We start from the raw sequence: 53,597 nt of genomic DNA on the forward strand, positions 1-53,597 counted from the left end.
AGCGCTATTACATGGAGACCCGCCTGGCCCGCGCCCGCAACCTGCTGATGCAGACCGAGATGTCCGTCATCGAGGTCGCCCTCGCATCCGGCTTCTCAAGCCCGTCGCATTTCTCGAAATGCTATCGGGCCCGCTATGGCAGCACCCCTTACCGCCAGCGCGGCACGGGCGCCGGGGGCAATGCCTGATCCCGATGCAACCATGCGGTCGTTTTTCGGAAAAAGATGCAATTCCTGCGCGTGTTAACCAGCCATTAACCTTTCCCCGTTAGGCGGGAAACGGGGCCGGTGTGTTGTGGCCTCCACGGATGGACCCGGATCAGCCGGGCACAGCTATGGGGTGGTTCAATGGCGTATAAGGTGACTGTGTTATCGGTCTCGCAGGCGATCGCGGTGGGCTCTGGCACCCCGCGATCGCATGCTCCCTGGGGTGGCCAATCCACCGGCAGCAACATCGTCTTCCACGACCCGCAGCTGAGCGAGATCACCATCGACGACGACGATCCGGTCTTCGACGCGCAGCGATATTCGCCCGACTACCAGCAGACGGTCGCCTCGACGGTCAGCGTCGGACATAACGGCAGCATCGTGATCGCCGCGGGAACCCGGCTTTCCAGCCATATCGGAACGATCATCCGCGATCCCGAGGGCTATGAATATTACGCGCTGTTTCCGCGCGCGGCCGAACCGGGGCAGGTGGGCGTCGAACTGGGCCGGACCGCCGTCCTGATCATCCCCCATAGCGGCGGCCAGACCCCGCACACCGTTCCCTTCGACCCGGCGAAAGCCTACAGCTTCGTCAAGGTGGTCAACGCCGCGGCGGACGTCTCCATCCCCTACGCCCAGCAGGGCGCCCCCTGCTTCACCACCGGCACGCTGATCGAGACGCAGCTTGGCCCGCGCCGGATCGAGCAGTTGACGCCCGGCGACATGATCCGCACCCGCGACAACGGGATGCGCTGGCTGGCCTGGATCGGCGCGACCCGGCTGGACCGGCGCCTGCTGGACCTGCAGCCCAACCTGCGCCCGATCCGTATCCGCGCCGGCGCCCTGGGCTGCGGGTTGCCGGCGCAGGACCTGACCGTCTCGCCCCAGCACCGGGTCCTGATCCGCTCGAAGATCGCCGCGCGGATGTTCGGCGAGCCCGAGATCCTCGTCGCCGCCAAGCACCTGATCGGGCTGCCGGGGATCGAGGCCACCGACCCGGCCGAGGGCGTCACCTATTGGCACATGCTGTTCGACGGGCACGAGCTGGTGCGCTCGAACGGGGCCTGGACGGAAAGCCTGTTCACCGGCCCGCAGGCGATGGAATCGGTCGGAGAGGCGGCGCGGCGCGAGATCTTCGCGCTGTTCCCCGAACTCGCCTCGCCCGAATTCCGGCCGCGCGGCGCAAGGCGGCTGCTGAGCGGACGCGAAGGCCGCAAGCTGGCCGAACGGCACGCCCGCAATGCCCATGACCTGGTCGAGGACGGCGTCTGAGCGATCTTGCCCGCGGCGCGCGGGCTTGTCACAATCGCGCCATGACGAACAGCACGACCACCATCCGCCCCGCACGCTTTCCCGAAGATGCCGCGACGCTGCGCGAGCTGTTCCGCCTCTATGCGCAGGGGCTGGGGGTGGACCTGGGCTTTCAGGATTTCGAGGCCGAGCTGGCCGGCCTGCCCGGCAAATACGCCCCGCCCGAGGGCGCCGCGCTGCTGGCCGAATCCGCCGGTGGCATGGTGCTGGGCTGCGTCGCGATGCGGCCGCTTGGCAATGGCACCTGCGAGATGAAGCGGCTGTTCCTGCGCCCCGAGGCGCGCGGCCTGGGCCTGGGCCGGGTGCTGGCCCAGGCGATCGTCGCTGCGGCGCGCGCGGCCGGGTATCGCCGGATGGTGCTGGACACGCTGGCGACGATGACCGGTGCGCTGTCGGTCTATCGCGGCCTGGGCTTTGCGGAGACCGCCCCCTATTACCACAACCCGCTCGCGGGCGCGGTGTTTCTGGCGCTGGACCTGGCGGCCCCTTCGGAACGGGACCGCCAGCCGCCCGAAGGCGTCACCTGACGGTGATGCGCCCATCCAGCTTCGGCGCGTAATTCGCCCCCTGCGCGGCCAGGTAATCGGCCAGGACCTCGGCCAGGTCGGGGCCGAAATCATAGGCATTCTCGGCCTTGGTCGCGAAGACCGCATAGCCGTCGCCGCCCGCGCGCATGTAGTTGTTCGAGACGACCCCATAGGTTTCCTCGGGCTCGATCGGGGCCCATTCGCCGTCCTTCTCGACCAGCACGTCGCTGATCCGGCTGCCCGGCTCGGCCGCGGGATCGACGGTGTATTTCAGCCCGGCGACCTGCGCGAAGCGGCCCGCGCCTTCCTCGTACTGGCTGGCGCCGTTCTCCAGCGCCTCGACCACGTCGGCGCCCTTCAGCTGGAAGGTGGCCAGCGTGTTCTGGAAGGGCAGCACGGTATAGACCTCGCCCATGGTGACCGGCCCGGCATCGATCGAGGCCCGCAGCCCGCCGCCATTCGCGATGGCGATGGTGATGCCCTGATCCTTCACCCGCTCCAGCATGGCATCCGCGACCAGCGTGCCCATCTCGCATTCGCGCGCCCGGCAATTGGTGCGGTCGCCGTCGATCGGGGCGGCGGTCTCGGCCACGACCTTCTCGCGCAGCTCGGCGATGGGGGCAGCCATCTCGACCACGCGGGCGGCCAGGTCGGGATCGGGCTCGACCGAGGCATCCAGCAGGATCGGCTGCCCCTCGACCGCGGTCACGTTCCCCTCGTCGTCGAAGGTCAGGGTCAGATGGCCCAGGTATTTCGAATAGGCATAGGCCTGGACCACCGGCACCTCGGTCCCCTCCGGCCCGGCCACCATCGTCGGATAGGGACCCTCGGCGCCCTCCATGTCGCCCAGCAGCGTGTGGGAATGCCCGCCGACGATGGCGTCCAGCCCCGGCACCTCGGCCGCGAAATGCTGGTCGCGCAGATAGCCGACATGGGTCAGGGCGATGATCTTGTCGACGCCCTGCGCGGTCAGTTCCTCGACCCCGGCCTTCAGGCCTTCCACGTCGTCCAGGAAGATCACGTCGGGGCCGGGCGAGGCGGTCTCGGGCGTGTCCATCGCCAGCGCCGAGACGAGGCCGATCTTCTGGTCGCCGACCTCCAGCACGGTGGTGCGCTCGACCTTGCCCTTCAGCAGGTTCGACTGCGACAGGTCCAGGTTCGAGGACAGGACCGGGAATTCCACGCCCTCGGCCAGGACGTTCAGCCCCTCGTTGCCATCGTCGAATTCATGGTTGCCGACCGCCATCGCGTCATAGCCGATGGCATTCATGAACTCGACGACCTCCTCGCCCTTGTAGGTGGTATAGAACAGCGAGCCCTGATACTGGTCGCCCGCATCCAGCACGATGACATTGCCGCCATCCGCCGTGATCTGGTCGCGCAGCTCGTTGATCTTCGCGGCGATCCGGGCGATCCCGCCGAAGCATTCGCCGGCCTGTGCGGTTTCCTCGTCGCAGGTGCTGTCGGAACTGTTGATCTGCTCGATCCGGCTGTGGACGTCATTCGTGTGCAGGATGTGCAGCACCGTCTCGGCCTGTGCCGTCCCGGCCAGCAGCGCCGCCACGGATACGGCCGTCAGAAGGCGAAGCTTCATGGCTGATTCCCTTTCTACCCCGTTGGACTGATGCCGACAGATTGGCCCAGCCCCCATCGGCGGTCAAATGCCGCAACCGGGATAGCATCGGGAAATGACGCCGCCGCGACAGAGGGGACCTTGACCCGGACCGTCCCGCGGCGGCAAATGCAGCCATGCTGATCTACAAGATTTTCCGCCCCGCCGAATGGGCCGAGATGCAGGCGCAGGGCGAAACGCCCGGCTCGCCCGCCGACATCGCGGACGGCTTCGTCCATTTCTCGACCGCCGGGCAGGTGCCCGGCACGCTGGCGAAGCATTTCGCGGGTGAGGGAGAGCTGTTCCTGCTGGCCTGCGACGCCGACACGATGGCCGACGAGTTGCGCTGGGAACCGGCGCGTGGGGGGGCGCTGTTCGCGCATCTCTATCGCCCGCTGCGCATGGCCGACGTGCTGTGGACGCGCCTGCTGGTGCCCGAGGCGGGCCGGCACGACGCCGGAGAGCTGGAATGAGGATCATCGAGCGGCTGGGCCTGGCCGCGCTGCACCGGCTGGACCCCGAGCGGGCGCATGACCTGTCGATCAGGGCGCTGGCCGCGGGCCTGGTGCCCCTGCCCGGCGCGCCCGTCACCTCCGACCTGCTGCGCACCCACCTGGCGGGGCTGCCCCTTGCCAATCCGGTCGGACTGGCGGCGGGCTATGACAAGAATGCCCGCGCCGTGGCGGCGCTGATGAAGGCGGGCTTCGGCTTCGTCGAGATCGGCGCCGCGACCCCCCGGCCGCAGCCCGGCAATCCGAAGCCCCGGCTGTTCCGCCTGACCCCGGACCGGGCGATCATCAACCGCTTCGGCTTCAACAACGAGGGCGCCCAGGCGATCGCCGCGCGCCTTGCCGCCCGGCCCGCAGGCATTCCGGTCGGGCTGAACATCGGCGCGAACAAGGACAGCGCCGACCGCGCCGCCGATTTCGCCGAAGTGGTGCGGATCGCCGGGGACAGCGCCGATTTCCTGACGGTCAACGTCTCCTCGCCCAATACCGAGAAGCTGCGCGACCTGCAGGGCGCGCGGGCGCTGGCGGCATTGCTGGCAGGGGTAATCGAGGCGCGCGACCGGCTGGTCCGCCGCCCGCCGGTCTTCGTGAAGATCGCGCCGGACCTGGACGATGCCGGCATTACGGACATCGCCGCCGTGGCGCGCGAAACCCGCGTCCAGGCGATCATCGCCACCAATACGACCCTGTCGCGCGACGGGTTGCGCGATCCGCAGCGCGATCAGGCGGGCGGCCTGTCGGGCGCGCCGCTTTTCGCACGCTCGACCCAGGTGCTGGCGCGGCTGTGGCGGGAAACCGGCGGCGCGATCCCCCTGATCGGCGTGGGCGGCATCGGCTCGGCCGATCAGGCATGGGAGAAGCTGCGCGCGGGCGCAAGCGCCGTGCAGATCTATTCGGCGCTGATCTACGAGGGGTTCTCGCTGGCCGCCACCATCGCAGGCGAACTGGACGCGCGGCTGGCACGCGAGGGGCTGACGCTGCCCGAACTGACGGGCAGCGGCGCGGGCGACTGGGCCTAGAGGTCGTTCGTCCCCAGAAGCTGGTTCATGCTGTGCGAGGGCTCGGAACAGCCCGCATCCCCGATCACCTTGGCGGGAACGCCCGCCACGGTCTTGCAGGGCGGAACCTCGTGCAGCACGACCGAGCCGGCCGCGATCCGCGAATGATGGCCGATGCGGATATTGCCCAGCACCTTGGCGCCCGCGCCGATCATCACCCCGTCGCCGATCTTCGGGTGGCGGTCGCCATCCTCCTTGCCGGTGCCGCCAAGCGTCACCGAATGCAGCATCGAGACATCGTTGCCGACGGTCGCGGTCTCGCCGATGACGATGGAATGGGCATGGTCGATCATCACCCCCGTGCCGATCTGCGCGGCCGGATGGATATCGACCCCGAAGCATTCCGAGCAGCGCATCTGCACGAAATAGGCCATGTCGCGGCGCCCCTTGCGCCACAACCAATGCCCCATGCGATAGGCCTGCAGCGCCTGGAAGCCCTTGAAGAACAGGATCGGCTGCAGCAGCCGGTGGGTCGCCGGATCGCGGTCATAGACCGCCAGCAGGTCGGCCCGCGCCGCATCCCCCAGCGCCGGCGTGTCGCGATAGGCCTGGTCGGCAAGCTCGCGCAGGATCTGCTCGCTCATCTCGCCCGAGGCGAGCTTCAGCGAGAAGCGATAGGCCAGCGCCGCTTCCAGGCTGTGGTGATGCAGCAGCCCCGCATGGATCAGTGCGCCCAGCAGGGGCTCGTCGCGAACCGCCGCGCGCGCCTCGTCGCGCAATTGCGACCAGATCGCATCCTTGTCCAGCTCCAGAGGCTTCTTGCCGGCATGTTGCATGTTCATTTCGGGCCCGCCCGCATTGTTGCTGCCTACCGTGATAAACCAGAAAAGCCGCAGGGAAAAGCAGGGGCGGGCACGGATCGGCGGAAGGACTCAGGTGGGCAGGCGCAGTTCCCACCAATGCGCGGCCAGCCTGACCCTGCCGCCGCCGAAACTGCCGCCCTGCGCGGTCATGATCAGCGTGGCGGGCGAATAATAGGTCATCGGCGCGCCCAGCATCCCCCGCGCCCAGGACCCCTCGGCCGTGCCCAGGCCCTGCCCGAAGCGGTTCTCGGCCCCCTCGGTTCCCAGCTGCCAGCTGCTCAGGCTGCCGGTCAGCGCCTGGGTGACGCGGGCGACCGCGCCGATGACCATGGCGCCGGCCGGGATCAGCAGGCCGCTGTCGAAACTTGCCCCCGAGCCGACATCCACCTCGGCATCGGCCATGCCCGCGATCAGCGCCGAGCCCTGCAGTCCAAGGCTCACCGCGCCGCTGACCCAGGCCGCGCCGTCATGGATCGCCCCCACGCCGCGATCGGCGATGAAGGCGCGCATCCCCGCCACCGGCTGCTGGAACACCCAGCCGCCATTCGCACCGATGGCGATCCGCCCGCCTTGCCCGGCCCAGGCGCCCTGCGCGCCATTCGGCACGCCCCAGCAGGCGCCGTCGATCGCCACTTCGGGCGGGACCTGGGCCGAGACGCTCTGCAGCACCAGGTTGACCTGGCCGTCCAGCCGCATCAGCGCCTCGTTCACGGTGACATGTTTCTGCGCCTGCGCGGGCAGCAGCAGCGGCATTCCCAGGCGCATGGTCTCATTCATCGGCATCGAATTCCCTCCTGACAAACGGGCCCGCCCCGAACTCTTGCGAAAGCTGGGCGACGGCGATGGTGAAGGCCCCGCCCGCGCGCGCCGCATCCAGGACGGCGCCGGGCAGGACAAGTTCGGGCGCGGCGGTCATGGCCTCGTGGATGACCGCGCCGCCCTGTTCCAGACGCAGCAGATAGGACTCGCGCGCCTCGCCAAGCGGCACGTCGGGACCGTCCCAGCCGTCGCCGCCGATCCGGGTGCGCCGGATCCAGCTGACCCGCGCGCCCTCCAGCCGCAGATGGCAGGGCGCATAGGGGCGCAGCCCGATCCCCCGGATCACGGTCCGGCGGTTGCGATAGCTGGCATCGTCGATGGCGCGCATGGCCGGGCCGATCCGCCAGAACCGCTCCTGCCCGCGGGCCGAGGGCGGCAGCTTCACCTGCTGCGGCGCGCCGTCCATCAGCACCACCAGCGAACCCTCGGGCCAGGATGGCGGCATGATGCCATCCGTGCCCGCCTGGCCGCGCAGCCGGTCGCGGATCTCCCACAGCTCCTCGCCCACCGGCTCGGCACGCTGGAACTGGATCAGCTCCCAGTTGGCGGTGCTGCCATCGCCGATGGCCAGCACATTCGCCCCCGCCAGCATCCCCCGCCAGGTGGCCGAGGACAGCGCGTCCGACTTCAGCCGGATGCGCAAGGGCGCGCCGCGGTCGACCACCCCCGGCCGCGCCGCCGCCAGCGGGGTTTCGGTGCGCCCGATCACCGCGCGGCGCGACAGCGCCAGGTTCGGCTCGAACCCGCCCTCGGCCTCCAGCGACATATGGGCGGCCACCGAGCCCGGCCAGGGTTTCGCGGTCGCCGCCAGCCAGGGCGCATGGGGCTCCTCGTCGCCGCGCATCAGCGGCAGGTCCAGGAACAGCGGCATCACCGGCATCGGCGGCACATAGCGGCGGATCGGCCCGTCATCCTCGACGCTCAGCGCGGGGCGATAGGCGCCGGGCTCGACCCGGACCGCCTCGATGGTGGTCGCGCCGGCCCGCTCGGCCCGGTCGATCCGCCACAGATGCGCGCGGCCGGCGCCGTGATCGACGGCAACCACGTCGCCCGGCCCCAGATCCGCGCGCGAGGGCGGCAGCGCGAAACGCGCCGTGTCCCGCGCGATCTGCGCCTCGGCCAGCCAGCGTTCGGCGATGGCTCGCCCCTCGGCCCGCGTCAGCAGCATCGGAAACTCGCTGTCGGCCACCGCCTGCTGGTCCTGGTCGGGCAGCATCACCTCGGCGGTCGAGACCGCGTAATCCGCCCCCGCCTCGACATGGCTCAGCCGGATGCGCCCGCTCAGCTGCAGGTCGGGCGAACGGGTCGCCTCGAAGCCGCCCAGCTCGGCGCTGACGGCCAGGTCCTGCGGCCCGATCGCCGCCACCGGCAGGCCGTCGCGCATGACGAAGCGCAGCACGCCCTCGCGTTCCACCGCATCGAAGCCATGCGCCAACATCAGCGGCTGCAGCGCCGACCGCGCGCTTTCCGTCCCCGACAGCAGGTAACCGCGCACGACGCCCGACAGCCCGCCGACATCGACATCCCCGACCCCCGCCGCGCGGCAGATGTCGCGCACGCAGGCGGCCAGCGTCACCGCCCCCGCGCGGCCGTTCAGCCAATGCCCGCGCTCCCATGCCGGGCCGTCCGACCACAGGTCGCGCCGGTTCGGGAAGGCCGGATAGGGCCGCGCGTCCCAGCACCAGACATGGCTGCGCGCCGTATCGACCATGCGCCCGCCGCCCGCCATCGGCGGGTTGTTCTTCGGATCGTCCCAATGCGCCACCACCGCCCGGACATAGGCCGCCTGCAACGCGTCATTGCGCCGCCCCTCCGAATACCAGGGCAGCGTGCTTTCCGAACTCATCGCGTCCAGGAACTTGTTGGGTTGGTTCGTGGCCTTGTCCAGCGCCGCGCAGCCGATCTCGGTAAACCAGACCGGCTTCGAGCCCGGCACCCAACCCGTCGCCTGCTGCGAGCGGACCCCGCCGGGCCGGTCGTAATGCAGGTTCTGCCACCAGCTCTTCAGGTCCTTGTAGCGCCAGACCCAGGCCTCGTCATGGGCGCCGTCGGTGATCGGCGTCCTGACCTGCGCATCGCGATCCGCGTCCGAGGCATAGAACCAGTCGAACCCCTCGCCCCCCGCCACGTTGGACAGCAGATAGTCGTGATTGTCGATCCGCCCCCAAGGCGCGTCCAGGTGATCGCCGCCGTCGCGCCAGTCCGACAGCGGCATGTAGTTGTCGATGCCGATGAAGTCGATATTGTCATCGGCCCACAGCGGGTCCAGGTGGAAGAACAGCTCGCCATCGCCGGGATGGTGGCCGAAATATTCCGACCAGTCCGCCGCATAGCCGATCTTGACCGAAGGCCCCAGAATGCCGCGCACGTCAGCCGCCAGCTGCCGCAGCGCCGCCACGGCGGGATAGCCGTTCCCGGCGCCGCGGATCTGGGTCATGCCGATCATCTCGGACCCGATCAGGAAGGCGTCGATCCCTCCCGCCGCCGCGCAGAGATGCGCGTAATGCAGGATGAAGCGGCGATAGGACCATTCAGCCGGCCCGTGATAGTCCACCCGCTCGCCCGAGCGCGTGAAATCGGCGGCCGAGGCCGTGCCGAAGAACGCCGCGACCTCGGCCGCCGCCGCCGCGGTGCCGTCGCTCGACCCCGCCTGCCCCGACGCCAGCGCGGTGGTGATCCGCCCGCGCCAGGGCATGACCGGCTGTTCCTCGGCGCCGTAGGGGTCGGGCAGACCGTTCCCGGCCAGCTGCTCCATCAGGATGAAGGGATAGAAGACCGCCTTGCGCCCCGAGGCGGCGATCGCCCGCAGCCCCTCGATCACCGACTGGTCGGACGGCGTGCCGCCATAGATGGGCGCGCCGTTCACCTGCGCCACCTCGGCGGCCGCGGCACGGCCGATCCCGCCCGCACGCCACGGCATTTCCGCCCCGTCATGGGCGACATGCTCGACTTTCGGCTGCACCCGGCAATGCCCGATCCGCAGGTCGCTGCCGAACCAGGACACCACCAGCGACACCGAGCCGACATTCGGCAATTCCCGCCCCAGCACCTCCATGGACACGGCGAAATCCGTCCCGCCCATCGGCGTGTTGAGATTGATCGAGCGGCTCTCGCCCAGGCCCAGATCCACCGTCACCGGCGTCGTCGCCAGCGAATATTCGCCCGTTCCCGGTATCATCGCCACCGCCCGCACATCGGCGGGCAGGCCGGTCCCGTCCTGCGCCGGGCGCGTGACCTCGAAGCTCAGCTGCGGCATCCGGTTGCCCCAGCGCTCCAGATGCAGGTCCTCCAGCACGACATAGGCGGTGCCGCGATAGGCGGGCGCGGCGGCCCCCTCCAGCGCCGCAATCGCCGGGTCGGGCATCTGCTCCTCGTCGCCCGGATAGACCCGCATGTTCAGGTCGCGCGCGGCGATCTCCTCGCCATCCGCCCAGACCCGGCCGACGCCCAGGATGCGCCCCTCGCACAGGGCCAGCGCGACCGACAGGCGATAGCTGATCTCGGTCACCGACGGCTGCGGCGCGCCCTTGCCGCCTCCGCCCTGCCGCCGCGCGATCTCCTCCAGCGGCGAGGCCCAGATGACATGTCCCGGCAGCCGCATCTGCCCCCAGAGGCGCGGGATCGCCGTGCCCTCGCCCGCGCTCTGCAGGCGCAGCCGGTCGATGCGGCCGGTCTCGACCGCCTTCGCGCCGCCGCCCAGAAGCCGCTGGTCGATGGCCCGGCCGACCGTGGCGCCCACGGCACGGCCGATGACCGCGCCCGACAGGCCCAGGACGGCCCCGCCGAAACCGCCACCGATCGACGCGCCGACGGCGGAAAGCACTATCGTGGCCATCGCGGCCTCCTTCTTCTGGAATTCACGGAAATCGGAAACGCGCCGCGATGCGGGCCCGCCAGGGCGCGCTCAGCGGGCTTTCGACGACCCCGCGGCGACTATAGGCATGGATGAAGCCCGGCGCCGCGCCCGCCACGGACAGGACGCCCAGATGCTTGGCGACGGCCCCCTGCCGCATCCGGAACAGCAGCACCTGGCCCGGCGCCAGGGGCTCTTCCGCCACCGGCAGCAGATGCCGCAGGGCTGCGGCCATCAGCACCTCCTGCCCGCCGCATTCGCCCCAGTCGGGCGTATAGGCCGGCGGCGCCTCGGGTTCCGACCCATATCGTGCGCGCCAGATGCCGCGGATCAGCCCCAGGCAATCCGCGCCCGCGCCGCAGCGGCTGGCCTGATGGACATAGGGCGTCCCGATCCAGCGCCGGGCGATGGCGACGACATCCTCAGCCATGCCGCCCCCCGGCTTGCGGCGCCATCAGCCAGTCCTCGCCCGGAAGATGAGGAAACCCGCGGAAGTTCAGGAAATTGCTGAACTTCGCGCGGCAGGTCGCGGCACGCTTGTCGCAGCCGACCACCAGCCGCGCCATGTCCCCGGCCTCGGGCAGGATCGCCAGCGGCTCCCACAGCTCGATCTCGCGCCGCCCGCCCGGCTGCGCCACGTCGTTCTTGACCGCCGATTTCAGCCCCTCGGCCGGGCCGCCCAGCATCAGCAGCAGGCCATGCTCGAACCAGCCCGCATCGAAGCCCGGAAAGCCGGCGAAGCGCAGCAGCCGGCCTTCCTCGCGGCTCTCCACGGCGATCTCGTGGTGGTGGTTCTCGGCGGTCAGCGCCAGCCCGCAGGCCCCATCCCCCAGGACGGCCGAGCAGCGCGGATGATAGACCCGCCCCTGCGGCGCGTTCAGCGCCTCGGTCAGCCCGCGCAGTTCCGCGCGAAAGGCGCCCGAGGCCCGCGTCACCTCTCCCAGCGTGCCGCGAAACACCAGCCGCCGCCGGGTCACGTCGCGCCAGTCCACCTCCCACAGGCGCAGTTCCGCCCCGTCCCAGCGCCCCGCCATCAGGTCGCGCTCGGTGATGGCATCGTCGCTCAGGGCACCCTCGGCCTCGGTATTGTCCACCGCAAGGCCGGTCCCCTGCATCAGCGCCCGCGCGCTCAGCCCGCTGTCGGGGCGAAAGCGCAGCCCCTCGAAATGCAGCGCCGCGTCGTGATCGGTAAAGCCCAGCCGCAAGCCGTCGCGGCGCAGGACCGACCAGGCGCGGGCAATCGTCGTGGTGGTCATATCCGCACCTCCACAACCGGGATCTGCGGCATCTCCCCGGCCTGGAACGAGGCCACCGAGACCGTGATCCGGTCCGTGTCGAAACGCACCGGCACGTCGAATTCGTAACCCGCCGTGACTGCCGCGCCGGGCTCGGGGGCCTCGTGGAAGGTGATCAGGCCGGTATCGTGGTCGACGACATAGTGATCCTCGAAGAACAGCTCGTCGCCGCCCACCCCGGCCCGGACCGAGCCCGCCACCGGCTTGGTGATCGGGCGCTGATAGCGCGACGGCCCCGAGGCATAGGCCTTGGTCAGCGCAAAGGTCACCGTCTGGCCGTCGCCCCGCGCGATCTCCTGGTCGTCGAAGACCGGATCGCGCGAGGGCGGGCTGCTTTTATAATCCGACCAGTCCTTCCAGCGAAACCCGTGCAGCTGCCCGGCCCGCGCCTCGAAGAACGCCACCAGCGCCGCCAGATCGTCCAGCGAGCGCAGCCCCATCCCCGCGTCATAGCGTCGCCGCGCATGGGCCCAGGGTGTGTTGCGCTCCTCGAAACCGTTCGACAGGGTGACGATCTCGGTCCGCCGCTCGGGCCCGCCGATCGAGCCGAAGGACAGGTTCGCGGGAAATCTTACCTCGTGAAACGCCATGCTCTTTCCCCTTCACGCATTACGATCGCCGCGCGACAGCACGCGGCCAAGCTGGGCGGCGATCTGCGACTGGCTGCGCTGGAAGCCCGCCACGTCGGGCGTGCTGACATTGATGGTGACATTGACCGGCCGCGCGCCCTGGCCCGAGGCCGCGACCCCCAGCCGTCCGTCGGCGCCGCGCTTCAGCGGCATGATCGCCTCGGGACCGGCCTCGCCCATCAGCCCGGTGGCGCCGCGCATCGGGAAATGCGTGGGCTCGCTGACGACGCCGCCCCTGGCAAAGGGCATGACCCGCCCCTGCAGGAAGGCGCCGCCCTGCGCGAAGGGCAAGGCCCCCGACAGCATGGAGTTCAGCCCCCCGGCCAGCGTGCCCGCCACCGCCTGCCCCACCGGGCGCATGGCGATGGAATAGACCGTATTCGCAATGGATTGCCCGATATTCTTCAAGGCATCCGACAGCTTCAGACCGTCGAAGATCAGCCCGTCGAAGGCCCGGCGCAATCCGCGCTCGATGCCGCCGCTCAGCGTGCCCACCTCGCGGCTGGTCAGGATCATCGACTGCCGTAGCCGCGCCAGTTCCGCCTCGAATTCGGCGGTGACGCGGCCATTGCCGGCCATGTTCTCGTCCAGCCGGTCCAGGGCGTTTCCGAAACCGTCCTTGTTCGCCATGTCGCTTGTCCCTCACTCTGCCTCGGCCCCGCCCGGCCGCAACGGCCGGTCGGGATAGCGCGCCGCCAGTTCCGCCAGCCGCGCGCGGCTCATCTGGGCGCCCCCGGCCTCGACCCCCAGCATCAGCGCCAGCTCGGCCGGGGTCAGCGCCCAGAATTCGGCCGGGCGCAGCCCCAGCCCCCGGATCCCCGCGCGCATCAGCCCCGCCCAGTCCAGCCCGCGCGGGCCGTCCGTCATGCCGCGCCCCGGAAGGCGCGCGCCAGCAATTCGGCCGCCGCCCGCGCGGCGGCACTTGCGCCGCCACCGATCTCGACCGTCAGCAGATCGCCCGCGCCGCCCTGCCAGCCGCCGCCGCGCAGCCCCGCGACCAGCACCGCCAGCACGTCGCGGCTGCGAAAGCGCCCGGCCTCGAAGCGCTCGATCAGCGCGATCATGCTCTCCTCCGCCAGCTCCTGCTCCAGCTCGGCCAGCGCGCCCAGGGTCAGCCGGGCGACGTGACGCTGGCCGTCCAGGACCAGCTCGACCTCGCCCCGATGCGGATTGGCCATCACAGCGCCACGAAGCTCAGCGCCCCGGCCGAGGCCAGCGACAGCTCATAGGTGGCCTCGCCGTTGTAGCTGCCCGAATATTCCAGCCCGGTGATCTGGAAGGGCCCCTCGATGGTGCCGAAATCGGGGATCACCACCTGGAAGCGCGGCACCTCGGCGTCGAAGAAGATCTGCCGCGCCCGCCCGTCGGTATCGGCGTCGCGAAACACCCCCGACCCCGAGATCGAGGCGCTGCGCACCCCCGCGCCGCCCAGCAATTCGCGCCAGCCACCGGCGCTTTCCAGGCTGGTCACATCCACCGTTTCGGCGTTGAAGGACAGCCGCGAGGCGCGCAGCCCCGCCACGGTCTCGAAGGCGCCGTCCCCGGTCATGTCCATCTTGATCAGCAGATCGCGTCCGTTCTGCACAGCCATTGGTCCCACTCCTCAGCCAAGATCGATCCGCGCGCGAAAGGTCAGGTCGACCCGCCGCGCCGCGCTGTTTTCCACCCGCCGCGCCCGCGCGCGCAGGAACCACAGGCCCGCCAGATGCCCGCGATCCAAGACCAGCCCGCCGCCTTCCAGCGCATCGGCGACCGCCTGGGCCGCGGCCTTCACCGCGCCGAAGCCGCCGCTCTCGCTGGCGCCCGACAGCACCGAGACCACGAAATCATGCTGCGCGCCCGCCGCCGAGACATCGCCCGCATCGCGGACATCCTCGGGGCCAAGCGAGACATAGACCCCCTCGGGGGCCTCGACCGGCATGGCGTCGAAGATCGCGTCGCCCACCAGCCCGGCCAGCGTCGGATCGGCGCGCAGGTGCTGGTAGACCGCGCCCTGAAGCGCCATGGAAGCGGCACAGCTCATGCCAGGTCCTCCTCTCTTGCAAAGCAGGTCAGCCAGCGCCCCGAGGCGTCGCTTTCCGCCACCGCCTCGATCAGGAACAGCCGCCGCTCCAGCCGGAAGCGCTGGCCGGGCCGGGGCCTGCGCGGATCGCCGTCGGGCGCGCCGCGCAGGGTGATGCGCCAGGTGACGACGCTTTGCGCGCCGACCTCGCCCTGCGTTTCGCGCCCGGAACCGGCCCGGACCTCGGCCCACAGAAAGCCCAGCCGCCGCCAGGTGACGCGATAGCCGCCGATCCCGTCGCCCTCGCGGTCGGGATGTTCCAGCGCCAGCCGCAGGTTCAGCCGAGGCGCGCCCATCAGCGCAGCTCCCGGCCGCCGCGGCCCGCCAGGGTGCGCACCGCGCGCCATTTCTCGATCAGCGCGCTGACCCCGAAGGGCATCGCCGCGCGCGACCCCTCATAGCTGCGGTCCTCGTAATAACGCGCCGCCAGCATCAGCACCGCCTGCGCCAGGTCCGCCGGAACATCGCCCCAGGAGGCGCCGAAACCGGCGGTGAACCGCAGGGTCACGAAGCCGCGCCGCGGCACATGGGGCAGGATCACCCCCCTGGGCAGGATCATCGGCCGCTGGCTGTCCGGCACCAGCCGCCAGCTGCTTTCGGGCAGCTGCGTCACCCGGCCCTCGCCATCGTCGATCTCGATCCCCTCGACCGACAGGACCGGCGCCAGCGGCAGGGACTGCCCCAGCCGGTCGCGCCAGTCGTCCAGCTGCATCCGGAAGCGCCGCACCAGCAGCACCTTGCCCGTCCGCGCCTCGATCGTGGCGATCGCGGCGCGCAGGAACCCGGCCAGGGCGGCCGTCTCGGCCGGGTCCTCGGCGATCCCGAACCCCGTGCCCAGCCGCAAATGATCGCGCAATGCGGCGACAGGCAGCGCCTCCGCCGCAGGCGCCGTTTCCTCGATCAGCATCATCTCGCGAACCTCCCGTCCTGCCGTCCGCCACATCCACCTAGAAAGGCCGAAGGCCCCGCGCGGGGCCCCCGGATCACCAAGCCATCGGGGCGGGAACGCGCCCGCGCGCCAGCCATCAGCCGCGCGGACAGTTGCAAAGCCGGAACGACCGGCACCGCGCGCGTCCCCGCCCCTCGCCCGATCCCGAAGGGTCAGGCGAACTGCAGCAGCTTGACGGCGCGGAAATCGGTCACGCCGCCGCCGACGCGCTTGGTGGCATAGAACAGCACATGCGGCTTGGCGCTGAACGGATCGCGCAGCACCCGCAGGTCGGGGCGCTCGACGATCGTGTAGGCGGCGCGGAAATCGCCGAAGGCGATCGAGATGCTGTCGATGTCGACATCCGGCATGTCCTCGCTGATCAGCACCGGATAGCCCAGCAGCTGCGCCGACTGGCCGGCATTCAGCGCGTCCGACCACAGGAAGCGGCCCTCGGCATCCTTCATCTTGCGCACCATCGCGGCGGTCTTCGAATTCATCACGAAGCTGGCATTGGCACGGTATTCGGCCCCCAGCGCATAGATCAGGTCGATCAGCGAATCCGCCGGCGCTTCTTCCGGGAAGCCGCCCATGGCCCCGGTCTGGACCACGCCGATCTGCCCGTCCGAGGCCGAACCCGCCGGGGCGGTCGGATAGGACAGGATGCCGCGCGGCTTGGCGACGCCGTCGCCGGTGACGAAGGCCGCGGCCTCGGCACGAGAGAACCTGTCCGCGATGCGCTCGGCCAGCCAGGCTTCCACGTCGAAGGCCGCGTCGTCCAGCAGCCGCTGGCTGGCCTTGGGCATGGCCGACAGTTCGTGGACCGGGATCGAGATCCGCTCGACGCCGCCCGCCGCGCCTTCCTCGGCATCGGCCTCGGTGGCCCAGCCCGCGCCCAGCTCGCCCTTGTCCACCAGGACCTCGTAGACCGAGCTTTCGACCGTCACCACATTCGCCAGCCGGCGCAGCGAGGCGCCCCCATGCAGCACGCGCTGCACCGTCTCGGCCACCTGCGGCGCGGCCAGGAAGCCGCCGTCGCTGGCCACCGTCAGGCCCTTCTCCTCGATCACCAGGCCGCGCAGACCGTCATCGTCGCCGCTGCGCAGATAGGCGTTGAAGGCCTTGCGATGCGGCACCTCGGTCTCGGCGACGGTGGACAGGGGCGCGCGGCCCCGGACGGCGGTCTTGCGATCAAGCATGTTCATACGCTCTTCCTGTGCTTGCAGCTTCATCTGAATATCCTCACGAAACCCCTTGAGTTCGCTGACGAACCCAAGCATTGCCCCCTTGAGATCGACGGACGTGCCGTCCGTGCCCGCGGGTTTCACCTCGGTCATTGCCTTCTCCTCGTCGCGATGATCGGGGGACCCGCAGCAAAGGGCCGCCCCCGCCTTCCGGACCGCCGCCGGGCAACGGTCCGAATCCTCCGGGCGCGCGGCGCGCACCCGCAATCTCACCCTGCGCGCAGCGCTTCGGCCGCCGCCGCGAAGACCGCCGCCATCTCACGCAGGTCCTCGGCCTCCTTGCGGCCCACCCTGGCCTCGGGCAGCATCGGGAAGGTGACCAGCGACACCTCCCACAGCTCGACCTCGGCCAGCGCGCGGCGCCCCTTGCGGTCGCGTTCCGCGCGGATCGTGCGATAGCCGATCGACAGCCCCTCGATCGCCCCGGCCCCGATCAGCGCCGCCGCCTCGCGGGCCTGCGCCACCTCGGGCAGCAGCCGGCCCTTGACCCACAGCCCCTTCTCGTCCTCGCGGATCTCGTCCCAGACGCCGATGGGCCGGGTCGGGTCGTGCTGCCACAGCATCCGCACCCTGTCGCCCTTGCCCGCCAGCCGTGCCAGGCTGGCCGCGAAGGCGCCCGGCAATACCGCGTCGCCCCCCTGGTCGGTCAGCCCGAACAGGCTGGCATAGCCCTCGATCACATGCCCCTCGGACAGGATCGGCGCCCCGCCCGCGAATTTCACCTCAAGTCCCGGAACCATCCCTCAGCCTCCTTTCGGCGCATATTCCAGAATGCCCTGCACGGCCTGGGTCAGGATCACGGCGACAACGCCATAGACCGTCATCCACAGCCGCCGCTCCAGCCCCTCGATCAGCCCCTCGATCCGCTCCAGCCGCTTCTCCATGGCGCCGAACTGCAGCGCCATGATCCGCTCCTGGGCCTCGAAGCGCTGGTCGTGCCAGATCCCATCCCGCAGGAAGCGCGACCCCTCCACCGGCTCATCCATCGGCCAGCGGCGGCAGCCCCAGCAGCGCGCGCTTCTCGGCATCGGTCAGGAAGCCGGCCTCGCTGACGCGCTTCCACTGCTGGTCCCGCTCCTCGGCCAGCGCCGGGATGCGGTCCGGGTCGGGCCGCAGATCGACCTCGGCGCCCAGATGCTCGGACAGCCACCAGGCGACCGAGGCCGCGACCCGCGTCACCAGCGGCAGCACCGTCAGCCGATAGAAGGCCCGATGCGCCTCGGCGTAATTGGCATAGGTCGCATCCCCCGGAATCCCCAGCAGCATCGGCGGCACCCCGAAGGCCAGCGCGATCTCGCGCGCCGCCGACAGCTTGGTGGCGTGGAACTCCATGTCGCTGGGGCTGAAGCCCATCGGCTTCCAGTCCAGCCCGCCTTCCAGCAGCATCGGCCGGCCGGCATTGCGCGCGCCCTGGTGGTTCATCTCGATCTCGCCCACCAGCCGGTCATATTGCTCGGGGCTCAGCACCCCATGGCCGTCCACGCCCCTGTAGACGATCGCGCCACTGGGCCGCGCCGCATTGTCCAGCAGCGCCTTCGACCAGGCCGAGGCGCTGTTATGCACATCCAGCGCCACCGCCGCCGCCTGCATCGGCGACAGCCCATAATGGTCGTCCTGCGGATGAAAGCTCTTGATATGGCAGATCGGATCGGGGCTGCCGCTCATGTCGAAGCGATGCCTGCGCCCGCCCACGGCATATTCATAGGCGACCGGCCAGCCATCCGCGCCCGGCACGATGCTCATCCGGTCGGCGCGCAGGACATGCAGCTCCTCCGGCAGGCCCGCGGCCCCCAGGCCCACCGCCTCGACATAGCCGTTCCCGGACAGCAGCATCTGCCCGAACAGCGCCTCGAACAGTTCGGCCCGCCCCTGCCCCGGATTGGGCCGCCGCAGCAGGTCCAGCACCGGATGCACGTCATAGCGCCGCTCGCGATCCTCGCAGACCAGCGGCACCGCCGCCGCCGCCTCGGCGATCAGCTTGACCGACCGAAACCCCACCGGATTGCCCACGAAACCGCCCCGCGTCAGGCTGCCCGTGTCCCGCGCCGACCAGACCGGCCGCCCGGCCCCGCTCGCGAAAGCCACCACCCGGCCGGTCGCGCTGGCCTTCCCCTCCGGCGCAGGAGCAACCTTCTCCTCCCGCGAAAACAATCGAAACGCCATGCTCGCCTCCATGTGCCACCCACGAAAAAGGGGCCGCCCGCCGGACAGCCCCTTTCATCTTGGTCCAAATATCCTCGGGGGGTCCGGGGGGCAGACAGCCCCCCGGCCTCGCCATCAAAGCCGCCGCATCTGCGGGCGCCGCCAGCCCGCCGCCGGCTCGATCATCAATTCATGGATCGCCCAGACCAGCGCATCCAGCCGGTCGGGCGATCCGCGCCCCTCGAAGCCGCGCACCGTCATGCGGCACATCTGGTCCTCCAGCGCGCCCAGGCCGCGCAGATGCCGGACCCGCCCCTGCTCATAGAGCGCCGCCACCGGCTCGGCCCGCAGGCCCTTGCCGCGCCCGGCCCGCAAGGCGCGGAACGGCACCAGCGGATCCACCTGCCGGATCACGCTCTCGACCAGGTCGCCGCCCTGGTTCACCTCGGCCACCAGCCGCTCGGCGCCGTGGCGCTCCATCGCGGCGATCGCCGCGCGCGCCCAGTCCAGCGGCCCGCCCCGCACCGTCGCATCCTCCAGCACATAGGCCCGCCAGTCGCGCGGATCGCCCTCGGCCACGACGCCCGCGACCACGATCCCGCATTCGTCGCTGGCCTTGCCCGAAGTCACCGCCGGATCGACCGCGACCACGATGCGGCCCAGCCTCGGCGCCCGCTCGATGCGGCAGGCCTCCAGCGCGGCGGTGGTCCACAGCGCGCCCTCGACATCCTCCAGCAGCACGCCCTCCAGCTCCTGCCGGCCCAGCCGCGTGCCGCCATAACGCGCCTCGACCTCGGCCAGGAAGCTCTCGGCCAGCCAGGCCCGGTTCGCCTCGGTCGGGGCATGGGTCGTCACCGTGCTGGCATTGCCCAGGATCCGCTTCAGCACGCCCAGATTGCGCGGCGTGGTGGTGACGACCTGCTGCGGATGCTCGCCCAGGCGCAGCGCGAATTGCAGCATGTCCCAGACCTCCTCGGCCTTCTTCCACTTGGCCAGCTCGTCGGCCCAGGCCGCGTCAAATTGCGGGCCGCGCAGCGCCTCGGGCTCATGGGCGCTGTAGACCGTAGCCGTCGCGCCATTGGCCCAGACCAGCCGCCGCCGGCCGGCCTCCCAGACCGGCCGGCGGTCGGGCGGAGAGCAGGCCAGGATGCCGCTCTCGCCCATCACCATCACCTCGCGCGCCTGGTCGAAGGTCTCGCCGACCAGCGCGACGCGGCGGCAGCGGCCGGGCGCGGCGGCGGTCGGCCCCTCGACCATCCGCCGCACCCATTCCGACCCGGCACGGGTCTTGCCCGCGCCGCGCCCGCCCATGATGACCCAGCTCTTCCAGTCGCCCTCGGGGGGCAGCTGATGCGGCAGGGCCCAGAACTCGAACAGCCAGGGCAGCGACAGCAGCGCATTCTCGCCCAGCCCGCCCAGGAATTCCTCAACCTGCTGCGGCTCGGCGCAGGCAAGCCAGGCGGCGCCCGATCTCATCTCGTGCCGCGTCAAGGTCGAGGCTGCCTCCTCCGACCCCGCCGGCGATATCCTTGCGAAGTTTGTCAACCTTGTTCCTTTCCACCATCAGCAGGTGGACCGCCTCGCGGACGGTCCGGGCGGTCTCGACCGCCTTCTTCAGCCGGGCCGGATCGATCTCGCCCTTGCCGCGGGCCTCCAGATCGGCCTGGTGCAGGCGAAGATCGCGGATATAGGCCCAGAACAACCCCTCGGCGACCGCGACCGCCTCCTCGGGCAGGACCGGCGCATGGCCGTCCCGCCCCCCCTGCCCGGCCAGCCCGTCACTGGGCCGCCCCGGCACGAAGGGACCTTCGGGATCCCCGATCCCGCCCCATTCCATATCATTCATGCAAACCGTCCCGCCTCGTGTCCTGTCCGCACGAGCCGAGAAATGAAAAAGCGGCCCAAGGGGTTGCCCCCGGCCGCCTGCCCACTTCTCCCAGCATGGGTAATTTCTATCTAGGGGCGTTCGCAAAGTCAATCGCTAAACCAGGGCGCGAACCGTTCACCGCCCATTCACGAAGGAAAACAAAGCCTTGACGCGCGCAACACCCCAAGCGCACGCCGCGCAACAGCGCGCCTTTTCCCCGCCGCCAGCCAGGCGCAAGCCCCGAATCCGCCAGGCATCCGGGGCAAGCAACGGCGCGCGGCGCGCCTCAGCCCTTCTTCTTCGCCGAGGAGGATTTCGCCCGCGCCTCGGTGGCCGAGGCGATGGCATTGGCGGCCTCGTCCTGCATCTTCTGCGCGAAGCCCACCATCTGCGCGGCATAGGCTTCGGCCCAGTCGGCGAAATCGCCGCCCTGCATCTTCTTCGCGGCCTCGCGCATCTCCTCGCCCTTGGCCTTCATCTTCTCGAACTGCTCTTCCCAGGCCGCCTGCATGCTCTGCCACTGGTTGCGGACGTTTTCACCGGCCTCGTCGAAATAGCCGCGCATCTGCCGGTTGACCTCGTCCTGGCGCTGGATCGCGGCCTCCTGCCACTTGCGGACATTGGTCATCATCTCTTCGTTGCGCGCGTTCATGTCGCGCTGCCACTCGCTCGCGCGTTCCTCGAACATGCGGGCATTCTCGGCAAGGGTCGAAAACATGTCGGACAGTTTCATCGGCGTATCTCCTGACGAGGGGTCCGGGGCGCGCAGGGATGAAAACGAAAACGCCCCCCTGCCCGCAGCCTGCGGCAAGGGGGCGGTTCTTGTCAAACCCTGCGGCGGCCGGCGCTCAGCCGTCGCCCTGGACCGGGCTGTCGGCAGGCTCGCCCCGCTGGCGCTCGATCTCGCGCCAGCGCGCCACGGCGGCGTTATGCTCCTCCAGCGTGCGAGAGAAGGCATGACCCCCGGTCCCGTCCGCGACGAAGAAGATGTAATCCGTCGTGTCCGGGTTCAGCGCCGCCCGGATCGCGGCGCGGCCCGGATTGGCGATCGGCGTGGGCGGCAGCCCGTCGACGCGATAGGTGTTGTAGGGCGTCACCGCGTTCAGTTCCGACCGGCGCAACCCGCGGTCCAGGATCCCCTCGCCCCGCGTGATGCCATAGATCACCGTCGGGTCGGTCTCCAGCCGCATGCCGCGCTCCAGCCGGTTGACGAAGACGCTGGCCACCTGCGGCCGTTCCGCGGCGACGCCGGTTTCCTTCTCGACGATCGAGGCCATGATCAGCGCCTCCTCCGGCGTCTCGTAGGGCAGCCCGAAGGGCCGCGCCTCCCATTCCGCCTCCAGGATCGCCGCCTGGCGCCGCGCCATCTCGGCCAACAGCGCCGCGCGGTCGTCGCCGCGGTTCACCGCATAGGTATCCGGCGCCAGGCTGCCCTCGGCCGGAACCTCGCTCACCTCGCCCGACAGGAACTCGACCGCCTTCACCGCCTCGACCACCTGCCAGCTGGTGACGCCCTCGGCCATCAGCACCCGCAGCCGCGCATCGGCCTTTTCCTCGGCGGCGGCGATCTCGGCGGGCCGTTCCTCGGTGGCGGGATTGTAGCGGGCCATTTCCTCATAGGCGCCGGTACGGGAATTCATGTCGCGCAGCAGCACCGTGGTCTCGCGCACGCCCACCCGCAGGATCACCTCGGTGCCGCAGGTCGAAGGCCCGCCCGCCGTCACCACGCCGATGATCTCCTCCATGCTGGCGCCGGGCGGCACCAGGTAGCTGCCGAATTTCAGCTCATGGGCCTTGCCCAGGTAATCGGCCCCCGCCCGGAAGACATAGGCGTTCGAGATCGCCCCCTGATCCGCCAGCTGCTTGCTGACCGCGCTGAGGCTGGCCCCCGGCGCGACCTGCACGCATTGCGCGACCTCGGCCGGGCCCGGCCCCGAGAATTCCTTGCGCCCCCAGGCGATGGCCGCGGCCGCCACGACCAGCAGCACCAGCACCAGCGTCAGGAAGCTGGAGGCGATGTTGCGCCACATCAGCCGGCCACCCGTCCCAGGATCAGGCAGGCATTGGTGCCGCCGAAGCCGAAGCTGTTGGACAGCGCCACATCCACCTTGCGCCGCACGGCGGCATTGGCGGCCAGGTCCAGTTGCGGCTGGACCGCGGGATTGTCCAGGTTGATCGTCGGCGGGCAGATCTGGTCGCGGATCGCCAGGATGCAGAAGATCGCCTCGACCGCGCCCGCCGCGCCCAGAAGATGGCCGATGCTGGACTTGGTCGAGGACATCACGACATTCTTCGCATGATCGCCCAGCAGCCGCTCGACCGCGCCCAGCTCGATCGTGTCGGCCATGGTGCTGGTGCCGTGCGCGTTGATGTAATCGACCCGGTCAACCGTCAGATGGGCCGAGCGCAAGGCGTTCTCCATCGCGCGATAGCCGCCATCGCCATCCTCGTTGGGGGCGGTGATATGATAGGCGTCGCCCGACAGCCCATAGCCCAGCACCTCGGCATAGATCCTGGCGCCGCGCGCCTTCGCGTGCTCGTATTCCTCCAGCACGACGACACCCGCGCCCTCGCCCATGACGAAACCGTCGCGATCCTCGTCATAGGGGCGGCTGGCGGCGGCCGGATCGTTCCCGCGCTTGGTGGACAGCGCCTTGCAGGCGTTGAAGCCGGCGATGCCGATCTCGCTGATCGGGCTCTCGGCGCCGCCGGCGACCATCACGTCGGCATCGCCCAGCATGATCAGCCGCGCCGCATCGCCGATGGCATGGGCGCCGGTCGAACAGGCGGTGACGACGGCATGGTTCGGCCCCTTGAAGCCGAAGCGGATCGAGACCTGACCCGAGATCAGGTTGATCAGCGCGCCGGGAATGAAGAAGGGCGAAACCCGCTTCGGCCCGCGCTCCTTGATCAGCACGGCGGTCTCGGCGATCGAGGTCAGCCCGCCGATCCCCGATCCGATCATCACCCCGGTGCGCAGCCGGCTCTCCTCGTCCTCGGGCTCCCAGCCGGCATCCTTGACCGCCTGGACGGCCGCGGCCATGCCGTAGAGGATGAAGTCGTCGACCTTGCGCCGGTCCTTGGGCTCCATCCAGTCGTCGGGATTGAAGCTGCCGTCGCTGCCGTCGCCGAAGGGGATCTCGCAGGCATATTGCGTCACCACGTCCTTGGGATCGAAACGGGTGATCGGCCCGGCCCCGGATTGCCCGGCCAGAAGCCGCTCCCATGTCGTCTCGACGCCCGAGGCCAGAGGCGTAACCATCCCCAGACCGGTGACAACAACCCTGCGCATAGGCATATCCTTCAAGCCGTTTTTTGGTTCCGCCCTGATACAGGCTCCGCCCTGCCCACGCAACGCTGCGTCTGCAGCATGGCCCAAGCCGGGATCAAGTCGGGATCAAGCCTCCGCGACCGACAGGAAAAAGGGGGCTCGCCGCCCCCTCTTGGCCTGCGGCCAATTCACCCCCGCAGGTATTTGGAAGGAGCGCGAGGGGACAAGGCCCAGGCCCGATCCGACCCCTCGCACTCCTTGAAAATACCTTACGGGGGGTCCGGGGGGTGTAAAACCCCCCGGCGGTCGCGGGACGCAATGCCGCGGGTGCGGGGGGAGTCAGACCAGCCCTTCCGCCCGGAAATCGGCGCGGATGTCGCGTTCGGGGCGCGGGCCGACATGGCTGATCACCTCGGCCGCGGCGATGCAGCCCATCCGCCCCGCCACCGCCAGCGGCGCGCCGGTGGCCAGGCCGTAGATCAGCCCCGCCGCGAACTGGTCGCCCGCCCCGGTCGCGTCCACCGGCACGATCCGGTGCACCGGCGCCGTCACCCGCTCGCCCTCGCGGATCAGGATCGCGTCCTCGCCCGAGCGCGTGCAGATCACCGTCCCGCAATCGGCCACCGCCTGCGCCAGCGCTGCCTCCAGGTCCTCGGTCTGATAGAGCGAGGCCCATTCATGCACGTTGCCGATGACGTAATCCATCGGCCCGGCCACCAGCCGGCGGAAATCCTCGCGGTGGCGGTCCACGCAGAACGGGTCGGACAGCGCGATCCCCGCCTGCCCGCCCGCCGCGTGGCAGGCCTCGGCCGCCTTCAGGAAGGCCGCCTTCCCCTTCGGCTTGTCGAACAGATAGCCCTCTAGGAACAGCCAGCCCGCGCCCTGGAACACCGCCGGGTTGACGTCGTCGGGGCCCAGCTCGGCCGAGATGCCCAGATAGGTGTTCATCGAGCGTTCGCCGTCGGGCGTGACCAGGATGATGCTGCGCGAGGTCGGCAGCTGCTCGCCGCCGACCGGCGGATTGACGAAGACCGTGCCCGCCGCCTCGGTCTGCTCGGCATAGGACAGCCCCAGCGCGTCGTCGGCGACCCGGCCGATGAAGGCGGTCTTCAGCCCCAGCATCCCGATCCCCGCCAGCGTGTTGGCGACCGAGCCGCCGGGCACCAGCCGCGACTGCGCGCGCCCCGGCCCGTGATCGTCGGCCTGCGCCGCCATCAGGTATTCCGACCGCTCGCGCTCGATCAGCTGCATGATCCCCTTCTGCACGCCAAGCGCCTGGAGCCGCGCCTCGTCGGTGGGCGAGATCACGTCCATGACCGCATTGCCGATGCCGATCACATAGGGGGTGGTCATTCGGTCTTCTCCTCGTAGGGGCACAGGTCGTTGATGATGCAGACCCCGCAGCGCGGGCGCCGGGCCTGGCAGATATAGCGGCCATGCAGGATCAGCCAGTGATGGGCGTGGTTCTGGAAGCGGACCGGCACATTGTCCTCGATGGCGCGCTCGACCGCGTCCACGTCGCGGCCCGGCGCGATCCGGGTGCGGTTGCCGACGCGGAAGATATGCGTGTCCACGGCCTGGCTGGCATGGCCGAAGGCGCAGTTCAGCACCACATTGGCGGTCTTGCGGCCGACGCCGGGCAGGCTCATCAGCGCGGCCCGGCTGTCGGGCACCTCGCCGCCATATTCCTCGACCAGGATCCGCGACAGGGCGATCACGTTCTTCGCCTTCTGCCGGAAAAGCCCGATCGTCCTGATATGCTCGGTCACGCCCTCCAGCCCCAGATCCAGCATCTTCTGCGGCGTGTCGGCCACCGCGAACAGGCCCTTCGTGGCCTTGTTCACCCCGACATCGGTCGCCTGCGCCGACAGCGCCACCGCCACCACCAGCGTATAGGGATTGGTGAAGTTCAGCTCGGTCTCGGGCGCGGGATTGGCCTCGGCCAGCCGCGAGAAGATCGCGACCTGGCTGGCGAAGGGCAGTGCGGGGGGGATGGAACGGGCATTGGCCATGGAGCGCGTTTTGACCCCAAGGGCGGGGCAATGCAAGCTTCCGCCGATCGCGGGGCGCGGCGGCGGGGCGAAATCCGCCCATCGCCGGCCGATCACCCGCCCGTCGCCGGAATGTGACGCAAGTTCAGGCAATTCGGCCGATTCCGGCGCTTCCCTTTTCGACGGAACTGCGACAGCCTGACGCGCGTTGGACGGTGACGCCGGATTCCCCGCGGAACCGGACCCGTCCAGAGAATTGTCGAAGATCTTTCGCGGTGCATCCATGGCCCGCATCGAAACGAGGAAAGGGAGTCCCATGAACCTCCGCATGACCACCATCTTCGCCGCCTCGGGGCTGCTTGCGCTTGGCGCCTGCACCGATCCCTCGATGACCGGCGGCACGGGCACCGGCACCGGCATGAGCCGGACCCAGCAAGGCGCGCTGGCCGGCGCCGCCGTGGGCGCGGTGCTGGGCGCCACCCGCGACGACGACAGCAACAACCAGGGCCGCGACGCGGCGCGCGGGGCGATCCTCGGCGCGGCGGCGGGGGCGATCGCGGGCAACATCATGGACCGCCAGGCCCAGTCGCTGCAGCAGTCGATCACGAACCCCAATATCCGCATCGTCAATCACGGCGACTACCTGCAGGTGATCATGCCCGAGGGGATCCTCTTCGCCACCGATTCGGCCGCCGTCTCGGGCGTGGCGCAGAACGACCTCTACGCGGTCGCGCGCAACCTGAACCAGTATCCGAACAGCGTGGTCGAGGTGGTCGGCCATACCGACAATACCGGCAGCGCCGCCCATAACCGCGACCTGTCGCTGCGCCGCGCGCAATCGGTGGCGGGCATCCTGACGGCGGCGGGCGTGGCCTCGAACCGCGTGGCCACCACCGGCCGCGGCTTCGACCAGCCGATCGCCTCGAACGCCACAGCCGAGGGCCGCGCCCAGAATCGCCGGGTCGAGATCCTGATCCGCCCGATGCGCTGAGCCGCGACGCCAGAGACGATGAAGGGGCCGGGAGAAACTCCGGCCCCTTTGCCATTGCCCCCTCCGGCCCTGCGCGGGCGATGCGACCAGCCCCGCCGACGCCCCGGATGACGCAACGTCACGGACGAGTCGCGGGTTTCCGGGACTGGACAGAACCCCGCCGCCTGCTCACATGCGCGCTTTCGCAGGCAGGCCCGGCGGCGTCCCCCGAGCCCGGCCCGGCCATTGCACGGTCCGCGCCCTCTCCCTCGGATCGCTGCGCCTGCGGAATCGGCCGGATGGCAACTTCGGCTTCTTTCGTCCGCGAGAGCAGACGCATGGCGCGGCACGAAAGAGCCCCCGGCCGCAAGGCCGGGGGCATTTTCCACTGTCCCGTCGTTCTGCCCGTCCGGCGCGTGGCCGGCGGGTGATCAGTTCAGGCGACGCGCCACGTCTTCGATGGCGTCGTCGATCCCGGCCGAACGCTGCCCGGCCTTGACCTGCGCGGCCAGCAACTCGGCGGCGGCGGCCACGGCGGTCTGCACCGCACGGTCGCGCACTGCGCGCACCGCATCGGCCTCGGCGCTGGCGATCTGGTCCTCGGCGGCCTTCAGGCGGCGCGCGATCGAGGTCTCCAGCTCGGCCTTGGCCTTGGCGGCCTGCGCCTCGGCCTCGCGGCGGGCATTGGTCACGATGCCCTCGGCCTGGTCCTTCACCTCGCGCTGGCGGCGCTCGTAGCTGGCATAGATCTCCTGCGCCTCGCTGCGCAGGCGACGGGCCTCGTCCAGGTCCGAGCGGATGCCGTCGGCGCGCTTGTCCAGCAGCCTGCCGATGATCGCGGGGACCTTGAAATAGACAAGGATGCCCACGAAGACCAGGAAGGCGATGGTGACGATGAAGTCGGTGTTCCTCAGCGAGAAGAACGGCCCGCTGGCGGCGGCGGCCGGGCTGGCTGCCAGGGCCGCGATGGCGGTCGCGGTCAGTTTCCTCATTGCAGCGCCCCCTTCATGCGATTGTCGACGGCGGCATCCACGGCGCCCTGGTCGACGCTGCCGCCGAAGGTGGCGACCAGCTCGGCCGTGACCTCGCGGGCGACGGCGCGGGCATCGCCGATGGCGGATTCGCGGATCTCGCCGATGCGCTTTTCCGATTCGGCGGCGCGGGCGGCGATTTCGGCATCGGCATGGGCGATGGCGGCGTCCAGTTCCTTCTGGATCTCGGCGCGGTTGGCCGCGACGATCTTGCCGGCCTCGGCGCGGGCATCGGCCAGCGCCTTGTCATAGGCGGCCTCGGCCTCCTTCGCCTTCTGCTTGAATTCCTCGGCGGCCATCAGATCGCCGGTGATGGCGCCCTGGCGGTCCGAGATGACGGCGGCGATCCGGGGCAGCGCGATCTTCGACAGCACCCAGTACAGCACGGCCAGCGTGATGACGAGCCAGAAGATCTGGTTCCCGAAGGTGGTGATATCCAGCTGCGGCAGACCGACCGCCTCGGCCGCGCCATGCGCCGCGGCGTCACCATGCGCAGCCGCATCCGCGACGGCGTCTTCAGAATGTTCGACCGCGGTCGTGGCGGCCTCTTGCAACAGGCTGATCATGTCCTACCCCTTGGCCTTTCAGGTCACGAAGGGGTGGGACCTGCGCCCCACCCCGCCGCAAGGATGGCGAGGGATCAGACCGCGAACATCAGCAGAAGCGCGACGAGGAACGAGAAGATCCCCAGCGCTTCGGCGAAGGCCATGCCGATGAACAGCGTGGCGGTCTGACCGGCGGCGGCCGACGGGTTGCGCAGGGCACCGGCCAGGAAGTTGCCGGCGACGTTGCCCACACCGATGGCGGCCCCGCCCATGCCGATGGCGGTCAGGCCGACGCCGATGTACTGGCCCAGTTCTCCGATATTGCCTTCCATGATCATTCTCCTTGCGGTTGGAAGTTTTGGTATCTCGGGTGAATGCGGCGCGCCGGGCGCGCCGCTTGGTGCTGCGGCCCGTTGCCTCAGTGCGACGGGTGCAGCGCATCCTTCAGGTAGACGCAGGTCAGGATGGTGAACACATAGGCCTGGATGAAGGCCACCAGCAGCTCGAAGGCGAACATGCCGACCACCGCGATGATCGAGATCGGCGCGACGGCGGCGATGGCCGCGAAGCCCGCGAAGACCTTGATGACGGCGTGCCCGGCGATCATGTTGCCGGCAAGACGGATGGAGTGGCTGACCGGGCGCACGAAATAGCTGATGACCTCGATCACCGCCAGCACCGGCCGGATCGCCAGCGGCGCCGAGCGGACCCAGAACAGGTCCAGGAAATGCACGCCGTTCTTGATGAAGCCGATGGCGGTGACGGTGAAGAACACCGCGAAGGCCAGCACCCCGGTCACCGCGATATGCGAGGTGACGGTGAAGGATTTCGGCAGCAGGCCCAACAGGTTGCCGAACACGATGAACATGAACAGCGTCATGATGTGCGGGAAGTATTTCAGCCCGTCCTTGCCGGCGATGTCCTCGATCATCTTGTGGACCAGGCCATAGGCCAGTTCCGCCACCGACTGGCTGCGGTTCGGCACGATGCCGCGGCCACGGGTGCCCAGGACCAACAGCGCGACCGTCGCCAGCACGACCAGCGCCAGCCACAGCGTCACGTTGGTGGGCGTGAACCACCTGACGGGGCCATCGCCGAACAGCGGCGTGACCACGAACTGATCCATCGGGTGAAATTCAAGGCCGCCTTCGCTCGCCACGATCAATCCCTCTCGTCCATGTCCGGCGCCTTGCCGGATGCGTTCCCGTCCGGCGTGCCGCCGGTCCTTGCCAGCTCGGCCGCGGTGCGCATCATCGTCTTGATGCCGGCCGCGAAGCCGAGGAAGATGAACACGACCATCATCAGCGGCGCGGTGCCGAACAGATGGTCGAGCCCGTAGCCGATCACCAGGCCGATCCCCAGCCCCGCGACCAGCTCGATCACCATGCGCCAGGCCAGATGGGCCTTGTCATAGTCCGCCATCGGCCCGCGGGCCGATTGCTTGGGGGTCATCTGCGCCAGCCGCTGCTCCAGATCGCGCAGCCGGGCGGCGTCCGCCTCCCTGTCCGCGTCGTTCCGGGGCCCCTCGGCCATCTGTCACGCCCCCGTTATCGCTTGGCCGGGGGTTTAGGGGGATAAGCCCCCCGAGTCAAGCGACGCAGCGGCAGATGCAACCAGCTGAAATCGCTGCATATTCAAGTTTGGACGATTTCCGCCCCGCGCTTGCAATCCCGATCGCGCGGCGACATTATTCAACCGCCCGGTTGACCGTCCACGGCGGCCGATCCCGTTTCACCGACCCGAAAGAAGGCGCATGAGCATCCCGGACAGCGACCGGCCATCATCCGATCCGGCGGAACCCCGCGGGCTGGACCAGATCTTCGCGGCGCTGGCCGATCCGACCCGGCGGCGGGTGCTGTCGATGCTGCTGGAAGACGACATGGCGGTCAGCGACGTGGCCGCCCCCTTCCAGATGAGCCTGGCGGCGATCTCGAAGCATCTTTCGGTGCTTGCGGGCGCCGGGCTGATCCGGCAGGAACGGCGCGGCCGGATCACCTGGTGCAAGCTGGACCCGGACGGGATGCGCGCGGCCTCGGTCTGGATGCAGGGCTTCGGGCAGTTCGACCCGGTGGACCTGGACGATTTCGAGCGCTTCCTGGAAGCCGAGCTGAACGACTGGACGCAGGAGCGCGAGGAATGACCGACACCCGGCCCGACATCCTCTGCATCGGGGCGATGCTGTGGGACGTGATCGGCCGCGCGCCGCGCCGCATGGCGCAGGGCGCCGACGTGCCCGGCCGCATCCGCCACCTGCCGGGCGGGGTGGCGCTGAACGTGGCGGTCGCGCTGGCGCGCTGGGGGCTGCGCCCGGCGGTGCTGTCGGCGGTCGGCCGCGACCCGGAAGGCGACGCGCTGGTCGCCGAGGCGCGGCGGCTGGGCGCGCTGACCGACTGGCTGGCGCGCGATACCGGCCTGCCCACCGACTGCTACATGGGCATCGAGGACAGCGAGGGGCTGATCGCCGCCATCGCCGATGTCCACAGCCTCGAGGCGGCGGGCGAGGCGATCCTGGCGCCGCTTTCCGGGCCGCTGGACGGCTGGGCCGGGCCGGTGGTGCTGGACGGCAACCTGACCGAGGACCTGCTGGCCGCGATCGCCCGCGACCCGCGCCTTGCCCGCGCCGACCTGCGCATCGTGCCCGCCAGCCCCGGCAAGGCCGAGCGGCTGGAGCCGCTGATCGCCGCCCGGCGCGGCTGCTTCTATCTGAACCGGCTGGAGGCCGAGATCCTGGCCGGCCGCGCCTGCCCCGACGCTGGTGCCGCCGCCGAGGCCGTGGTGGCGCGCGGCGCCGCCCGCGTGCTGGTGACCGACGGCCCCAACCCGGTGGCCGAGGCGATCCTTGGCGGCCCGACCCTGCGCATCGCCCCGCCCGCCGTCACCCTGGCCCGCGTCACCGGGGCGGGCGACTGCTTCCTTGCCGCCCATCTGGCGGCCGAACTGAACCAGCAGCCGCGCGATGCGGCCCTGCGCCAGGCGGTCCAGGCCGCGGCCGCGCATGTTTCCGGAAAGGACGTCCCATGACCCATGATGCCCCGCTCAGCTTCTCGCCCGAGGTCGACACCGCGCGGCAGGCCGGCCAGCCAATCGTGGCGCTGGAATCGACGATCATCACCCACGGGATGCCCTTCCCGCAGAACCTGGAAATGGCCCGCCGCGTCGAGGCCACGATCCGCGACGCGGGCGCCGTGCCCGCGACCATCGCGGCGATGGGCGGCCGGATCCATGTCGGGCTGGCCGACGACGCCCTGCAGGCGCTGGCGCAGACCCCGCCGGAACAGGCGATGAAACTGTCGCGCGCCGACCTGGCCGTCTGCCTGGCGCAGGGCCGGACCGGGGCGACCACGGTGGCCGCGACGATGATCTGCGCCCACCTGGCCGGCATCCGCGTCTTCGCCACCGGCGGCATCGGCGGCGTGCATCGCGGGGCCGAGACCAGCTTCGACATCTCGGCCGATCTGCAGGAACTGGCCCGGACCCCGGTGACGGTGGTGGCGGCGGGCGCCAAGGCGATCCTGGACCTGCCCAAGACATGGGAGGTGCTGGAGACGCTCGGCGTGCCGGTCATCGCCTATGGCCAGGACGAGCTGCCCGCCTTCTGGTCGCGCGACTCGGGCATCGCCGCGCCCTTGCGCATGGACAGCCCGGCCCAGATCGCCGCCGCCGCCGCGATGCGCGCCCGGCTGGGCGTGAGCGGCGGGCAGCTGGTCGCCAACCCGATCCCGCCCGAGGCCGAGATCCCCCGCGCCGAGATCACCCCGGTGATCGAGCAGGCGCTGGCCGAGGCCGAGGCGCAGGGCATCGCCGCCAAATCCGTGACCCCCTTCCTGCTGCAGCGCATCTTTCAGCTGACCGGGGGCCGCTCGCTTGAATCGAATATCGCGCTGGTGCTGAACAATGCCCGGCTGGCCGCCGCGATCTCCGTCGCCATGACCCAGGCCTAGGCGGCCTATTGCGGCGCGCGGTCGGGAAACAGCGCGCCCAGGTCGAGGCTGTCGCGCTCGTTCAGCGCATCGGCATGGTCGTTCAGGAAGGCGTCGGCGGCCTCTTGCCCGGCCTCGCGCATCCGCGCCAGAAGGCCCGGCCCCGGCATGACCTTGCTGCGGGCATTGAGGTCGTTCATCAGCTTGTCGTCCAGGATCATGTGAACCAGCACGTTCTTCATCGCCCGGTTGCTCAGCCGGTTCTCGGCGAACAGTTCCTTGACGAAATGGATCGCGCGCAGCTGCGACATCAGCGAGCTGTTGAAGCTGATCTCGTTCACCCGGTCCTGGATGTCGGCGGGCGTGCGCGGCACGCTGTCGCGCAGCAGCGGGTTGATGTTCACGATCACCACGTCGCGCGGCAGATGCGGGCGATACAGCGGGAACAGCGCCGGATTGCCGGTATAGCCGCCATCCCAATAGGATTCGACCTGGCCGCTGGCCGGGTCCGGGATCTCGATGGCGCGGAACAGCGTCGGCAGGCAGGCCGAGGCCAGCACCGCCTCCACCGACGCCTCGGCCCCGGTGAAGACCCGGATCCGGCCGGTGCGCACGCAGGTCGCGGCCACATGCAGTTCCGGCCCGCGGTCGTTGCTGAAATCGGCATGGGGCAGGTCGCGCAGGACCGCGTCCAGCGGATTGACGTAGAACGGCCCGTAATCATAGGGGCTGAAGACCCGCGTCAGCCCGTCCAGCCAGGCGGCGGGGGTGAACATCTCGGCCAGCCGGTGCAGCCCGCGCGGCATCGGCATCAGCGAATGCATCCAGCGGATCACGCGGTTGTCGCTCATCTGGCCGACCTGCTTCCACATGCAGTCCAGGTTCTCGCGCGCGGCGCGGCGCCCGGCGCGGCCCGGCTTGCGCGACAGCCCGGCCTTCAGCGCCGCCCCGTTCAGCGCCCCGGCCGAGGTGCCGCTGATCGCCGCGACATGCAGCCAGTCCTCGTCCAGCAGCCGGTCCAGAACGCCCCAGGAAAATGCGCCATGCGCGCCGCCGCCCTGCAGGGCCAGATTGATGCTCTTGTCCTTCATCGCCCGTCCCGTTCGCCCGTCGGATCATAGTAACGCCGCATCGCAGCATCGCAAGACCCCGGCCGCGCCGGATCACGCAGCGTCCAGAACCCCGCTGCGGCGCAGCATCCGTTCCAGCAGCTCGACCCTGTTGCGCGCGCCCCGGTCGGGGTCGGGATTGCTTGCGAAGCGATGCCACAGCCGGGCGGCCTGCAATGCCTCGACGAAATCGAACAGGCCGGAGCTGGCCGAGGGAACGCCGCCATAGGCTTCCAGAAACACCCGCCGGTCGGTGGCGGCATCGTCGGGCCAGGACCGCCCGCCGATCGCGGCCAGACCGCGAAACATCTCGGCCCCGATCAGGAAACGCGCCAGGTCGAAACCGGCATAGCCCATGCGGCGCGACACCGGATCGAAGGCGATGATCCGGCCGCCGCTGTCGAACAGGTTGTGCAGCTGGAAATCGGTATGCAGCAGCGCCCGCCTGCCGCGGCGCGACCGCAGGCTGCGGCGCCAGTCCTCAAGCCGCCGCCGGACCGTTTCATGGCCGGGACAGGGTTGCGGCGGCAGCAGTTGCGGGCGCTCGATGATCTCGTCGCGGCGGCGCCAGCGCTCGGCGGTGCGGTCGTGCAGGCCGCGCAGCCAGCGGGCGGCGCCGGCGATCGCCTGCAGGCGGTCCGCATCCTGCATCCGCCGCAGCAGATGCGGCGCGGCGATCCATTCCATGACGTAGAAGCCGGCATCGGGCGCCAGCCACAGCGGCGCGACGCAATCCGGCATGGCCTTGCGCAGATGCCCCAGCGCCTCGAATTGCAGCCGGTTCCGCTGGGGATCGGCGTTGCATTTCACCGCCAGCCGACGCCCGGTCCCGTGCTGGGTGGCGCAGAACACCCGGTCCAGCCCCATGCCGGTGCGGTTGCGATAGACGCAGCGCAATGCCCAGGCCCCGGACCCGTCCGAGATCCGCCGCAATGCCGCGCCGATCCCGGCGGCAAGTTCGTCCTCAGAATTCATCGCGACAGGTTAGTCGGCGAAACCCGCGGCATGAAAGCGAAAAATCGCCCGCCCTTGCCCGCCGAGACAGTGAAGGGACGCGGCCGCTCAGCCCTCGGACTGCGCCTCGGCGCGGCTTTTCCCGGCCACGTCCATGGCCAGCGTCGCCGCCATGAAGGCGTCCAGGTCGCCGTCCAGCACGCCCTGGGTGTCGCTGGTCTCCTCGCCGGTGCGCAGGTCCTTCACCATCTGGTAGGGATGCAGCACATAGGAGCGGATCTGGTTGCCCCAGCCGGCATCGCCCTTGGCGTCGTGCTGGGCCTGGATGCTTTCGGTGCGCCGGCGCAGCTCCATCTCATACAGGCGCGACTTCAGCGCCGCCATGGCATTGGCGCGGTTCTGGTGCTGCGACTTTTCCGAACTGGTGACGACGATGCCGGTCGGCAGGTGGGTGATCCGCACCGCCGAATCGGTGGTGTTGACATGCTGGCCCCCCGCACCCGAGGAGCGATAGGTGTCGATGCGGATCTCGTTGTCGGGCACCGTGATCTCGATATTGTCGTCCACCACCGGATAGACCCAGACGCTGGAAAAGCTGGTATGGCGCCGCGCGGCGCTGTCATAGGGGCTGATGCGGACCAGCCGGTGCACGCCCGATTCCGACTTCAGCCAGCCATAGGCATTGTGGCCGCTGATCTTGTAGGCGGCGCTGCGGATGCCGGCCTCGTCGCCGGCGCTCTCGCTGATCAGCTCGACCTCATAGCCCTTCTTCTCGGCCCAGCGCACATACATCCGCGCCAGCATCGCCGCCCAGTCGCAGCTTTCGGTGCCGCCCGCGCCGGCGTTGATCTCCAGGAAGGTGTCGTTGGCATCCGCCTCGCCGTTCAGCAGCGCCTCCAGCTCCTTCTGCGCGGCCAGTTCGGCCAGCGCCTTCAGGTTCGCCTCGGCTTCAGCGACCAGCTCGGCGTCGCCCTCCTCCTCGGCCAGCTCGACCATCTCGGCATTGGCCGACAGGTCGGTATCGATGCGCCGATAGGTCTCGATCGCGTCCGACAGGGCCTGGCGCTCGCGCATCAGCTTCTGGGCGCGGGCCGGGTCGGACCACAAATCGCCCGCCTCGATCATCGCGTTCATCTCTTCCAGGCGATGCGGCGCGGTCTGCCAGTCCATCCGCTGCCCCAGCAGGCTCAGCGATTTGCGGATGGCCTCGATGGTGGACTGCGTCTCGGCGCGCATGGGCGGTTCCTTCGGCTTGGCATCAGGTCAGGGGTGATAACGCGGCCCGCGCGACACGGCAAGAGCGCGGCAACCCGAGGCCCCCCGCCCGCGTTATGCCCCGATCGCGACATTTCCGAAATGGAAACGCCCCCGAAATGGAAACGCCATGACCGTCCTGACCGACGCCTTCGCCGACCTGTTCGCCCCGCTGCAGACCGTTCCGATGGTGGCGGTGGTCATGCGCCTGCTGCTGGCCCTGTTCCTCGGCGCCCTGATCGGCTGGGAACGCGAGGTCCATGCCCGCGCCGCCGGGCTGCGCACCCATATGCTGATCTCGCTCGCCGCCGCGATGTTCACCACCGTCGCGATGGAACTGACCCATTTCCCCAGCCATGACGATCTCAGGCTGCAGATCGATCCCCTGCGCCTGATCGAGGCGGTGACCGCCGGCGTCGCCTTCCTCGCCGCCGGCTCGATCATCATCAGCGGCGGGCATGTCCGCGGGATCACCACCGGCGCCTCGATGTGGCTCGCCGGCGCCATCGGCCTGGCCTGCGGGACGGGCGACGGCTTGCTGGCCGTGATCGGAACGCTGCTCGCGCTGCTGATCCTCTGGGCGATTCGCCGGATCGTCGCCCTGGGCGGCAAGGCCGAGGAAACCGCCCCTCGCACTCCTTCCAAAATACCTTCGGGGGGTCCGGGGGGCGAAGCGCCCCCGGCGTCGCGGGACGCAACCACCCCGCCGGATGCTCAGTAGAGCCCGCCCGAGGACATGGTGCCGAAATCGGTGCGCTTCGGGATCACCCGCCGCTCGCCGGTCGAGGTGGTGATGGATGTCGAGGCGCGGCTGTCCGCCCCCGCCTCCCAGGGCAGGACCACCGGCCCGTCGCCGAAGCCCGACACGACATAGGGCGACAGCCAGTTCGGATCCGCGCCTTCGCGGAAATATTCGGCGATGACATTGGGGCCGCTGGCATCGTCGGACAGGCGCTGGCCGGTGACGCGGTCGATCTTCACCCAGTAGCCGCCCGGCGGCACCTTGAATTCCGAGCCGCCATATTCCTTCACCGCCTCGCGCATGAAGGCGTTGAAGACCGGCACGCACAGCGTGCCGCCATAGGCATCCGACCCCAGCGTGCGCGGCTGGTCGTGGCCCAGATAGCAGCCGGCGACGATATTGCTGGAATAGCCGATGAACCAGACGTCCTTGGCATCATTGGTGGTGCCGGTCTTGCCGGCGATCGGCACCGGCAGGTTCACCCCGCTGCCCGAGCCGCGCTTGACCGCGCCCTCCAGCATCGAGGTCAGCTGATAGGCGGTGACGGCATCCATCACCCGCTCGCGGTTGCTGTCGATCACCGGCCCCTGCCCGGCGGGCAGCGCCTGGGCGCCGCAGGTCTCGCAGGTCCGGCGGTCGTGGCGATAGACGGTGCGGCCGCGCCGGTCCTGCACCCGGTCGACCAGCGTCGGCTCGACCCGCTCGCCGCCATTGGCGAACATGGCATAGGCCGCGACCATCTTGAACAGCGTCGTCTCCTGCGCGCCAAGCGCATTGGCCAGGAAGGGCTTCAGGTCGTCATAGACGCCGAACCGCTCGGCATATCCGCCGACGATGTCCATGCCGATGTCCTGAGCGATGCGGATGGTCATCAGGTTCCTCGACATCTCGATCCCGGTGCGCAGCGGCGTCGGCCCGTAATGGCGGCCGCTGGAGTTCCTCGGCTCCCACAGCCCGAAGGGGGTGTTGATGCGGATCGGCTCGTCCACGACGATGGTCGCCGGGGTATAGTTGTTGTCCAGCGCGGCGGCATAGACGAAGGGCTTGAAGGACGACCCCGGCTGGCGCATCGCCTGGGTCGCGCGGTTGAAGACCGAGGACTGATAGCTGAAACCGCCCTGCATCGCCATGACCCGGCCCGTGTTCACGTCCATGGCCATGAAGCCGCCCTGCACTTCGGGCACCTGCCGCAGGCTCCAGCGGATGAAGCCGCCACCGCCGTCGCGGGTCATGGCGCGCACCAGCACCACGTCGCCGACCTCGACCAGGTCGCCCGCCACCCGCGCCCGGTCGCGCAGCCGGCCGGTCTCGCGGTCCAGCTTGCGCGCCCATTGCACGTCCTCGGCCGGGATCCAGTGGCCGTCCGCGTCCTCCTCGATCCCCTCGATGCCGATCCGGGCGGCGCTGTCGGACAGCTCCAGCACCACCGCCGGATGCCAGCCGGGAATGTCGCGCGGCACGCGGATCTCCCACAGGGCGCCGCGCCAGGCAGCCTCGTCGCGCAGCGCCTCGGGCGGCAGCGCCTCGCCGGTGCCGCGCCAGATGCCGCGGCCGCGGTCGTATTTCTCCAGCGCCTCGCGCAGCGCATCGGCGGCGGCGGTCTGCAATTCGGGGTCCACCGTCGCCCGGATGGTCAGCCCGCCGCCGAAGAATTCCTCCTCGCCGAATTCGCGCGACAGCTGGCGGCGGATCTCGTCGGTGAAATAGTCGCGCGACGGCATCTGGTCGTGGAACGAGGGGAAATCGCCGTTCTGGACCGAGCGCAGCGGCAGCTTCGCCTCGGCCTCGTAGGTCGCCTGGTCGATATAGCCGTTCTGCCACATCTCGCGCAGCACATAATTGCGCCTTTCGGTCACGCGCTCCTTGGCGCGCACCGGGTGATAGCGGCCCGGCGCCTGCGGCATGGCGGCCAGCATCGCGGCCTCGTGCGGCTCCAGCTCGGACAGCGACTTGTTGAAATAGGTCTGCGCCGCCGCCGCCACGCCGAAGCTGTTCTGGCCCAGGAAGATCTCGTTCAGATAGAGTTCCAGGATCTGGTCCTTGGTCAGCGTCCGTTCCAGCCGCGAGGCCAGGATCACCTCCTTCACCTTGCGCTCGACGCTGCGGTCGCTGGACAGCAGGAAGTTCTTCATCACCTGCTGGGTGATGGTCGAGGCGCCGCGCACGCTGTCGCCGCGGGTCTGCACCGCCTGCCAGGCGGCGCTGGCGATGCCGCGCAGGTCATAGCCGGGATGGGTGTAGAAATTCTTGTCCTCGGCGCTGATGAAGGCCTGCTTGACCAGGTCGGGAATCTCCTCGACCGGCACGAACAGGCGGCGCTCCTGCGCGAATTCGTCCATCAGCATCCCCTCGCCGGAATAGATGCGGCTGATGGTCTTGGGCGTGTACTGGGCCAGCGCCTCGTGGCTGGGCAGGTCGCGCGAATACATCCAGAAAATCGCGCCAAGGGTCAGCGCGACGAAGAAGGTGGCGGTGACGAACCAGGAAAAGATCGCCCCGAAGAAGGAAAGGATGGTCCGCAACACCTGAAAAACGCCTCTCGCTGACTGGTCCCGTCTATAGACCCAAGCGGGGGCTTGCGTCAAAACAACATCCCGTCGCTATTGCCGCAACAGGCCGCGGCGCTGCTGCTCGTCGCGCCCCCAGGAGGCGATGGCATCGGCCAGCGCGCCGACCATGCGCGCCCGCCAGGCCGGATCGGTCAGGTTGGCGCGGTCGACCGGGTCGCTGACGAAGCCCAGCTCCAGCAGGACCGAGGGGATGTCGGGCGATTTCAGCACGGAAAATGCCGCCCCCTGCACCGGCCGCCCATGCAGCCCGATCCCGGCCATCGCCATGCGCGAGGTCAGGAAGGCCGCGAAATTCTCGGACCGGGGCTGGGTGTCGGTGCGCACGAAATCCATCAGCACCGTGGCCAGCGCATCGTCATGCCCGCTCAGATCGACGCCCGCCAGCAGGTCGTCGCGGTCGTGGCGCTCGGCCAGAAGCCGGGCGGCCAGGTCGTCCGAGGCCGGGTTCCAGACATAGACCGTCGCCCCCGCCGCCTGCCCCTGCGGCAGCGCATCGGCATGAAGCGACAGAAACAGGTCCGCCCCCGCCTCACGCGCGATGGTCATCCGCGATTCGAGGCTGACGAAGCGGTTGTCCGAGCGCGTCATCTGCACGTCGATGCCCCGCGCGATCAACTCTCGCCGCAGGTCCAGCGCATAGGCCAGCACCAGGTCCGCCTCGCGCGCGCCCTCGGCCACGGCGCCCGGATCGAAGCCGCCATGGCCGGGATCCAGCACCACGGTCAGCCGCTCCCTGTCCTCGGCCGGCGGCATGGCCACGGGATCGGGCAGGTTGCGCAGCGCCGCCGTGGCGCTGGGACGGGGGGCGAAATCGGCTTCGGCCACAGGTTCGATAGCGATATGGATCTGCGGCTCGGGCGCACGGCTGCGCAGATGCGCCTGGCTGACGCGATAGGGGCCGGGCAGTTCCAGCACCAGCCGCGACCAGCCCTTCTCGAACCGGCCCCAGCGGATCGCGGGCACCAGCTCGGCGCCGAACAGCTGCTCGGGGCGGTAATCGCCGAAATCCAGCCCCTCGACATCGACGATCAGCCGGATCGGGTCGGCGACCAGGAACACCCGCCAGGCGGCGGGCCGGTCCAGCGTCAGCCGCAGGTCCATCGGCCGCGGCCGGCCCCGGTCGCGGCCCTCGGCGGTCAGCGAAGAGGCGCCGATCACCAGCCGCGCCGGTTCCTGGGCCCAGGCGCCCCCGGCGCCCGGAACGGCCAGCAGCGACGCCAGAAGCAGCGCCAGGAGGGCGGCCAGCCGCCTCATCGCGCGGCCATGAACTCCGTCAGGCGGCGCAGTCCCTCGGCGATGTCCGCAGTGGCGCGCGCATAGGAGAAGCGCAGCGTGCGCGCCCCGCGCTCGGGGTCGAAATCCAGCCCCGGCGTGACCGCGACGCCGGCCTTTTCCAGGATCTCGGCCGCGAAGGCCAGCGAATCACCGGTCAGGTGCGACACATCGGCATAGATGTAGAAGGCGCCTTCCGGCGGCGCGATGCGGTCGAAGCCGGCCTTCGGCAGCCCCTCCAGCATCAGGCGGCGGTTCTCGGCATAGACGGCAAGGTTGCCCTCGGCCTCGGGCGTGCAGTCCAGCGCCGCCAGGGCGGCCAGCTGGCTGGCATGGGGTGGGCAGATGAACATGTTCTGCGCCAGCCGTTCCACCGTGCGGACATGGCTTTCCGGCACCACCATCCAGCCGACCCGCCAGCCGGTCATGGAAAAATACTTGCTGAACGAGTTGATGACGAAGACCTCGTCGGTCGCCTCCAGCGCGGAATGGCAACGATCGCCATAGGTCAGCCCGTGATAGATCTCGTCCGAGATCACCGCCATGCCGCGCGCCTGCGCCGCCTCGGTCAGGGCGCGGATCTCCTCCAGGCGCAGCACCGTGCCCGAGGGATTGCCGGGCGAGGCGAGGATCAGCCCCCGCGCGCCCTCGGGCAGGTCCTGCGGGCGCGGCTGATAGCGGTCCTCGGGGCGGGTCGGGATGCCCACGGGTTCCAGCGACATGGCCCGCAGGATCTGGCGATAGCTGGGATAGCCCGGATAGCCCATCGCCACCCGGTCGCCCGCGTCGAACAGCGCCGAGAAGGCCAGGATGAAGGCGCCGCTGCTGCCCGGCGTCACCACGACGCGGGCCGGGTCCAGGTCCACGCCGTACCAGCGCCGGTAGAGGTCGGCGATCCCCTGCCGCAGCGCCGGCAGACCCAGCGCGACGGTATAGCCGAGGGGCTGGTCCAGCGCCCCGGCCAGGGCGCGGCGGGCGCCCTCGGGGGCGGGCGTGCCGGGCTGGCCGACCTCCATGTGGATGATGTCGCGCCCCGCGGCCTCGGCGCGGGCGGCGGCTTCCATCACGTCCATGACGATGAAGGGATCGACCTGTCCGCGAAGGGATTGGCGCATGGATCAGACCTCGTCCGGTGTTTTTCCAGCCTCTTAGCGCGAAGGCCGGGCGGGCTCCAGTTCTTTGACGGGCTCACGCCAAGGTGTGGCGGGCTTTCTTGCCAAGCCCCGCCGCTATCGCCATCCTGCGCGCGACCCGAACCCCGAGGACCTGCATGACACGCCTGACCGCCGCGCTGCTTCTGACCGCCACCTTCGCCCTGCCCGCGCAGGCCTTCGACATCTCGGCCATGTCCGAGGAGGAAAAGGCCGCCTTCGGCGAGGCGGTGCGCGACTATCTGATGGAAAATCCCGAGGTGCTGGTCGAATCGATCAACGTGCTGGAGGAACGCCGCGCCGCGACCGAGGCCGAGAACGACGTGGCGCTGGTCGCCGCCAACCGCGCGGCGATCTTCGAGGACGGCCACAGCTGGGTCGGCGGCAATCCCGAGGGCGACCTGACCATGGTCGAATTCATCGACTATCGCTGCGGCGTCTGCCGCCGCTTCAACCAGGAAGTCCATGACGTCGTCGAGAATGACGGCAATATCCGCCTGATCCTGAAGGAATTTCCGATCCTTGGTCAGGACAGCGAAAACTCCGCCCGCTTCGCGATCGCGGTCCGCCACCTGGCCGGCGACGAAGCCTATATGAAGGCCCATGACGAGCTGATGGCGCTGCGCAGCGAGGCCTCGCTGGAGGCGCTGCGCGGCGTGGCCGAAAAGATCGGCGTCGATGCCGACGAGGTCGTGAACATGATGAATACCGAGACCGTCACCGCGGTCCTGCGCGAGAACCGGCAGCTGGCCGAGCGGATGGCGATCCAGGGCACGCCGACCTTCGTGATCGGCGATCACCTGCTGCGCGGCGTGCCCGGCATCGGCCTGACCGCCACGGTCGAGCAGATCCGCGAGGAGATGACCGAGGGATAGGCGGGGACCCGGCCGCCACCCGTCGCGGGGGGGCGCCTCCGGCGGGGGTATTTGGGCAACGAAGAAGCGGCGCGGGGCCTATTCGGCGGCGGTGGCGGGGTTCTGGGCGGCCTCCTCGGCTTCCAGCTTCGCGGCGCGTTCCTCGACCAGCCCGACGATATGGTCGATCATCTGGTCGTTGCTCATCTTGTGGGACTGGCGCCCGGCCATGTAGACCATGCCGCTGCCCGCGCCGCCGCCGGTGAAGCCGATATCGGTCATCAGCGCCTCGCCCGGCCCGTTCACGACGCAGCCGATGATCGAGAGCGACATCGGCGTCTTGATATGTTCGAGGCGCTGTTCCAGCTTCTCGACAGTCCTGATCACGTCGAAGCCCTGCCGCGCGCAGCTGGGGCAGGAGATGATCTGCACGCCGCGGGTGCGCAGGCCCAGGGATTTCAGGATCTCGTAGCCGACCTTGACCTCCTCGACCGGATCGGCGGACAGGCTGACGCGGATCGTGTCGCCGATGCCCATCCACAAGAGGTTGCCGAGGCCGACGGCGGATTTCACCGTGCCGCCGACGAAGCCGCCGGCCTCGGTGATGCCCAGGTGGATCGGGGCGTCGGTGGCCTCGGCCAGCTGCTGATAGGCGGCGGCGGCAAGGAACACGTCGCTGGCCTTCACGCTGATCTTGAAGTCGTGGAAGTCGTTGTCTTCCAGGATCTTGATGTGGTCGAGCCCGGATTCGACCATCGCGTCCGGGCAGGGCTCGCCGTATTTCTCCAGCAGGTGGCGTTCCAGGCTGCCGGCATTCACGCCGATCCGCATCGAGCAGCCGTGGTCGCGGGCGGCGCGGATCACCTCGCGCACCCGGTCGGGCGATCCGATATTGCCGGGATTGATGCGCAGGCAGGCGACGCCGGCCTCGGCGGCCTCGATGGCGCGCTTGTAGTGGAAATGGATGTCGGCCACGATCGGCACGGGGCTTTCGCGGCAGATCTCCTTCAGCGCGCGGGTGGTTTCCCGGTCGGGGGCCGAGATGCGCACGATATCGGCCCCGGCATCGGCGGCGCGGATCACCTGCTCCAGCGTGGCGCGCACGTCATGGCCGTCGGTATTGGTCATGGTCTGCACGCTGATCGGCGCGTCGCCGCCCACCGGCACGCGGCCGACCATGATCTGGCGGGACTTGCGGCGCTCGATGTTGCGCCAGGGACGGATCGGGTTCAGCGACATGGCAAATGGCTCCGGCTTCCCCCTTGGGATACGCCATCGGCCGGGGCGCGGCAACCGGGGCACGGCCTCGTGATGGGGCGGATCAGGGCCTCGGCAGGCGCAGGGCGGTCATCACCGTGGCCAGCGCGTCGCGCGGCAGCATCAGCAGCATCGTCCCTTCAAGCCGCAGCGTGACCAGCCCGGTCGCCCGGTTCGAGGTGCCGACGCGGCGGTCCGGCGCGAAGTCCAGCCCCTCGATCGGCCATTCGAGCCCGGTCGAGACCCCGCGCGCCGGCCCCATCGGATAGAGCGAGACCCGCGTGCCGGGCATCAGCGGCAGGGTCAGGCGCGGGGGCGCGACGAAGACGATGTCGTCCGAGGTCAGCAGGATCACCGGCGGGCGCGGCACCCGCGCCATCGTGTTCAGCGCCGCCAGCGTATGGTCCAGCCGCAGCCCGGCAAAGCCCACGGCCATGACGAAGGGCGCGGCGATCCGGGTCAGGCATTTGGTGAAATCGGTGCTGTCCTGCTCGGCCACCTGCACGATCCGCTCGGCCGGAATCAGCCGGCGGGCGCCGGCGCTGATGCTGTCCATGTCGCCGATCACCCAGTCGGGCGCCTCGCCCAGCGACAGGGCGCGGTCGGCGCCGCTGTCGGCCGCGACCAGCAGCGGCGCGACCTCCAGCGCAAGGCCCAGGTCCTGCGGCGCCACCGCGCCACCGCCGATCACGGTGACGCCGCGATCCGCGATGACCAGCGGCGGGATCATTCGCCCCGGCCGACGCCGCTGAAGATCCGCTTGCAGGGAAAGGCCCAGACCAGGCCCAGCCCGACATAGACCAGAAGCTCGATCCAGACCGGCTGGCGGCCCCAGCGCGCATCCATCCAGTTCACCAGCGTCACCGCTACCACGATATAGGCCGGCAAGCCCACGACCAGGACCAGCAGCGCCAGGCGCTTGCGCGTCTTCAGATCCATCTCTTGCCGCGCCTCCCTTTCATCTTGGCCCAAATATCCCGGGGGGTCCGGGGGGCTGGCCCCCCGGCGGTCGCGGGACGCAATGCCGCGATCAATCCGCGAAGGGATCGGTGACCAGGATCGTATCGTCGCGTTCCGGGCTGGTCGAGAGCAATGCCACCGGGCACTGGATCAGCTCCTCGACGCGGCGGACATATTTGACCGCGGCCGCCGGCAGGTCCGCCCAGCTTCGCGCGCCCTGCGTCGAGTCGCGCCAGCCCTCCATCTCCTCGTAGATCGGCGTGACGCGGGCCTGCAGGGCCGCGGCGGTCGGCAGATAGTCGTATTGCACCCCGTCGATCTCGTAGCCCACGCAGATCTTCAGCGTCTCGAATCCGTCCAGCACGTCCAGCTTGGTCAGGGCGATGCCGTTGACGCCCGAGATCGCGCAGGTCTGGCGCACCAGCACCGCGTCGAACCAGCCGCAGCGGCGCTTGCGGCCGGTGACGGTGCCGAATTCATGGCCGCGCTCGCCCAGGCGCTGGCCGTCGGCATCGTCGAGCTCGGTCGGGAACGGGCCTTCGCCCACGCGGGTCGTATAGGCCTTGACGATGCCCAGCACGAAGTCGATCGCCCCCGGTCCCATGCCGGTCCCCGAGGCCGCCGCCCCCGACATGGTGGTCGAGCTGGTCACATAGGGATAGGTGCCGAAATCGATGTCCAGAAGGCTGCCCTGCGCGCCCTCGAACAGGATGCGCTTGCCGGACTTGCGGGCCTCGGCCATGATCTTCCAGACCGGCTGGGCATAGGGCAACAGCTTCGGCGCGATCTCCTGCAGGCTGGCCTTCAGCCGGGCGCGGTCGATGGGCTCGGCGCCCAGGCCCTGACGCAGCGCGTCGTGATGGGCCAGCAGGCGATCCAGCCGCGCGTCCAGGGTCTCCTCGTCGGCCAGGTCGGCGACGCGGATGGTGCGGCGGCCGACCTTGTCCTCGTAGGCCGGGCCGATGCCGCGGCCGGTGGTGCCGATCTTCGCCTTGCCGGCGGCCTCCTCGCGCAGCTTGTCCAGGTCCTGGTGCAGCGGCAGGATCAGCGGGGTGTTCTCCGCGATCATCAGGTTCTCGGTGCCGATCGCGACCCCCTGCGCCGACAGCTTGTCGATCTCGGAAAACAGCGCCCAGGGGTCCAGCACCACGCCGTTGCCGATCACCGCCAGCTTGTTCTTGCGCACGATGCCCGAGGGCAGCAGCGACAGCTTGAAGACCTGGTTGCCGATGACCAGCGTATGGCCGGCATTGTGGCCGCCCTGAAACCGCGCGATCACGTCGGCGCGTTCCGACAGCCAGTCGACGATCTTGCCCTTGCCCTCGTCGCCCCATTGCGCGCCGACAACCACCACATTGGCCATGAGCCGGTCCTTCCCTCGTGCCCGAAAAACGTCCGCGCCGGGTCTAGCGCACAAGCCGGCCGGGGAAAAGCGGCGATTTCCTTTGGCGGCGCGGCCGTTTGGTGGAAGGATCGGACCGTCCAGCGATAGGCCAGCGATAGGAGAGCGCCATGTGCCATGCCTGCGTCATCGAATCCGTGAAGTCGAACATGCTGTCGCGCCGGGCCCTGTTCGGGGCGGCGGCGGGATCCGCCGCGCTGGCGATGGGCGCGGTCTCGGCCCGGCCCGCCCTGGCGCAAAGTTCGGGGCGGGTCATCGACCTGACCCATGCCTGGGACGGGGATTTCCCGACCTTCGACGGGTTGCCGGGAATCACCTACGAGCCCGACAAGCTGCTGGAGCGCGACGGATACCAGCTGTGGAAGCTGACCATCTTCGAGCATTCCGGCACCCATATCGACGCGCCCCTGCATTTTTCCGAGGACGGCGCCTCGGTGGACGAACTGGACCCGGCGGGGCTGGTCTGCCCGCTCTGCGTGATCGACATCGCCGCCCGCGCGGCCGAGGACCCCAATGCCACGGTCCTGCCCGAGGATGTCGAGGCCTGGATCGGCGCCCATGGCCAGATCCCCGCCGGCGCGCTGGTGGCGATGCATTCGGGCTGGGCGGCGAAGCTGGGCGATCCGTCCTATCGCGTCGATGCCGATGGCGCCTTCGCCTTTCCGGGCTTCTCGCAACCGGCGACGGACCTGCTGGCAGAGATGGGCGTGGCCGGGATCGGCGTCGACACGCTGTCGCTGGATCCGGGAAATTCCGCCGATTTCGCGGTGCACAATTCCTGGCTGCCGGGCGGGCGCTATGGGATCGAGAATCTTGCCGGGCTGGACCGGGTGCCGGGTGCGGGGGCGACGGCCTTCGTCGGCGCGCCCACCCACAAGCGCGGCACCGGCGGCCCGGCGCGCATCCTGGCCGTGGTCTGATCGCCGCGAGGGCGGTTTATCGGGTATTTGGGCAACGAAGAAGCGGCCCGTCGTGACCCTGTGGGGCGGGTGCTACCAGTGCGGCGGGCGCTGGTCGGCCAGCGGAAGGGTGCCGCCCGCCTCCAGCTGCTGTTCGGCGGCGGCGCGCATCAGCATCTCGACCCGGCGCGAGAGCCGCGCGATCTCGCCGTCCTGCCGGGCGATCACCTCGCTGAGGTCCTCGGTGATGCGGGCCAGATGCGCCAGCGCCTCCTCCAGCTGGCGGAGGCGGGCCTGGGCCGCCTTTCCATCTTCCATGTTCTTGTCCATGTCGCCCCCTTCCGTTAGATGCGGCCACGGATTTGGCCGGAAGGGCACATGACCATGGCGAAGGATCAGAAAAAGCAGCCCCGTCCCAAGGCGGAAACGCCGAAGGGCTTTCGCGACTATTTTGGCGCGGATGTGACCGAGCGCAAGGCGATGCTGGACCGCATCGCCGAAATCTATCATCGCCACGGCTTCGATCCCCTGGAGACCAGCGCCGTCGAGACGGTCGAGGCGCTGGGGAAGTTCCTGCCCGACGTGGACCGACCGAATGCCGGGGTCTTCGCCTGGCAGGAGGAAGCCGTGCCGGGGGGCGGCTCGGGCGACTGGCTGGCGCTGCGCTATGACCTGACGGCGCCTTTGGCGCGGGTGGCGGCGCAGTTTCGCAATGATCTTCCCTCGCCCTATCGGCGCTATGCGATGGGGCCGGTCTGGCGCAACGAGAAGCCGGGGCCGGGGCGGTTCCGGCAGTTCTATCAATGCGATGCGGATACGGTGGGCGCGGCCTCGGTCGCGGCGGATGCCGAGATCTGCGCCATGCTGGCCGATGCGTTGGAGGCCGTGGGCATCGCGCGCGGCGATTACATCGTGCGGATCAACAACCGCAAGGTGCTGAACGGCGTGCTGGAAGCCGCCGAGGTCCGCACGGACCAGGCCGAGGACGTGCTGCGCCAGATCGACAAGTTCGACAAGGTCGGCCGCGACGGCGTGCTGGCGCTGCTGACCACGGGCCGCAAGGACGAGAGCGGCGCCTTCATCGAGGGGGTCGGCCTGAGCGCGGCGCAGGCCGCGCCGCTGCTGGCCTTCCTGACCTCGAAGGGCGCCACCAATGCCGAGACGCTGGAGAACCTGGGCGCGGCCGTGGGCGGTGCGGCCATCGGCGCCGAGGGGGTCGAGGAACTGGCGCAGATCTCGGGCATGCTGGCGGCGATGGGGGTGGGCGAGGACCGGGCGGTGATCGACCCCTCGGTCGTGCGGGGCCTTGGCTATTATACCGGGCCGGTCTTCGAGGCCGAGCTGACCTTCGAGATCCTGGACGAGAAGGGCCGCAAACGGCAATTCGGATCCGTCGCCGGCGGCGGGCGCTATGACGGGCTGGTCGAGCGTTTCACCGGCCAGAAGGTGCCCGCGACCGGGATCAGCATCGGCGTGGACCGGCTGCTAGCCGCGCTGCGCGCCAAGGGGCTGGCCGGGGCCGAGGAGGCCGGGCCGGTGGTGGTCACGGTCATGGATCGCGAGCGGATGGCCGATTACCAGGCGATGGCGGCGGAATTGCGCGCGGCCGGCATCCGCGCCGAGGTCTATCTGGGCAATCCCAAGAACTTCGGCAACCAGCTGAAATATGCCGACAGGCGCGGCGCCCCGGTGGCGATCATCCAGGGCGGGGACGAGGCGGCGCGCGGCGTGGTGCAGCTCAAGGACCTGGTGCTGGGCGCGAAGATCGCGGCCCAGGCCAGCCATGAGGAATGGAAGGCCCAGCCCGCCCAGACCGAGGTGGCGCGCGCCGATCTGGTGGCGGAAGTGCGGCGGATCCTGGGATGATCCCGAAACGCGACAAGCAGGCCGTCGGCCAGCGCTTCCTGGCCGCCTTCCGCGCGGCCGGCGCGGTCGAGGTCGCGCCCGACATCCTGCTGCCCGCCGAGACGCTGCTGGATCTTTACGGCGAGGACATCCGGGCGCGGGCCTATGTCACCAGCGACCCGCTGCGCGGCGAGGTGATGCTGCGTCCCGACTTTACCGTGCCGGTGGTGCAGATGCACATGGCCAACGGGGCCGAGCCCGCCCGCTATTGCTATCTGGGCGAGGTGTTCCGCAAGCAGGATCCGGGCGAGGAGCGCCCCGCCCATCAGCGCGACAACGAATACCTGCAGGCCGGGTTCGAGCTTTTCGCCCATGATGCGGACGCCGATGCCGAGGTCTTCGCGCTGTTCCACCGCCTTCTGGCGCCCCTGGGCCTGGGGGCCGTGACCGGCGACATGGGCCTGCTGATGGAGGCGGTGCGCGCCCTGCCCCTGTCGCCCGCCCGCCGCGACGCGGCGCTGCACCATGTCTGGCGGCCGGGCCGCTTCGCCCGGCTGATCGAGCGATTCTCGAACCAGCGGGCGACGCGCGACTTCCCCGAAGCCTCGGCGCCCTGGTCGGGCCTGCGCGGCGCCGACGAGATGGCGGCGCGGATCACCCGGCTGCGGGCCGATGCCGCCGAGCCACCCCTGGCGCCGGAATGGCCCGCGCGGCTGGAGCGGCTGTTCGCCATCGCCGCCCCCCTGCCCGAGGCGCTGGCCCGGCTGGGCGAGCTGGCGGTGGAATGGCCCGCCTTGCGCCCCGCCGTGGCGCGGATCGAGGCGCGCGCGGCGGCAATGGCGCAGGGCGGGATCGACACAAGCGCGATCCGCTTCGATGCCAGCCACGGCCGGCACACGATGGAATATTACGACGGCTTCACCTTCAGCTTCCTGGCGCCGGGCCGGGCCGACTGGCCGCCGGTGGCCTCGGGCGGGCGCTATGACGCGCTGACGGCGGTGCTGGGGCGCGGCTGCGGGCGCGCGATCCCGGCGGTGGGCGGCATCATCCGCCCCGGACTGGTCGCGGAACTGGAGGCGGGCGCATGATCCGGCTGGGGGTGCCCTCGAAGGGGCGGCTGATGGAGCAATGCTTCGACTGGTTCGCCACCCGCGGCGTGCGGCTGTCACGGGCCGGGTCGGACCGCGAATATGCGGGCCGGGTCGAGGGCGCCGAGGGCGTGGCACTGGTCCTGCTGTCGGCGGGCGAGATCCCGCGCGAGCTGGCCGCCGGGCGGATCGAGCTGGGCGTGACCGGCACCGACCTGGTGCGCGAGAAGCTGGCCGGCTGGCGCTCGGACCTGGTCGAACTGGCGCCGATGGGTTTCGGCCATGCCGACCTGATCCTGGCCGTGCCCGCCTGCTGGCGCGATTGCGACGACCTGGACGATTTCGCCGCGATCGCGCGGGATTTCCGCGCCGCGCATGGCTTCCGGCTGCGGGTGGCGACGAAATATCACCGGCTGGTCCGCGCCTGGCTGGCCAGCCACGAGGTCGCCGACTACCAGCTGGTGGACAGCCAGGGCGCGACCGAGGGCACGGTGGCCAACCAGACCGCCGAGGCCATCGCCGACATCACCAGCTCGGGCGCGACGCTGCGCGCGAACAACCTCAAGATCCTGTCGGGCGCGCCGATCCTGCGATCGCAGGCGACGCTTTTCGCGCATCGCGGCGCGATGGGCGAGGAGATGGCCCGGTTTCTGGCGCAGCTGGGGGTGGCGGCCGGGTAAGGGGGCTGTTCGCCCCCGTCCCCGTGCCGGGGACTCCCCCAAGGGTATTTCGGCAACGAAGAAGCGGCGGCCGGGCTTTGGGCCGGGGCGCCCGCTATTTGCTTGCACCGGCCGGGGCGCGCGACTAGAAGGGGCGCCAATTTTCAGGCCGGCGCGAGCGAATGGCGGGCGGCCCTTCTTGATATGAGGACGATGATGCAGGTCAAGGAAACCCGGAACGAAGGTCTGAATCGGGGCTATCAGTTCACCCTGCCCGCCGCCGATCTGGCCGCGACGGTCGATGCGAAGCTGAAAGAGGCGCAGCCCGAGATCGAGATGAAGGGCTTCCGCAAGGGCAAGGTGCCGATGGCGATGCTGAAGAAGCAGTTCGGCCAGCGCATCATGGGCGATGCCATGCAGGAAGCCATCGACGGCGCCCTGCGCAGGCACCTGGAGGAATCGGGCGACCGTCCCGCCATCCAGCCCAAGGTCGAGATGGAGAATGGCGAGACCTGGAAGGAAGGCGACGACGTGGTCGTCAACGTCTCCTACGAGGCGCTGCCCGCCATTCCCGAGGTCGACCTGACCAAGCTGAAGCTGGAGCGGCTGACCGTCCCCGCCGAGGAGGCCGCGATCACCGAGGCGCTGGAAAACCTGGCGAAATCGGCGCAGAACTTCGAGGATCGCCGCAAGGGCAGCAAGGCCAAGGACGGCGACCAGGTGGTCATCGACTTCAAGGGCTTCGTCGACGGCGAGGCCTTCGAGGGCGGCGCGGCCGAGGACTATCCGCTGGTGCTGGGCTCGGGCAGCTTCATCCCCGGCTTCGAGGAGCAGCTGGTCGGCGTCAAGGCCGAGGAGGAGATCAAGGTCGAGGTCAAGTTCCCCGAGGAATACGGCGCCCCGAACCTGGCCGGCAAGGATGCCGTCTTCGAATGCAAGGTGAAGGCCGTGAAGGCGCCCAAGCCGGCCGAGATCGACGACGAGCTGGCCAAGAAATTCGGCGCCGAGGACCTGGAGGCGCTGAAGAAGCAGATCGCCGAGCGCCTGGAGGCCGAATATGCCGGCGCCGCCCGCGCGGTGCTGAAGCGCGCCGTGCTGGACCAGCTGGACGAGCAGGTGAAGTTTGACCTGCCCGAATCGCTGGTCGAGGCCGAGGCCGCCCAGATCGCCCACCAGCTGTGGCACGAGGAAAACCCCGAGGTCCACGACCATAACCACGGCACCATCGAGCCGACCGAGGAACATCGCAAGCTGGCCGAGCGCCGCGTCCGCCTGGGCCTGCTGCTGGCCGAGATCGGCCAGAAGGCCGAGGTGACCGTCACCGACCAGGAGATGACCCAGGCCGTCCTGCGCGCCGCGCGCCAGTATCCGGGCCAGGAACGCGCCTTCTTCGAATTCGTCCAGCAGAACCAGGCCGTCCAGCAGCAGCTGCGCGCGCCAATCTTCGAGGACAAGGTGGTCGATCACATCGCCGAGGAAGCCAAGGTCAGCGAAAAGCAGGTGACCAAGGAAGAGCTGGAAAAGGCCGTCGAGGCGCTGGACGAGCTCTGATCCTTCCCGGATCCGCAAGAACAGGGCCGCGGCACATCCAGCCGCGGCCTTTTTCGTGCCGCCCTTTCATCTTGGCCCAAATATCCCCGCCGGAGGCATCCGCCCGCGCCGCAGGCGGCACGGGGGCCATTCCCGCGCGCCCCTTCAGACCACCAGCCAGTCGCTTTCCGCGTTTTCCTGCCAGCCGGCGCGATGCAGCAGCGGCGTGTCGTCCTCGAAGGCCGGGTGGCCGATGCACAGCCAGGCGGTGAAGCGCCAGTCGGGCGGCATGTCCAGCAGCGCCTCGATCCGCGCCGGGTCGAGGATCGAGACCATCCCCAGCCCCAGGTTCTGCACCCGCGTCGCCAGCCAGATCGCGAAGACCGCCATCGCCGCCGACTGGCGCAGGGTCTCGGGCATGGTCTGGCGGCCAAGCCCGTGGCCGGTCTCGGGATCCTCCAGGCAGAAGACCGCCAGCTGCACCGGCGCGACCTCCATCCCCTCCAGCTTCAGCTGCGCATAGGCGGCGCGGCGGCTGCCCTGATACAGCGTCGCGGCGCGGGCATTGCAGTCGCGGAAGATGTCGCGGGCGGCCTGGCGCAGGGCCGGATCCTCGACGCGCACCACCCGCCAGGGCCGGGCATTGCCGACCGAGGGCGCCAGCGCCATCGCCTCCTGCAGATGGGTCAGCGCCTCCTCGGGCACCGGGTCGGGCAGGAAATGGCGCACGTCGCGCCGCCAGCGCAGCAGCCGCATCAGCGCCGCCAGGTCCTCCTCGTCGAAACGCCGGCGATGGGGCATGGCTCAGTGCCCGACGGACTTGGAGAACAGGTTGACCACCACCACCCCGGTGACGATCAGCGCCAGTCCGACCACGGCGGGCAAATCCAGCCGCTGGCCGAAGATCACCAGCCCGATCAGCGCGACCAGGACGATGCCGACCGCGCTCCAGATCGCATAGGCGACGCCAAGCGGCAGCGCCCGCAGGCTGAGCGACAGCAGGTAGAAGCTGGCAAGGTAGCAGACCGCCATGCCAAGGGTCGGCCACAGCCGGCTGAACTGCTCGGAGCGTTGCAGGAACGAGGTCCCCACCACCTCGAGCGCGATGGCGATGCCAAGCGGGACATAGGGCGATACGAACATGGGACCTCCGGGCGTTCAGGCGTCAGCCCCCTTCTTCGGCCGACCGCCCCCCCTTGGGCAAGCCCTTTCGGCGCCCCATGACCGCATTCAGCTCGGCCCCGGCCAGCAGGATGCAGCCCGACAGCCACAGCCACATCATCAGCGCGATCACCGCCCCCAGCGCGCCATAGGTCCTGTTGTAATTGGCGAAATTCGCCGCATACCAGGAAAACAGCATCGAGGCCGCGACCAGCATCACCCCGGCCAGCAGCGCGCCGGGCAGGACCGGCGACAGTCCCGCCGCGCGGCGCTGCGGCCGCGCCGGACCCCAGCGAT

Annotated in this window: 60 protein-coding genes (1 of these 60 running past the window's edge); 16 read left to right on the forward strand and 44 right to left on the reverse strand. The window is 69.8% G+C overall.

Annotated features, from left to right (window positions below; genetic code table 11):
* The 3 genes from C9E82_RS14260 to C9E82_RS14270 all read left to right on the forward strand — a co-directional run.
* Positions 1–188, forward strand: a 188-nt coding sequence (locus tag C9E82_RS14260) for a helix-turn-helix domain-containing protein (protein WP_119900620.1), incomplete at its 5' end; no start/stop codon positions are given.
* A 171-nt stretch (positions 189–359) separates the two neighbouring features.
* A complete protein-coding gene (locus tag C9E82_RS14265; RefSeq protein ID WP_240643672.1) occupies positions 360–1,478 on the forward strand; it encodes a Hint domain-containing protein in 1,119 nt (372 codons plus the stop codon).
* A gap of 41 nt (positions 1,479–1,519) precedes the next feature.
* Positions 1,520–2,044, forward strand: a complete 525-nt coding sequence (locus C9E82_RS14270) for a GNAT family N-acetyltransferase (RefSeq protein WP_119900622.1) — start codon at positions 1,520–1,522, stop codon at positions 2,042–2,044.
* Here C9E82_RS14270 and C9E82_RS14275 read toward each other — a convergent pair.
* Positions 2,037–3,638: a bifunctional metallophosphatase/5'-nucleotidase gene (locus tag C9E82_RS14275; protein WP_119900623.1), complete on the reverse strand. Its 1,602-nt coding sequence runs from the start codon at positions 3,636–3,638 to the stop codon at positions 2,037–2,039. The genes C9E82_RS14270 and C9E82_RS14275 overlap by 8 nt on opposite strands.
* A gap of 155 nt (positions 3,639–3,793) precedes the next feature.
* On the opposite strand from C9E82_RS14275, the gene C9E82_RS14280 reads away from it, so the two are divergent.
* On the forward strand, positions 3,794–4,129 hold the full coding sequence (locus tag C9E82_RS14280) for a DUF952 domain-containing protein (RefSeq protein ID WP_119900624.1): 336 nt from the start codon (positions 3,794–3,796) through the stop codon (positions 4,127–4,129).
* Complete coding sequence (locus tag C9E82_RS14285) at positions 4,126–5,184, forward strand: quinone-dependent dihydroorotate dehydrogenase (protein WP_119900625.1); 1,059 nt, start codon at positions 4,126–4,128, stop codon at positions 5,182–5,184. Before C9E82_RS14280 ends, C9E82_RS14285 begins: the two co-directional genes overlap by 4 nt.
* On the opposite strand, the gene cysE is transcribed toward C9E82_RS14285, so the two are convergent.
* The 24 genes from cysE to nth all read right to left on the reverse strand — a co-directional run bounded on the left by cysE (position 5,181) and on the right by nth (position 26,148).
* A complete protein-coding gene (gene cysE / locus C9E82_RS14290) occupies positions 5,181–6,005 on the reverse strand; it encodes a serine O-acetyltransferase (protein WP_119900626.1) in 825 nt (274 codons plus the stop codon). The genes C9E82_RS14285 and cysE overlap by 4 nt on opposite strands.
* A 90-nt stretch (positions 6,006–6,095) precedes the next feature.
* Positions 6,096–6,809 (reverse strand): DUF2793 domain-containing protein, encoded by a 714-nt coding sequence (locus C9E82_RS14295; RefSeq protein ID WP_119900627.1) that lies wholly within the window; start codon positions 6,807–6,809, stop codon positions 6,096–6,098.
* Positions 6,796–10,680 carry a baseplate multidomain protein megatron gene (locus C9E82_RS14300; RefSeq protein WP_119900628.1) on the reverse strand — a complete coding sequence of 1,295 codons (3,885 nt, stop codon included), beginning with the start codon at positions 10,678–10,680 and terminating at the stop codon, positions 6,796–6,798. Before C9E82_RS14300 ends, C9E82_RS14295 begins: the two co-directional genes overlap by 14 nt.
* 22 nt (positions 10,681–10,702) lie before the next feature.
* Positions 10,703–11,128 (reverse strand): C40 family peptidase, encoded by a 426-nt coding sequence (locus C9E82_RS14305; protein ID WP_119900629.1) that lies wholly within the window; start codon positions 11,126–11,128, stop codon positions 10,703–10,705.
* The gene (locus C9E82_RS14310; protein ID WP_119900630.1) at positions 11,121–11,954 is read right to left on the reverse strand and encodes a DUF2163 domain-containing protein; all 834 of its coding nucleotides are present in this window, start codon (positions 11,952–11,954) and stop codon (positions 11,121–11,123) included. The genes C9E82_RS14305 and C9E82_RS14310 overlap by 8 nt, the downstream gene beginning before the upstream one ends.
* Positions 11,951–12,583: a DUF2460 domain-containing protein gene (locus C9E82_RS14315; RefSeq protein WP_119900631.1), complete on the reverse strand. Its 633-nt coding sequence runs from the start codon at positions 12,581–12,583 to the stop codon at positions 11,951–11,953. The genes C9E82_RS14310 and C9E82_RS14315 overlap by 4 nt, the downstream gene beginning before the upstream one ends.
* A 12-nt stretch (positions 12,584–12,595) precedes the next feature.
* Positions 12,596–13,201 (reverse strand): phage tail tape measure protein, encoded by a 606-nt coding sequence (locus C9E82_RS14320; RefSeq protein WP_240643673.1) that lies wholly within the window; start codon positions 13,199–13,201, stop codon positions 12,596–12,598.
* A 63-nt stretch (positions 13,202–13,264) separates the two neighbouring features.
* Positions 13,265–13,489, reverse strand: coding sequence for a rcc01693 family protein (locus C9E82_RS14325; RefSeq protein ID WP_122449310.1), 225 nt, complete (start codon positions 13,487–13,489; stop codon positions 13,265–13,267).
* Entirely contained in the window at positions 13,486–13,800 is a 315-nt protein-coding gene (locus tag C9E82_RS14330) for a GTA-gp10 family protein (RefSeq protein WP_119901043.1), read from the reverse strand. Before C9E82_RS14330 ends, C9E82_RS14325 begins: the two co-directional genes overlap by 4 nt.
* Positions 13,800–14,213 (reverse strand): phage major tail protein, TP901-1 family, encoded by a 414-nt coding sequence (locus C9E82_RS14335; protein WP_119901042.1) that lies wholly within the window; start codon positions 14,211–14,213, stop codon positions 13,800–13,802. The genes C9E82_RS14330 and C9E82_RS14335 overlap by 1 nt, the downstream gene beginning before the upstream one ends.
* Before the next feature lie 12 nt (positions 14,214–14,225).
* Positions 14,226–14,645 carry a DUF3168 domain-containing protein gene (locus C9E82_RS14340; RefSeq protein ID WP_119901041.1) on the reverse strand — a complete coding sequence of 140 codons (420 nt, stop codon included), beginning with the start codon at positions 14,643–14,645 and terminating at the stop codon, positions 14,226–14,228.
* Positions 14,642–14,980 (reverse strand): head-tail adaptor protein, encoded by a 339-nt coding sequence (locus C9E82_RS14345; protein WP_119901040.1) that lies wholly within the window; start codon positions 14,978–14,980, stop codon positions 14,642–14,644. The genes C9E82_RS14340 and C9E82_RS14345 overlap by 4 nt, the downstream gene beginning before the upstream one ends.
* The gene (locus C9E82_RS14350; RefSeq protein ID WP_119901039.1) at positions 14,980–15,594 is read right to left on the reverse strand and encodes a head-tail connector protein; all 615 of its coding nucleotides are present in this window, start codon (positions 15,592–15,594) and stop codon (positions 14,980–14,982) included. Before C9E82_RS14350 ends, C9E82_RS14345 begins: the two co-directional genes overlap by 1 nt.
* A gap of 191 nt (positions 15,595–15,785) precedes the next feature.
* Positions 15,786–16,949: a phage major capsid protein gene (locus C9E82_RS14355; protein WP_119901038.1), complete on the reverse strand. Its 1,164-nt coding sequence runs from the start codon at positions 16,947–16,949 to the stop codon at positions 15,786–15,788.
* A gap of 116 nt (positions 16,950–17,065) precedes the next feature.
* Positions 17,066–17,596, reverse strand: coding sequence for an HK97 family phage prohead protease (locus C9E82_RS14360; RefSeq protein WP_119901037.1), 531 nt, complete (start codon positions 17,594–17,596; stop codon positions 17,066–17,068).
* A gap of 3 nt (positions 17,597–17,599) precedes the next feature.
* Positions 17,600–17,842, reverse strand: a complete 243-nt coding sequence (locus C9E82_RS14365; protein ID WP_240643705.1) for a GTA head formation protein, RCAP_rcc01685 family — start codon at positions 17,840–17,842, stop codon at positions 17,600–17,602.
* Positions 17,835–19,019: a phage portal protein gene (locus C9E82_RS14370; RefSeq protein WP_119901036.1), complete on the reverse strand. Its 1,185-nt coding sequence runs from the start codon at positions 19,017–19,019 to the stop codon at positions 17,835–17,837. The genes C9E82_RS14365 and C9E82_RS14370 overlap by 8 nt, the downstream gene beginning before the upstream one ends.
* A 114-nt stretch (positions 19,020–19,133) precedes the next feature.
* A complete protein-coding gene (locus C9E82_RS14375) occupies positions 19,134–20,474 on the reverse strand; it encodes a DNA-packaging protein (RefSeq protein WP_119901238.1) in 1,341 nt (446 codons plus the stop codon).
* On the reverse strand, positions 20,425–20,844 hold the full coding sequence (locus C9E82_RS14380) for a permease (protein ID WP_122449311.1): 420 nt from the start codon (positions 20,842–20,844) through the stop codon (positions 20,425–20,427). Before C9E82_RS14380 ends, C9E82_RS14375 begins: the two co-directional genes overlap by 50 nt.
* Positions 20,845–21,151: 307 nt before the next feature.
* Positions 21,152–21,598 (reverse strand): hypothetical protein, encoded by a 447-nt coding sequence (locus tag C9E82_RS14385; RefSeq protein WP_119901180.1) that lies wholly within the window; start codon positions 21,596–21,598, stop codon positions 21,152–21,154.
* Positions 21,599–21,713: 115 nt separating this feature from the next.
* Positions 21,714–22,895: an endolytic transglycosylase MltG gene (gene mltG, locus C9E82_RS14390; RefSeq protein WP_119901179.1), complete on the reverse strand. Its 1,182-nt coding sequence runs from the start codon at positions 22,893–22,895 to the stop codon at positions 21,714–21,716.
* Positions 22,895–24,157: a beta-ketoacyl-ACP synthase II gene (fabF, locus tag C9E82_RS14395; protein ID WP_119901178.1), complete on the reverse strand. Its 1,263-nt coding sequence runs from the start codon at positions 24,155–24,157 to the stop codon at positions 22,895–22,897. The genes mltG and fabF overlap by 1 nt, the downstream gene beginning before the upstream one ends.
* A 318-nt stretch (positions 24,158–24,475) precedes the next feature.
* A complete protein-coding gene (locus C9E82_RS14400; RefSeq protein WP_119896844.1) occupies positions 24,476–25,489 on the reverse strand; it encodes an adenosine kinase in 1,014 nt (337 codons plus the stop codon).
* Positions 25,486–26,148 (reverse strand): endonuclease III, encoded by a 663-nt coding sequence (nth, locus tag C9E82_RS14405; RefSeq protein ID WP_119896845.1) that lies wholly within the window; start codon positions 26,146–26,148, stop codon positions 25,486–25,488. The genes C9E82_RS14400 and nth overlap by 4 nt, the downstream gene beginning before the upstream one ends.
* A 307-nt stretch (positions 26,149–26,455) precedes the next feature.
* Between nth and C9E82_RS14410 the strand changes: the two genes are divergently transcribed.
* On the forward strand, positions 26,456–27,118 hold the full coding sequence (locus C9E82_RS14410) for an OmpA family protein (RefSeq protein WP_244936031.1): 663 nt from the start codon (positions 26,456–26,458) through the stop codon (positions 27,116–27,118).
* A 410-nt stretch (positions 27,119–27,528) separates the two neighbouring features.
* On the opposite strand, the gene C9E82_RS14415 is transcribed toward C9E82_RS14410, so the two are convergent.
* From C9E82_RS14415 to C9E82_RS14435, 5 genes are all read right to left on the reverse strand, one after another.
* Complete coding sequence (locus C9E82_RS14415) at positions 27,529–28,089, reverse strand: F0F1 ATP synthase subunit B (protein WP_119896847.1); 561 nt, start codon at positions 28,087–28,089, stop codon at positions 27,529–27,531.
* Positions 28,086–28,694 (reverse strand): F0F1 ATP synthase subunit B', encoded by a 609-nt coding sequence (locus C9E82_RS14420; protein ID WP_119896848.1) that lies wholly within the window; start codon positions 28,692–28,694, stop codon positions 28,086–28,088. Before C9E82_RS14420 ends, C9E82_RS14415 begins: the two co-directional genes overlap by 4 nt.
* Positions 28,695–28,768: 74 nt before the next feature.
* Positions 28,769–29,005 (reverse strand): F0F1 ATP synthase subunit C, encoded by a 237-nt coding sequence (locus C9E82_RS14425; protein WP_090611015.1) that lies wholly within the window; start codon positions 29,003–29,005, stop codon positions 28,769–28,771.
* Positions 29,006–29,091: 86 nt separating this feature from the next.
* The gene (locus tag C9E82_RS14430; RefSeq protein WP_119896902.1) at positions 29,092–29,799 is read right to left on the reverse strand and encodes a F0F1 ATP synthase subunit A; all 708 of its coding nucleotides are present in this window, start codon (positions 29,797–29,799) and stop codon (positions 29,092–29,094) included.
* Between the two features lie 35 nt (positions 29,800–29,834).
* On the reverse strand, positions 29,835–30,206 hold the full coding sequence (locus tag C9E82_RS14435) for an AtpZ/AtpI family protein (RefSeq protein WP_119896849.1): 372 nt from the start codon (positions 30,204–30,206) through the stop codon (positions 29,835–29,837).
* A 220-nt stretch (positions 30,207–30,426) separates the two neighbouring features.
* Between C9E82_RS14435 and C9E82_RS14440 the strand changes: the two genes are divergently transcribed.
* The 3 genes from C9E82_RS14440 to C9E82_RS14450 are packed head-to-tail and all read left to right on the forward strand — an operon-like array spanning position 30,427 to position 32,614.
* On the forward strand, positions 30,427–30,813 hold the full coding sequence (locus tag C9E82_RS14440; RefSeq protein ID WP_119896850.1) for an ArsR/SmtB family transcription factor: 387 nt from the start codon (positions 30,427–30,429) through the stop codon (positions 30,811–30,813).
* Positions 30,810–31,694: a PfkB family carbohydrate kinase gene (locus C9E82_RS14445; protein WP_119896851.1), complete on the forward strand. Its 885-nt coding sequence runs from the start codon at positions 30,810–30,812 to the stop codon at positions 31,692–31,694. The genes C9E82_RS14440 and C9E82_RS14445 overlap by 4 nt, the downstream gene beginning before the upstream one ends.
* Positions 31,691–32,614, forward strand: coding sequence for a pseudouridine-5'-phosphate glycosidase (locus tag C9E82_RS14450; RefSeq protein WP_119896852.1), 924 nt, complete (start codon positions 31,691–31,693; stop codon positions 32,612–32,614). The genes C9E82_RS14445 and C9E82_RS14450 overlap by 4 nt, the downstream gene beginning before the upstream one ends.
* Before the next feature lie 5 nt (positions 32,615–32,619).
* On the opposite strand, the gene C9E82_RS14455 is transcribed toward C9E82_RS14450, so the two are convergent.
* The 3 genes from C9E82_RS14455 to prfB form a co-directional block, all read right to left on the reverse strand.
* A complete protein-coding gene (locus C9E82_RS14455) occupies positions 32,620–33,684 on the reverse strand; it encodes a patatin-like phospholipase family protein (RefSeq protein ID WP_119896853.1) in 1,065 nt (354 codons plus the stop codon).
* Positions 33,685–33,756: 72 nt separating this feature from the next.
* The gene (locus C9E82_RS14460) at positions 33,757–34,677 is read right to left on the reverse strand and encodes a phosphotransferase (protein ID WP_119896854.1); all 921 of its coding nucleotides are present in this window, start codon (positions 34,675–34,677) and stop codon (positions 33,757–33,759) included.
* An 87-nt stretch (positions 34,678–34,764) separates the two neighbouring features.
* On the reverse strand, positions 34,765–35,892 hold the full coding sequence (prfB, locus tag C9E82_RS14465; RefSeq protein WP_119896855.1) for a peptide chain release factor 2: 1,128 nt from the start codon (positions 35,890–35,892) through the stop codon (positions 34,765–34,767).
* A 148-nt stretch (positions 35,893–36,040) separates the two neighbouring features.
* On the opposite strand from prfB, the gene C9E82_RS14470 reads away from it, so the two are divergent.
* Entirely contained in the window at positions 36,041–36,631 is a 591-nt protein-coding gene (locus C9E82_RS14470; protein ID WP_119896856.1) for an MgtC/SapB family protein, read from the forward strand.
* Here the strand turns inward: C9E82_RS14470 and C9E82_RS14475 are convergent.
* From C9E82_RS14475 to C9E82_RS14485, 3 genes are all read right to left on the reverse strand, one after another.
* Positions 36,625–39,177: a penicillin-binding protein 1A gene (locus C9E82_RS14475; protein ID WP_119896857.1), complete on the reverse strand. Its 2,553-nt coding sequence runs from the start codon at positions 39,175–39,177 to the stop codon at positions 36,625–36,627. The genes C9E82_RS14470 and C9E82_RS14475 overlap by 7 nt on opposite strands.
* 75 nt (positions 39,178–39,252) lie before the next feature.
* Positions 39,253–40,476, reverse strand: coding sequence for an N-acetylmuramoyl-L-alanine amidase (locus C9E82_RS14480; RefSeq protein WP_119896858.1), 1,224 nt, complete (start codon positions 40,474–40,476; stop codon positions 39,253–39,255).
* A complete protein-coding gene (locus C9E82_RS14485) occupies positions 40,473–41,609 on the reverse strand; it encodes a pyridoxal phosphate-dependent aminotransferase (protein ID WP_119896859.1) in 1,137 nt (378 codons plus the stop codon). The genes C9E82_RS14480 and C9E82_RS14485 overlap by 4 nt, the downstream gene beginning before the upstream one ends.
* Positions 41,610–41,764: 155 nt before the next feature.
* Here C9E82_RS14485 and C9E82_RS14490 point away from each other — a divergent pair, with 155 nt between their 5' ends.
* Positions 41,765–42,520 carry a DsbA family protein gene (locus C9E82_RS14490; protein WP_119896860.1) on the forward strand — a complete coding sequence of 252 codons (756 nt, stop codon included), beginning with the start codon at positions 41,765–41,767 and terminating at the stop codon, positions 42,518–42,520.
* Positions 42,521–42,598: 78 nt separating this feature from the next.
* Here C9E82_RS14490 and ispG read toward each other — a convergent pair whose 3' ends face one another.
* The 4 genes from ispG to C9E82_RS14510 form a co-directional block, all read right to left on the reverse strand.
* Positions 42,599–43,738, reverse strand: coding sequence for a flavodoxin-dependent (E)-4-hydroxy-3-methylbut-2-enyl-diphosphate synthase (gene ispG / locus C9E82_RS14495; RefSeq protein WP_119896861.1), 1,140 nt, complete (start codon positions 43,736–43,738; stop codon positions 42,599–42,601).
* Between the two features lie 82 nt (positions 43,739–43,820).
* Positions 43,821–44,486 (reverse strand): thiamine diphosphokinase, encoded by a 666-nt coding sequence (locus C9E82_RS14500; protein WP_119896862.1) that lies wholly within the window; start codon positions 44,484–44,486, stop codon positions 43,821–43,823.
* The gene (locus C9E82_RS14505; RefSeq protein ID WP_119896863.1) at positions 44,483–44,695 is read right to left on the reverse strand and encodes a DUF2842 domain-containing protein; all 213 of its coding nucleotides are present in this window, start codon (positions 44,693–44,695) and stop codon (positions 44,483–44,485) included. Before C9E82_RS14505 ends, C9E82_RS14500 begins: the two co-directional genes overlap by 4 nt.
* 91 nt (positions 44,696–44,786) lie before the next feature.
* Positions 44,787–46,079: an adenylosuccinate synthase gene (locus tag C9E82_RS14510; RefSeq protein WP_119896864.1), complete on the reverse strand. Its 1,293-nt coding sequence runs from the start codon at positions 46,077–46,079 to the stop codon at positions 44,787–44,789.
* 149 nt (positions 46,080–46,228) lie between these two features.
* Here C9E82_RS14510 and C9E82_RS14515 point away from each other — a divergent pair, with 149 nt between their 5' ends.
* Positions 46,229–47,038 carry a cyclase family protein gene (locus tag C9E82_RS14515; protein WP_119896865.1) on the forward strand — a complete coding sequence of 270 codons (810 nt, stop codon included), beginning with the start codon at positions 46,229–46,231 and terminating at the stop codon, positions 47,036–47,038.
* 72 nt (positions 47,039–47,110) lie between these two features.
* Here the strand turns inward: C9E82_RS14515 and C9E82_RS14520 are convergent, their stop codons facing one another.
* Complete coding sequence (locus C9E82_RS14520; protein ID WP_240643426.1) at positions 47,111–47,347, reverse strand: SlyX family protein; 237 nt, start codon at positions 47,345–47,347, stop codon at positions 47,111–47,113.
* A 54-nt stretch (positions 47,348–47,401) separates the two neighbouring features.
* Between C9E82_RS14520 and hisS the strand changes: the two genes are divergently transcribed.
* The 4 genes from hisS to tig all read left to right on the forward strand — a co-directional run bounded on the left by hisS (position 47,402) and on the right by tig (position 52,160).
* Complete coding sequence (gene hisS, locus C9E82_RS14525; RefSeq protein ID WP_119896904.1) at positions 47,402–48,883, forward strand: histidine--tRNA ligase; 1,482 nt, start codon at positions 47,402–47,404, stop codon at positions 48,881–48,883.
* Positions 48,883–49,950, forward strand: coding sequence for an ATP phosphoribosyltransferase regulatory subunit (locus tag C9E82_RS14530; RefSeq protein WP_119896905.1), 1,068 nt, complete (start codon positions 48,883–48,885; stop codon positions 49,948–49,950). Before hisS ends, C9E82_RS14530 begins: the two co-directional genes overlap by 1 nt.
* Complete coding sequence (gene hisG / locus C9E82_RS14535) at positions 49,947–50,630, forward strand: ATP phosphoribosyltransferase (protein WP_119896866.1); 684 nt, start codon at positions 49,947–49,949, stop codon at positions 50,628–50,630. Before C9E82_RS14530 ends, hisG begins: the two co-directional genes overlap by 4 nt.
* A gap of 195 nt (positions 50,631–50,825) precedes the next feature.
* On the forward strand, positions 50,826–52,160 hold the full coding sequence (gene tig, locus C9E82_RS14540) for a trigger factor (RefSeq protein WP_119896906.1): 1,335 nt from the start codon (positions 50,826–50,828) through the stop codon (positions 52,158–52,160).
* Between the two features lie 144 nt (positions 52,161–52,304).
* Here the strand turns inward: tig and bluB are convergent, their stop codons facing one another.
* The 3 genes in view from bluB to C9E82_RS14555 are tightly spaced (at most 22 nt apart) and all read right to left on the reverse strand, a layout consistent with a single transcriptional unit that may run on beyond the window.
* A complete protein-coding gene (gene bluB / locus C9E82_RS14545; RefSeq protein WP_119896867.1) occupies positions 52,305–52,940 on the reverse strand; it encodes a 5,6-dimethylbenzimidazole synthase in 636 nt (211 codons plus the stop codon).
* 3 nt (positions 52,941–52,943) lie between these two features.
* Positions 52,944–53,282 (reverse strand): SMR family transporter, encoded by a 339-nt coding sequence (locus C9E82_RS14550; protein ID WP_119896868.1) that lies wholly within the window; start codon positions 53,280–53,282, stop codon positions 52,944–52,946.
* A 22-nt stretch (positions 53,283–53,304) separates the two neighbouring features.
* A protein-coding gene (locus C9E82_RS14555; protein ID WP_170161993.1) for a YihY/virulence factor BrkB family protein crosses the window boundary here: on the reverse strand, positions 53,305–53,597 show its end. 709 nt of this gene lie beyond the right edge of the window; 293 of the gene's 1,002 nt are visible here — the last part of the coding sequence; the start codon falls outside the window, past its right edge; it ends in the stop codon at positions 53,305–53,307.

It is taken from the genome of Paracoccus sigandri (assembly GCF_003709565.1).
Classification (GTDB): domain Bacteria; phylum Pseudomonadota; class Alphaproteobacteria; order Rhodobacterales; family Rhodobacteraceae; genus Paracoccus; species Paracoccus siganidrum.

What these genes read in the sequence shown, in the direction of transcription:
- C9E82_RS14520 (WP_240643426.1), bottom strand. Translation starts at nt 47,347, where the DNA reads ATGGACAAGAACATGGAAGATGGAAAGGCGGCCCAGGCCCGCCTCCGC.
- hisS (WP_119896904.1), top strand. Translation starts at nt 47,402, where the DNA reads ATGGCGAAGGATCAGAAAAAGCAGCCCCGTCCCAAGGCGGAAACGCCG.
- C9E82_RS14430 (WP_119896902.1), bottom strand. Translation starts at nt 29,799, where the DNA reads ATGGATCAGTTCGTGGTCACGCCGCTGTTCGGCGATGGCCCCGTCAGG.
- C9E82_RS14470 (WP_119896856.1), top strand. Translation starts at nt 36,041, where the DNA reads ATGACCGTCCTGACCGACGCCTTCGCCGACCTGTTCGCCCCGCTGCAG.
- C9E82_RS14375 (WP_119901238.1), bottom strand. Translation starts at nt 20,474, where the DNA reads ATGAGATCGGGCGCCGCCTGGCTTGCCTGCGCCGAGCCGCAGCAGGTT.
- C9E82_RS14400 (WP_119896844.1), bottom strand. Translation starts at nt 25,489, where the DNA reads ATGACCACCCCCTATGTGATCGGCATCGGCAATGCGGTCATGGACGTG.
- C9E82_RS14485 (WP_119896859.1), bottom strand. Translation starts at nt 41,609, where the DNA reads ATGCGCCAATCCCTTCGCGGACAGGTCGATCCCTTCATCGTCATGGAC.
- C9E82_RS14335 (WP_119901042.1), bottom strand. Translation starts at nt 14,213, where the DNA reads ATGGCTGTGCAGAACGGACGCGATCTGCTGATCAAGATGGACATGACC.
- C9E82_RS14435 (WP_119896849.1), bottom strand. Translation starts at nt 30,206, where the DNA reads ATGGCCGAGGGGCCCCGGAACGACGCGGACAGGGAGGCGGACGCCGCC.
- C9E82_RS14450 (WP_119896852.1), top strand. Translation starts at nt 31,691, where the DNA reads ATGACCCATGATGCCCCGCTCAGCTTCTCGCCCGAGGTCGACACCGCG.
- nth (WP_119896845.1), bottom strand. Translation starts at nt 26,148, where the DNA reads ATGGCCAATGCCCGTTCCATCCCCCCCGCACTGCCCTTCGCCAGCCAG.
- C9E82_RS14455 (WP_119896853.1), bottom strand. Translation starts at nt 33,684, where the DNA reads ATGAAGGACAAGAGCATCAATCTGGCCCTGCAGGGCGGCGGCGCGCAT.
- C9E82_RS14515 (WP_119896865.1), top strand. Translation starts at nt 46,229, where the DNA reads ATGTGCCATGCCTGCGTCATCGAATCCGTGAAGTCGAACATGCTGTCG.
- C9E82_RS14510 (WP_119896864.1), bottom strand. Translation starts at nt 46,079, where the DNA reads ATGGCCAATGTGGTGGTTGTCGGCGCGCAATGGGGCGACGAGGGCAAG.
- C9E82_RS14460 (WP_119896854.1), bottom strand. Translation starts at nt 34,677, where the DNA reads ATGAATTCTGAGGACGAACTTGCCGCCGGGATCGGCGCGGCATTGCGG.
- C9E82_RS14305 (WP_119900629.1), bottom strand. Translation starts at nt 11,128, where the DNA reads ATGGCTGAGGATGTCGTCGCCATCGCCCGGCGCTGGATCGGGACGCCC.
- C9E82_RS14310 (WP_119900630.1), bottom strand. Translation starts at nt 11,954, where the DNA reads ATGACCACCACGACGATTGCCCGCGCCTGGTCGGTCCTGCGCCGCGAC.
- ispG (WP_119896861.1), bottom strand. Translation starts at nt 43,738, where the DNA reads ATGTCGCTGAACCCGATCCGTCCCTGGCGCAACATCGAGCGCCGCAAG.
- fabF (WP_119901178.1), bottom strand. Translation starts at nt 24,157, where the DNA reads ATGCGCAGGGTTGTTGTCACCGGTCTGGGGATGGTTACGCCTCTGGCC.
- cysE (WP_119900626.1), bottom strand. Translation starts at nt 6,005, where the DNA reads ATGAACATGCAACATGCCGGCAAGAAGCCTCTGGAGCTGGACAAGGAT.
- C9E82_RS14370 (WP_119901036.1), bottom strand. Translation starts at nt 19,019, where the DNA reads ATGGCGTTTCGATTGTTTTCGCGGGAGGAGAAGGTTGCTCCTGCGCCG.
- C9E82_RS14440 (WP_119896850.1), top strand. Translation starts at nt 30,427, where the DNA reads ATGAGCATCCCGGACAGCGACCGGCCATCATCCGATCCGGCGGAACCC.
- C9E82_RS14480 (WP_119896858.1), bottom strand. Translation starts at nt 40,476, where the DNA reads ATGAGGCGGCTGGCCGCCCTCCTGGCGCTGCTTCTGGCGTCGCTGCTG.
- C9E82_RS14445 (WP_119896851.1), top strand. Translation starts at nt 30,810, where the DNA reads ATGACCGACACCCGGCCCGACATCCTCTGCATCGGGGCGATGCTGTGG.
- C9E82_RS14280 (WP_119900624.1), top strand. Translation starts at nt 3,794, where the DNA reads ATGCTGATCTACAAGATTTTCCGCCCCGCCGAATGGGCCGAGATGCAG.
- C9E82_RS14315 (WP_119900631.1), bottom strand. Translation starts at nt 12,583, where the DNA reads ATGGCGTTTCACGAGGTAAGATTTCCCGCGAACCTGTCCTTCGGCTCG.
- C9E82_RS14505 (WP_119896863.1), bottom strand. Translation starts at nt 44,695, where the DNA reads ATGGATCTGAAGACGCGCAAGCGCCTGGCGCTGCTGGTCCTGGTCGTG.
- tig (WP_119896906.1), top strand. Translation starts at nt 50,826, where the DNA reads ATGCAGGTCAAGGAAACCCGGAACGAAGGTCTGAATCGGGGCTATCAG.
- prfB (WP_119896855.1), bottom strand. Translation starts at nt 35,892, where the DNA reads ATGCGCGCCGAGACGCAGTCCACCATCGAGGCCATCCGCAAATCGCTG.
- C9E82_RS14300 (WP_119900628.1), bottom strand. Translation starts at nt 10,680, where the DNA reads ATGGCCACGATAGTGCTTTCCGCCGTCGGCGCGTCGATCGGTGGCGGT.
- C9E82_RS14490 (WP_119896860.1), top strand. Translation starts at nt 41,765, where the DNA reads ATGACACGCCTGACCGCCGCGCTGCTTCTGACCGCCACCTTCGCCCTG.
- hisG (WP_119896866.1), top strand. Translation starts at nt 49,947, where the DNA reads ATGATCCGGCTGGGGGTGCCCTCGAAGGGGCGGCTGATGGAGCAATGC.
- C9E82_RS14270 (WP_119900622.1), top strand. Translation starts at nt 1,520, where the DNA reads ATGACGAACAGCACGACCACCATCCGCCCCGCACGCTTTCCCGAAGAT.
- C9E82_RS14325 (WP_122449310.1), bottom strand. Translation starts at nt 13,489, where the DNA reads ATGACGGACGGCCCGCGCGGGCTGGACTGGGCGGGGCTGATGCGCGCG.
- C9E82_RS14410 (WP_244936031.1), top strand. Translation starts at nt 26,456, where the DNA reads ATGACCACCATCTTCGCCGCCTCGGGGCTGCTTGCGCTTGGCGCCTGC.
- C9E82_RS14295 (WP_119900627.1), bottom strand. Translation starts at nt 6,809, where the DNA reads ATGCCGATGAATGAGACCATGCGCCTGGGAATGCCGCTGCTGCTGCCC.
- C9E82_RS14415 (WP_119896847.1), bottom strand. Translation starts at nt 28,089, where the DNA reads ATGAGGAAACTGACCGCGACCGCCATCGCGGCCCTGGCAGCCAGCCCG.
- mltG (WP_119901179.1), bottom strand. Translation starts at nt 22,895, where the DNA reads ATGTGGCGCAACATCGCCTCCAGCTTCCTGACGCTGGTGCTGGTGCTG.
- C9E82_RS14275 (WP_119900623.1), bottom strand. Translation starts at nt 3,638, where the DNA reads ATGAAGCTTCGCCTTCTGACGGCCGTATCCGTGGCGGCGCTGCTGGCC.
- C9E82_RS14500 (WP_119896862.1), bottom strand. Translation starts at nt 44,486, where the DNA reads ATGATCCCGCCGCTGGTCATCGCGGATCGCGGCGTCACCGTGATCGGC.
- C9E82_RS14285 (WP_119900625.1), top strand. Translation starts at nt 4,126, where the DNA reads ATGAGGATCATCGAGCGGCTGGGCCTGGCCGCGCTGCACCGGCTGGAC.
- C9E82_RS14550 (WP_119896868.1), bottom strand. Translation starts at nt 53,282, where the DNA reads ATGTTCGTATCGCCCTATGTCCCGCTTGGCATCGCCATCGCGCTCGAG.
- C9E82_RS14345 (WP_119901040.1), bottom strand. Translation starts at nt 14,980, where the DNA reads ATGGGCGCGCCTCGGCTGAACCTGCGGCTGGCGCTGGAACATCCCGAC.
- C9E82_RS14420 (WP_119896848.1), bottom strand. Translation starts at nt 28,694, where the DNA reads ATGATCAGCCTGTTGCAAGAGGCCGCCACGACCGCGGTCGAACATTCT.
- C9E82_RS14320 (WP_240643673.1), bottom strand. Translation starts at nt 13,201, where the DNA reads ATGGCCGGCAATGGCCGCGTCACCGCCGAATTCGAGGCGGAACTGGCG.
- C9E82_RS14355 (WP_119901038.1), bottom strand. Translation starts at nt 16,949, where the DNA reads ATGACCGAGGTGAAACCCGCGGGCACGGACGGCACGTCCGTCGATCTC.
- C9E82_RS14340 (WP_119901041.1), bottom strand. Translation starts at nt 14,645, where the DNA reads ATGAGCTGTGCCGCTTCCATGGCGCTTCAGGGCGCGGTCTACCAGCAC.
- C9E82_RS14350 (WP_119901039.1), bottom strand. Translation starts at nt 15,594, where the DNA reads ATGATGCTGATCGAGGAAACGGCGCCTGCGGCGGAGGCGCTGCCTGTC.
- C9E82_RS14365 (WP_240643705.1), bottom strand. Translation starts at nt 17,842, where the DNA reads ATGGATGAGCCGGTGGAGGGGTCGCGCTTCCTGCGGGATGGGATCTGG.
- C9E82_RS14385 (WP_119901180.1), bottom strand. Translation starts at nt 21,598, where the DNA reads ATGAAACTGTCCGACATGTTTTCGACCCTTGCCGAGAATGCCCGCATG.
- bluB (WP_119896867.1), bottom strand. Translation starts at nt 52,940, where the DNA reads ATGCCCCATCGCCGGCGTTTCGACGAGGAGGACCTGGCGGCGCTGATG.
- C9E82_RS14425 (WP_090611015.1), bottom strand. Translation starts at nt 29,005, where the DNA reads ATGGAAGGCAATATCGGAGAACTGGGCCAGTACATCGGCGTCGGCCTG.
- C9E82_RS14380 (WP_122449311.1), bottom strand. Translation starts at nt 20,844, where the DNA reads ATGAATGATATGGAATGGGGCGGGATCGGGGATCCCGAAGGTCCCTTC.
- C9E82_RS14330 (WP_119901043.1), bottom strand. Translation starts at nt 13,800, where the DNA reads ATGGCCAATCCGCATCGGGGCGAGGTCGAGCTGGTCCTGGACGGCCAG.
- C9E82_RS14360 (WP_119901037.1), bottom strand. Translation starts at nt 17,596, where the DNA reads ATGGTTCCGGGACTTGAGGTGAAATTCGCGGGCGGGGCGCCGATCCTG.